The following is a 57,671-nucleotide window of genomic DNA, read 5'->3' as shown; positions in this document are numbered from 1 at the left end:
AAAGGAATCACAATTAAGTAATTCCTTTTAAATCTTTATTCAAAGAATCGTTTATTTTTTTTCAGTATCAAGTTTTTCAATTACTTTTCCATAGATAATTAAAGATATTGCAGATACTAGCGCTATCACAGCAAAATAATACCAAATATAATGTGCATTGCTAGCTGCTAGTTCCCAAGACGCATGCGTATCAAATAATTTTGGATCTGGACAATATTTAGACAACAAATAACCTGATAAACCAAACCCGATTACAGATGCTAAAAAGGAGTGTAAATGACTAAACCCTAAATACAATCCTTCTTCACCTTTAGGTGCTTGGAAAGAGAAAAATTCTAAAAAACGTGGTGATATAAAGGATTCTGCCAAAGCTTGTAAAGCAATACCAACTATCATCATAAATGCAACAGGATGCATTGTCATAAAACCAAGATCTATTTCACCTCCTGAAAACCAATTTCCTGCAGCCATTGCTATTGCTGATAGTGGCATAATGAACATTCCAACTGTCATAGAAAATAATGGTGTTTTACTAGCCATCATTCTGGTTATAAATGTAACCGTTAGAAAAACTACCAACGGATTTACGTTTGCATACCAAGATGGAGAAGCAGCTTCACCCGCCATACGTAAAACATACTTTGGCATAGTTGCATATAATTGGTGTTGCACCATCCAAAACCCCGTAATTATCACAATTAACGAAACCAATCTTAAATTTGTAATTACCCCGATAAACCCTTTCCAAATGTCGTTAAATGTTTTTCCTTCACCTTCGTGTTTAGAACTTTTATAAAATAAAATAATCATTACCAACGCTAAAAGCGTCATAGCTGTAGAAAAATAATTGATATAAACTAATCCCATATCACCCATTGAAGCACGCAATGGTTTTACAATAGTTTTTCCTGAAAAGGCGCCAATGTTTACCATCATATAAAAAATAGAAAAACCAGTAGCTCTATTCGCTTCTGTAGTTTCTTTGGCAACTGTTCCCGTGATTACCGATTTTATAAATGAACCACCAATCATAATTACCACCATAATTGGAACAATAGCCCATCTTTGAGAAGATTCTATTAAACCTGTAAATTCAATTCCGTTTGAGTAATCAACCAAACCAATTGATTCTAATACTGTAGGCAAAATACCTAACCCAAAATAACCTAAACTTAATAATGAAAATGCTATAATAAGTGAATATTTAAAACCTATTTTATCAGCTAAAGCACCCGAGAAAGTTGGTAATAAATACAATCCTCCTGAAAAAGCACCAGAAATCCAAGCGGCTTCAACATCCGTAAAACCTAAAACTCTTGACAGGTAAAGTGTAATTACAATAAATACTCCATAGTAAGCACCTCGCTCTAAAAGTTCAACAATATTTGCAGTCCAAAATGCACGCGTAAATCCTTTTAATCTTTGAAACATGTGTTGTTTTTAAAAAATTTATAAAAGCACCGAAGTTAAGAATTTAAGCTAGTTCATTATTAACATAAATTAGCTATTATCAATACTAAATAACGAATTCTTATAGTTATAGCACAATTTTACTGCAAAAAAAAATAAATAAACTACTTAAGAAGTGCTTTCATATAAATACATCTTTTTTACTTCTTTATGTTTATAACGTCATTTATTTTGTTATTTAAAAAAGGAATTTCTATACCTGCAATAAATTGCCAACGATTGAATTTTACATTCGCTAAATCATTGCCAGTTTCTGAGGAAAGATTTAAAGACCTATCAAGTTTACTAGATCCGGTTGTGTAGGTTGCACCAAAAGAAACACTTCCCCATTTTAAAGTCCAATCTATACCGCCACCTAAATGAGTAAAATTTTCATTAAAATCGTTATTTACTTCTCCATTATCTGATAAATCAAAAAAATTACCACTGTTTTCAATAGCATTAAAATCTGTAGAAAAACTTACAAAAGATGAAAACCGTTCATTTATATACACCTCTATCCCGGCACCAAAATTCAAAATTCCTTTTCTTTTTTCTGCAAATAATACAGAAGTAAGCTCTTCACCACCGGTTTCAAAAGAAGGTATTGCTATTCTATTATAGCTAGATAAACCTGCAATGTAATCAACATTTAAATGTACTTTACTTTTCCCTAAAGGGATTCCAGCTCCAACCGAAACACCCAAAGGTTCTTTTCTTTGTGTTTGTAAATCTCTGAAAATATAATTAAATAACTGATCATCATCCAATGATATACCTGCAACAACTTTTGAATAATTGTATTTTCCTTTTTGATATACTTCTAAATAAGGTAAGTTTACATTTAAACCAATATCGAATTTTGGTAAATGATAATTTGCTCCTATTTTAAAAAACAAACCATAAGATTCAATATTATAACCATTATTGTTATTGTAAAAAGCAACACTCCCATTAGAATTTTGATTGGCTATATTTATCGAAGTATCACCCCTTTCTTTATATATAGAAGCAAAACCCGATACACCTATACTAAGCTGTTCGTTTAGCTGTTTTGCCCAAGTTAGTCCAACCCATTCATCTTTAATTCTAGTATTAAATTTAGCTTTTGTTATAGCATCTGAATCAGTAGCAAATACATCAGAATTTTCGTTATTATGAAAATTACTTGAGTAATTGATACTAATATCTATTTTAGATTTAGACACTACCGAATATGCAAAACGAGTACCAAATAAATTAAAGGTACCACCAGCAATTGACGGAACACCATTAAAATTATTATCAGCTGCTGTGGTTTGATCTCCTGCTAAATGATTTAACTTTAGGGAACTAAATTCATAAGCCTTTGCGTTAAACGAAAATTTTGTGCTCTCCAACTCAGTTAATCTGGCAGGGTTGTAATACGTTAGTGCAATATCACTAACACTTCCTGTTACATTCCCTGAAAGTAAAATTGAACTATTCCCGTAATTATTAAACTTATAATTACCACGCTGTGCTACTAAATGAGCACTTATTAAAAAAAGGAAGAGTGTAAAACAACGTTTACTTAGCATTGATTTATTTTTGTGGCTAATTTAATTCTTTTTAAATTTAAATTATGACAAAAACTGTTTTTGTTAAGTTTACTATTTAACACTACAACAAAAAAAGGAAGCACTTTTAAGCACTTCCTTTTTCATTAATTAAATTGTATTTTATTATTATTTTGAAACAGGAAAACCACGATCTCTCATTAAAGCGTCAATTTCAGCGTCTCTTCCTCTAAACAAACGATAAGCTTCTGCAGGATCCATTGCGTTTCTTGGTGCAAATAAATAGCGAACCATTTTTTCAGCCAATTCTTTATCATAAAAACCTTCTGGAGCTTCAGTAAAAGCTTCGGCGGCATCCGCTGTTAAAACATCAGCCCACATATAGCCGTAATAAGCAGTTGCATATCCTTCACTCGAAAAAACATGTCCAAAATGCGGTGTTCTATGCCTCATCACCAATTCTTTTGGCATATTCAATGCTGCTAAAGTTTCTTTTTCAAAAGCATCCACATCTAACTTTGTTGGATCTGCCATATGAAATTTCATATCCATAATTGCCGAAGCTAAATATTCAGTAGTTACAAAACCTTGATTGAAAGTCGCTGCGTTTTTAATTTTCTTAACTAATTCCGCAGGAATTGCTTCTCCAGTTTTATAATGAACTAAAAACTGATTGATTACTTTATCAGTAGACAACCATCTTTCCAATATTTGAGATTGAAACTCGGTATAATCCCTAACACCATTATTCAATGTTGGATATTTTACGTTTGAAGCAAAGAAGTGTAGTGCGTGTCCAAATTCGTGTAAAAATGTAGTTGCATCATCCCAAGAAACTAATAATGCTTCACCGGGCGCAGGTTTTACAAAATTTGAATTATTGGATGCCAATACATTCTTTTTTCCGTTAAATGTTGAATAATCTCTGTAAGTTGTTGCCCAAGCTCCTGATCTTTTTCCTTTTCGTGCAAATGGATCTAAATACCACAATCCAATATGCTCACCAGTCGTTTTATTGGTTACTTCCCAAACTTTTACATCTTCATTAAAAACAGGTACACTTCCTTCTGCTACAGGTTTAAAATCGTAATTAAAAACTTCAGCAGCTACAAAAAATAATGCTTCAGTTAGTTTATTTAGTTGTAAATATTGCTTTACTTCATCAGAATCTAAATCGTATTTTTGTTTTCTTACTTTTTCAGCATAAAAACGATAATCCCAAGGTTCAATTGTAATGTTTGCTCCTTCAGCATTGGCAACCGCTTGCATATCGGCAACTTCTTCAGCAACTCTGGCAATAGCTGAAGGCCAAACGGCATTCAATAAATTCATAGCATTCTCAGGTGTTTTTGCCATTCTGTTTTGTAATCTCCAATCACCAAAATTATCAAAACCTAACAATTCTACTCGTTCTTTTCTTAGTTGTAATATTTTTACAACGTTTTTATTGTTATCAAATTCATCGCCATTATCTCCTCTCGAATAATAATTTTTCCAAACTTGCTCGCGTTTTGTTCTTTCTGTTGAATAAGTTAAAAACGGATCCATATAAGAACGTGTATTTGGAACGGCATATTTTCCTTCTTCACCTTTATCAGAAGCAATTTTAGCCATTGATTTAATAAACGAATCAGACAAACCACCTAATTCATCTTTGGTTAAATACACTACATAATTTTCTTCATCGGCTAAAACATTATTAGCGAAGTTGGTGTAAAGTGATGAAAGTTCTTTATTAATTGCCGCATATCGTTTCTTTTTAATTTCATCTAATTCTGCACCATTCATTGCAAAACCTTCGTATATTAATTGAACAACTCGTTGCTGATCATTTTCTAACGGTGTTATTAATGAATTGTCATAAACTGTTTTAATTCTTTTAAAAAGCGCTTCGTTTTGTTGAATTTTAGAATCAAATTCAGATAATTTAGGCACCATTTCAGCTTGAACTTCTCTGTATTCAGGTGAAGATACGTTTGAACTAAAGATTCTGTAATACACCAAAACTCTATCTAACACTTCTCCCGATTTTTCTAAAGGAACTATGGTGTTTTCAAAAGTAGGTGCTTCTTTAGTTAATGCAATAGCATCAATTTCTTTCAGTTTTAACTCCATTCCTTTTTCAAGTGCAGGCTTTAAATCTTTTAAATTCATTTTATCAAATGCTGGCACTCCTTGAAAAGGACCTGTCCACTCTTGTAAAAGAATATTTTCACTCATATTATCTAGTTGTTTTGAGTTGTTATTGCAACTTATTAAAGTTACTAATATACATAAAACTATCATTGGCTTTGAAGCCACAGAATTAGAATTTAATCTCATAAATATAATCTTGAATTATTTGACTTCAAAATTAACAAATTAAGACGTATTAAATATAGAGCTGTGTAGTTTAGAATGATTTTAAAAAAGCAGTATTTTATACAAAAAAAGGAACTACAATTAAGTAATTCCTTTTAAATATGATGAGATGCTGAAACAAGTTCAGCATGACGTTTAATTTAAACTATCTCTACAAACAAACCTCCATCAGTGTTATGTACCTTAGCTAGGTTATATTTTGTTAAGCCTTTTAAGGTTTTATCCCATTTTTTGTTACTTAAACCACTTTGAGATTTTAAATCATTTAATAGAATTTTTTCAACTTTTTTCAAAATCTCATAAACTGCTTTTTCTTCATCGTTTAATTCAACTGAAGGTGCTTGTTTTTCTGGTTTCATTTGAGGAAAGAATAATACTTCTTGTATGGATGCATTGTTAGTCATAAACATCACTAAACGGTCTATTCCAATACCAATTCCTGATGTTGGAGGCATTCCGTATTCTAAAGCTCTAATAAAGTCTTGATCTATAAACATTGCTTCATCATCTCCTTTTTCTGATAACGAAAGTTGGTCTTCAAAACGCTCACGTTGGTCAATAGGGTCATTTAACTCAGAATATGCATTTGCTAATTCTTTTCCATTTACCATTAATTCAAAACGTTCTGTTAACGCAGGATTTGTTCTGTGCTCTTTTGTTAACGGACTCATTTCTTTTGGATAATCGGTAATAAATGTTGGTTGTATATAATGGTGCTCACATTTTTCACCAAACAACTCGTCTATTAATTTACCAACCCCCATCGTTTCGTCTACTTCAATTCCTACTTTAGTACAAACTTCACGTAATTCAACTTCACCCATTCCGGATACATCAAAACCTGTGTGAATTTTTATGGCTTCTAAAATTGGCACACGTGCATAAGGAGCTTTAAAACTCACTTCGTTGTCGCCAATTTGTAATTCTGTAGTTCCGTTAGAATCTATTGCTATTTTTTCTAACAATTCTTCCGTCATGTTCATCATCCAGTTGTAATCTTTGTATGCAACATACAATTCCATTACTGTAAATTCAGGATTGTGTGTTCTGTCCATTCCTTCATTTCTAAAGTCTTTGGCAAACTCATACACAGCATCAAAACCACCTACAATTAATCTTTTTAAATACAATTCATTGGCAATACGCAAATACAATGGCATATCTAATGCATTGTGATGTGTCATAAACGGACGCGCAGCTGCTCCTCCTGGAATTGGTTGTAAAATTGGAGTTTCAACTTCTAAATAGCCGCGATCATTAAAGAAATTACGCATTGAAGTGGTAATTTTTGTACGCTTAATAAACGTTTCTTTTACGTGATCATTTACAATTAAATCAACATAACGTTGACGGTAACGTTGCTCTGCATCAGAAAAAGCATCGTGTATTTTTCCGTCAGCATCTGTTTTAACAACAGGCAACGGACGCAAACTTTTTGAAAGTACCGTTAACTCTTTTACGTTAACTGAAACTTCTCCAACTTTTGTTTTAAAAACTTCACCTCTAATTCCAATAATATCACCCATATCCAATAATTTTTTGAATACAGTATTGTACATTGTAGGATCTTCTTCGGAAGAAATTTCATCACGATTGACGTAAATTTGCATTCTTCCACTTGCATCCTTCAATTCAGCAAAAGAAGCTTTCCCCATAATTCTTCTACTCATCATTCTTCCAGCTAAAACCACCTGTTTACCTTCAAATTCGTCGAACTTTGAAACTATTTCTCCAATAGTTGCTGTTGTTTTAAACTCTTCTGCTGGGTACGGATTGATTCCTAATTCACGAAGTTTTGCTAGTGATTCTCTCCTAACTATTTCAAGTGCTGATAATTGCATGCTTTTATTTTTAAAATTTACTTTTTATAAACAGTTTGCAAAGATACATTCATTTAAATTAAATAAATAATTTAGAAAGAAAAAGTGTTTAGAATTTGTAATCAACTAAAATTTCTTATATTTGCTTACTGCTTTTTAAGCAGTTTAGTTGTGTTGTTTGACGTGTAAAAACGTCAATAGGTTTTTTAAACCAATGGAAAGCTTCCCGAAAAACCGGGACGCTTTTTTTATTTTATAATGTTTTGTAATTTCACTTTAAAAGAAGGCTTCTATATTCTCAAAAAAGATGAAAACGTAAAAACAGGCATACACAAAAGCAGCCATAAATTTCAAAAAAGTTGACGTTAAAAAACCTATAAATGAACCAATTGCAGCTTTTAGTGCTCTTTTAACATCTTTAGGATTCTTTATTAATTCTCCAATAAAAGCACCTAAAAAGGGTCCGATGATAATTCCTAAGGGCGGGAAAAATAGCATTCCAAGTATTAAACCTATAATTGAACCATTTACACCATATTTTGTACCTCCAAATCTTTTAGTGCCCATAGCGGGAATTAAATAATCTAACAACCAAATTATAATTGCAACAATTAGGGTTATTATTAAAAAAGTTGAATTCATAGGAACTGCACTGGTTAAATACAATAACAATAAACCTACCCAACTTGTTATTGGCCCTGGTAATACAGGTAAAAAAGCACCTACAATACCTAATAAGGCAAGTAAAAATCCACTAATTAGCAAAAATATATCCATACGCGAATTTAATCTTTCAATTGCGTTTTCAAAAACAATCTATAAAATTTTCAAACCAAAATTAATAAATGATTTATTAGGATTTTTTCAAACAATCTAAATCTTCGGATTTTTTTATTTGAAATTGTTTCTTACATAAAAAGTTGTATTTTCACTTTTTGAAATAAGAACTCATGTTAAAACAATTTATTATCATTCTATTTTGCAGTTTCCTTGCGGTTTCATGCTCTTTTTTTGAAAATAAATCCAAAAGTAAACCAATTCAGAAAGTAGATACTATTGTAGATTTTAATTCTGTTGATGCATTTCCATTATTTCCAGATTGTTCTGCTATTCCGTCTCGAGATAAACAACAAATTTGTTTTCAAGTAGAAATGTCAAAACATATTTATGCTAGCTTAAAAGCTTATTCGTTAAATACTTCGGAAGCCATAAACGATACGGTTTTAATTAAATTAAAGATTGATAACTTAGGAAAAACAAGTCTTTCTAAAATTCTTATTTCGAAAAAAACTGAGCAATTAATTCCTGAATTTGATAGCCTTGTAAAAATTAGCATTCAAAATTTACCGGCATTACAACCAGCTATTAAACGAAATGTGCCTGTTACTACTGAATTTACATTACCAATTATTTTAATGAATTAATTGTAGTTTTTAGTTAAAAAAAGGTTTTAACTAGTTGTTTTCAGACTCAAAAGTAACTTTAATATAATAACCTCCACATTTAGGGCATATTTCTATGTTATCGCTCCCAAAACAAGTCTCAGTTACATCGTATTCTAGCTCGTCTTCTTTGCCCTGCCAACTACAATCTCCGCATTTATACTTCTTATTCATTTATTATACCTTTTGATAACACAATATTAATAAAATATAATTTGAATGAAACTACAAGCTCTAATACTTATGTTATGCACAACTTAAAAAAAGACATAAAAAAAGGAGCTTTTAAAAGCTCCTTTTTTTTTATAAATTGATCTATTATAAGATTACCAAATCTTTACTCTGTCTTCAGGTTTTAAATACATTTCATCACCTTCAACAATATTAAACGCAGTATAAAATGCATCTACATTTTGAAGTGGCATAAAAGCTCTGTAAAATCCAGGAGCGTGTGGATCTGTTTTTATTTGATTTTTTAAGGCTTCGTCTCTAGTTTTAGTTCTCCAAATAGTTCCCCAAGACATATAAAAACGTTGTTCAGCAGTAAATCCGTCAATATCAGCAGGTCTTCCATTTTTTTCATAAAAAATTTGCAACCCGTCATACGCTGCATTTATACCTCCTAAATCTCCAATATTTTCACCTAATGTAAATTCACCATTTAAATTTACATCGCCAATAGCAACTACATTACTGTATTGATCTACTAATTTTTTTCCTAACACTGCAAATTGTGCTGCATCTTCTTCTGTCCACCAGTTTGATAAATTTCCATCGGCATCAAATCGCGCACCCTGATCGTCAAAACAGTGAGAAATTTCGTGTCCAATTACGGCTCCAATTCCACCATAATTTACAGCCTCATCAGCCGTATAATTATAAAAAGGTGGTTGTAAAATAGCTGCTGGAAACACAATTTCATTATTTACAGGATTAAAATAAGCATTCACAATTTGTGGTGCCATTCCCCATTCAGATCTGTCAACTTCCTTACCTAACTTCTCAATATCTTTATTAAAATTCCATTTTGAAATATTTATTGAATTTTGAAAATATGAACCGCCATCTTTTGTTCCTTTTACATCTAAAGTTGAATAATCTTTCCAAGTATCAGGATATGCAATTTTAACCGTCATTTTGTTCAATTTCTCAATTGCTTTTAGTTTTGTTTCTGGACTCATCCATTCCAAAGCATTGATTCTTTTTTCGAAACCTAGCATTACATTTGCAATCATTTCCTCTGCTTTTGCTTTTGCTTCTGGTGGGAATTTAGCATCAACATATAATTTTCCTAAAGCTTCACCAATATTTCCATTTAAAGATGCTAATGCTCTTTCATCTCTTGGTAATTGTTGTTTAGCACCACGTAATTCTTTGCTATAAAAATCCCAATTGGCATTTTCAATTTCTCTATTTAATTTACCTGCTGCTCTATCAATAGCAGTCCAACGTAAATACAACTTCACATCTTCAATTGAATTTGAAGTTAAAATAGTGTTTACGGCTTCCATATATTTTGGCTGCATCACAATAACTCTTTCTAAATTATCAATTCCTAATCCTTTAAAATAAGCATCCCAGTGAATTGAAGGTACAAGAGCTGTTAATTCATCCATTGTTTTAGGATTGTACAATTTTCTTGTATCTCTAGACTCTTCCTTTGTTAAACGCGGTTCTGCTAAATTGTATTCGTATTTAAATATTTTATCAGCATTTATCGCAGCTTCTTCAGCTGTATCTCCAAAAAACTGTAACATTCTTGCAATGTGTTCAATATACTTTACACGCTTTCCTTTGGTATTTTCATCTTGATCTACATAATAATCGCGAGATAAACCTAGACCTGCGGCTGAAATATAACCCGCATTCATTTTACTATCTTTTAAATCGTTAAAAACAGAAAAATCGAAAAAACCAGCACCACCATAAGGCGCCATTTCAATTAATAAGGTTTCTAAATCTACTAAGTTTTGTACCGCATCAATCTTTGCTAAAAATGGCTTTATTGGCTCAATACCTTGCGCATCTCTTGCAACAGTATCCATTATAGACTCATAAAAATTTACCGCTTTTTTTTGGTCAGATTCTAATGTTAAGTTTCCTTGGGCATCTTTTAACTTCGGAAAATTGTCTTGAATAATTGCTTCATTTAATATTTGAAGTACATCTTCATCTGTGTTTTTACGAAGCTCATTAAAACCTCCCCAAGAAGTTCTATCTGCTGGAATCTCCGTTTTATCAAACCAAGTTCCGTTTACGTATCTAAAGAAATCATCATTAGGACGTACTGAAGTGTCCATATTTTCAACAATAATTCCCGGTATTTGTTCCTCTTCAACTTTAGCATTACTACCACAAGAAGCTAACGTAGCTATAAATGCTACTGAAGCTATTCGCATTAATTTTTTAAATGAAATTTCCATAATTTTAGATTGATTAATTGATTGTTTTGCAATTTTAAGACATTAATACACAAAATAACGACTTTTTATCTAATTTTTAACACAAACAACATCATGATTATTTATTAATTATTTCTGGAATATTGGGTTTGAAATAATTTGGTCCCTTCATTACTTTTCCGTCTTCACGGTAAATTGGCTTACCGTCTGCACCTAATTTACTCATATTACTCCGTTGAATTTCATTAAAAACGGCTTCAATTTTGTGTTGCATTCCGTGCTCTAAAATAGTACCACATAAAATATACAACATATCACCTAAAGCATCAGCTACTTCAACTAAATCATTTGCTTCTGCGGCTTCTAAATATTCTTCATTTTCTTCAGCCATTAAATTAAAACGTAGTTTTATTTTATCGCTATTTAAATTGGTTGTTGGGCTATGTTGAATTCCTAATCCGAAGGCTTGGTGAAATTCTTGAACTGCTTTTAATTTATTTTTCATTAAGAATTATCTTTATAAGTTGATATTTTATGTACTTTTGATGCTAAATATACACATTTATATGTTTAGTAAAGGACAGTTAATTTTTGCAGTATTTTTTGTAATTGCTTTTAGTATTGCAATGGTTTGGAGTTACAGAAAAGATATAAAAATTCATAAAAAGTATTATAAAAACACTTTTTTAATTCTTATTGGCTTCTTTTTAATTGTAGTTATTTTTGCACTAATTACTTTTTCACTTCATTAATTTTTTTCTAAAGGAATAAGATACATTTTTTCTAAGGAAGTTATTTCAATAAGCTTATTTTAATTATTATATTTATTAAATTAGCTGTATTAAATAGCATATAACCAAAAAAATGAAATCATTAAAATACATTTTCTTTTTAATTTTAATAGCAATTATAGGTAGTTCAGTTTATATAGCAACTTTAAATGGAAACTATGATATTCATGAATCAAAAACCATGAAAGTGCCTTTAAGCGTTGTTTATAAAAATATTAACGACTTTAAAAATTGGGAAGATTGGGGTCCGTGGTACGAGTTAGACTCAACTATTATTGCTACATATCCTGAAAAAACCTCAGGTATTGGCGCATCCTATTCTTGGACTGGAAAAGATGGTACTGGATCTATAAAAACGATAGCTGTAATTAAACATAAAGAAATTATACAACAAATAGATTTTGGTTCTGGAACCACTCCTGAAGTTTATTGGAATTTTAATTCAACTAAAGATAGTACCGAAGTTATTTGGGGAATGCGAGGAATTAGTAGTTTTAGCGAAAAAATTTATTGGCTTATCAAAGGAGGTATTGAAAAAAATATGCAGCCAATGTATAAAAGAGGCTTAGAACTATTAGAAATACAATTGGTAAAAGAAATGGATAAACACAGTGTTGAGTTTAAGAATGAAGTTGATTACGGTGGTGGTTATTATTTATACCAAACGGTTTCTTGTAGAACCGAAGATGCTGCAAAACACACAACCAAAATACTTCCTGAAATTGTTGCTTATATGAAAATGAACCATATTGAAGCTTCAGGAAAACCTTTTAAGTTAAATCATCAAGTAGATTTATTGAATAACACCGTTATGTTTTCAGTTTGTATTCCTGTAAAAGAACGTATTGTTACTGAAGGAACTATTTTAACTGGCTTTTTAGCGCCACAAAAAACATTTAAAGCTATTTTTAAAGGCAATTACAAGTTCTTACCGACAATTTGGCCTGATATTTATAAAACTTTAGAAGAAAGTGGTTTTGAAGCTGTACAAAAAGGATCTTCATTTGAAATATATACAATAAGTGCTGAAGATACTGACAACCCAACTGAGTGGTTAACTGAGATTTATATTCCAATACTGTAACTTAAACTTCGTGGTATCTAAAACAGGTTGTAACATGGTCATTCACCATACCTGTTGCTTGCATATGCGCATAAATTACAGTTGAACCAACAAACTTAAAACCTCGCTTTTTTAAGTCTTTTGAAATACAATCCGAAAGCTCTGTTGTTGCAGGTACTTCATTTAAATTTGAAGCCTTATTTTTAATTGGTTTTCCATTGGTAAAACTCCAAATATATTTAGAAAAAGATCCAAATTCCTTTTGAATATTTATAAATGCTGTTGCATTTGAAATGGTGGCTTTTATTTTTAATTTATTGCGAATTATCCCTGCATTTAGCAATAACTCTTCGTATTTATTTTTGTTATAATTTGCTATTTTTTTATAGTCGAAATTATCAAAAGCCGTTCTAAAATTTTCTCGCTTTTTTAACACTGTAATCCAACTTAAACCAGCTTGAAATGTCTCTAATATTAGAAACTCAAATAGTTTTGCATCATCATAAACTGGCACACCCCATTCTGTATCGTGGTATTCTATATATAGCGGATCATTTCCACACCAAGCACATCTATTTTTATCCATTTTTATAATTTATTTATTGAACAATATAAAAAAAATTAAAGATGAAATTCAAAATTAATTTGTAAATTTAATATGGTTAAACTTGCTTATTATGAAAAATTTATTCTTTTATATCACAATTGGATTTCTTATAGTTAGTTGTGGATCAACTTCAAAAACAACTGTAAAAAATGACACCAACTTGCCCGAAGGAGCCGTTCGAATTGCCAATGACTCTTTAGAATACGAAATCATTATTTTTGATATTGGTTATGAAACGTATTTAAAAACCATTGCAAAGCCTGAGTGGTATTACTCACAAGAATTTTTAGAAATTAAAAATAAATTCTATGTAACCGAATGGAATATTCGTGTGAATAATCCTTTTAAATATAATCCTGATATTTATGAGAATAGGATAGACTACGACTTCAATACTAATTATGGATTAGAAGTGAATTATAAACTTTACAACTATTTTAAATTTGTTGAATATAAGTATAAAGAAGTTTTTTAGCTTAGTATTTTTTGACTTTTAAGCTTAAACGCAAAACTATATATCCTAAAGCACCTGCAACTAAAGACCCTATTATTACACCCATTTTAGCAGCAGTAACTAGGTTTTCATCTTCAAAAGCTAAGTTTGATATAAATAGCGACATTGTAAATCCAAGTCCACCCAACAAGCTCACTCCAAATAATTGAACGTAATTTACATTTTCAGGTAAATCAGCCCATTTCAATTTTATTGCAAAAAACGACAATAGCATAATACCAATTGTGTTCCCAAAAACCAATGCTAAGGCTACATTATAACTAATATGACTAAACGCACCTAACCCTTCAAAACTAATAACCACTCCTGCATTTGCGAGGGCAAAAATTGGCATAATTAAATAAGAAACCCAACCGTGTAACGTATGCTCTAAATGCTGAAGTGGTGAAACCAACTGTTTAGACATATACTCCACGGAATCTAATGCTTTAATTTCATCATGGTCTAACAAATCTGAATCTTCTTCTTTAGCTACGTTAAAAATTGATAATTGACTTGTAACAGATTTTAAATAATCGCCTAAATCAACACTTCTGGTTATTGGAAAAGTAAACGCCATTAAAACACCTGAAATTGTTGGATGAACTCCCGATTTTAAAAACAAAAACCAAACTATAAACCCTATGATGTAATAAAAATATTGAGAATATATTTTTTTATAACTCAAAAAGCCTACAAAACCAATTAAAATCATGGCATACAATAATAAATCCCATTGAATATTTGAACTGTAAAATATTGCAATTACTATTACGGCACCAATATCATCAACAATTGCAAAAGCTGTTAAAAATATTTTTAGTCCTAATGGTACCCGTTTTCCTAATATTGTTAAAATACCAAGCGTAAAAGCAATATCAGTTGCCATTGGTATTCCCCAGCCTTCACCTCCTATTTTACCGTTGTTTAAAAAAAGAAATATCAATACCGGAAACAACATACCTCCTATGGCTGCAAAAATAGGTAACGAAGCCTTTCTTAATGTTGTTAGTTCTCCAAGTAATACTTCTCTTTTAACTTCCAACCCAATCACAAAAAAGAATACAGCCATTAAACCATCATTAATCCAAAGAATTAGTGGTTTTGATAAATGTAATTCATTATCAGCAAAGCCAATTGTAAATTTGTGATGCCATAAATCTTCATAAATATAACCATAGGAAGAATTTGCCCAAACAATGGCTATTATAGAAACTGCAAAAAGAATTATACTAGATGAGGTTTCTTTTTGAATAAAATTCTTTAACGGTACACTAATTCGCTTCATAGGTTGTTATTTAGATATCCTAAAATAGAAAAACAAAAATAAACAAAAAAGCCTCCCAATGTGAGGCTTTTTTGAAATATGTATAACTTCATTAAAATTGTGGCCCTGCGGCTACCAAAGCTTTACCTTCTTCATTGTCTGTATATTTCTCAAAGTTCTCGGTAAATAACCTCGCTAATTTAATAGCTCTTTTATTCCAATCAACTGAATTTATATAGGTATCTCTTGGATCTAAAATTTCAGTATTTACACCTTCTAAAGAAGTTGGCACTTCTAAATTAAACACTGGAATTATTTTAGTTTTAGCTTTTTCAATTGAACCATCTAAAATTCTGTCGATAATTGCTCTAGTATCCTTGATTGAAATTCTTTTCCCTGTTCCATTCCAACCTGTATTTACTAAATAAGCTTCTGCTCCGTTAGCTTCCATTTTTCGTACCAATTCTTCACCATATTTAGTTGGGTGTAAAGTTAAAAATGCTTCACCAAAACAAGCTGAGAAAGTTGGTTGTGGTTCCGTTACACCTCTTTCAGTACCTGCTAATTTAGCTGTAAATCCAGATAAGAAGTGGTATTTAGTTTGTTCAGGAGTTAACTTAGATACAGGAGGCATTACACCAAACGCATCAGCTGTTAAAAATATTACTTTACTTGCAGGACCAGCTTTAGAAACTGGTTTTACAATATTTTCAATATGATAAATTGGGTAAGATACACGGGTATTTTGCGTTATTGAACCATCTGTAAAATCAACTTCACCATTAGTATCAACACTAACGTTTTCTAATAAAGCATCTCTTTTAATTGCTCCATAAATATCTGGTTCAGCATCTGGATCTAAGTTTATAGTTTTAGCATAGCATCCACCTTCAAAGTTAAATACACCTTCATCATCCCATCCATGTTCATCATCACCAATTAATTGCCTATTTGGATCGGTTGACAAGGTAGTTTTACCTGTACCCGATAAACCAAAGAAAATAGCCGTTTTTCCATCTTCACCTACATTAGCTGAACAATGCATTCCTACAATACCTTTTAATGGTAAATAATAGTTCATCATAGCAAACATTCCTTTTTTCATTTCGCCACCATACCAAGAGCCACCAATAACTTGCATTTTTTCAGTTAAGTTAAATACTGTAAATACTTCAGAATTTAATCCGTGTTCTCTCCATTTGTTATTTTGAGTTTCAGAACTGTTTAGTACAATAAAATCTGGCTCACCATACACTTCTAATTCTTCATTAGTAGGACGAATAAACATATTTTTTACAAAATGTGCTTGCCAAGGGACTTCCACTACAAATCTCACTTTTAATCTTGTATCTTCATTAGCACCACAAAAGGTATCAATTACATATAGTTTTTTACCTGATAACTCTTTTGCTGCCATGGCTTTTAAATCGTTCCAAACAGCTTGTGATGTAGGTTTATTATCATTCGGAGCCTTTTCTGAAGTCCACCAAACAGTATCTTTAGTAATGTCATCTTTTACAATAAATTTATCTTTTGGAGAACGCCCCGTAAATTTACCTGTCATAACGCTAACAGCACCTAATTTTGTCAACTTTGCTTTTTCAAAACCTACTAATTCAGGTCTCATTTCTTCTTCATAAAGAACTTTAAAAGACGGGTTATGAAAAACTTCTTTTACATCTTTAATACCTAAGTCGTTTAAAGACGCTACGATTGATTTGTTTAGAACTTCCATACAGTTTAATATTATTTATTACTAATCAACTCATTATTTTTTTATGGTTATTATTAAATATTTATTATGTAAATTCGAGAATAAATAATAGATTACATTAATTACAACTAACATAAAATACATCTACCCACCTAAAACGTTTTCGTAAAATTACAACCCTATATAACAGCACTTTAAACACACTATAAAGATACAGTATTTAATTAAAAAAGGAGACCGAATAATTATAAAGTAATTAATATTAATTACTAGTGTTTTTAAAAAAAGAAATAGCCATTTTTAACCATCCTAAAATAAATAGCAATCCTCCTAAGGGTGTTACAAACCAAATTGTTTGTGCTGGCACACCAAAAGTTATTGCATAAATTGATCCAGAAAACAATAAAATGCCGCCTAAAAATAAGTAATTCAATGTTACTTTCTCTTTTGAAGAAAATTTAGCATAAGTATTTACAAAAAGCAATGCAAGTATATGATACATTTGGTAACGAACTCCTGTTTCAAAACTCTTTAATTGTTGGGCGCTTAAAATTTCTTGTAAGGAATGTGCTCCAAATGCTCCTAATACAATAGTAATAGCTCCTAAAAAAGCTACTAAGCTTAAAATTTTATTCATCTTAAAGATTTTTTTAAGGTTTAAAGCTTAAATTTAACAAACAAATTTAATAATACGTATATTTAATAAAATTAAAAGGATATGGAAAATCATTCAAACACTTTAGTTACGCTTTTAACAGCTAGTTTAATCCATGAAATTCACATTGCGAAAACACTTTTGGCAAATCATGGCATTGAAAGTTATATCATCGACGAGAATATAGCATCAACCATTGGCACGGCCTTTGTTGAAGGTTACAAATTAAAAGTTGATAAAGCCGATTTAGAGCAAGCACAAAAAATACTTGCTGAGGTTGCAGAAAACAACAGCTAATACATAATGTTTTAAATTATTTTATTTGTATTTTAAAACCTAATAGTACGCACTGAAATTTTATAATTATGAGAAATATTTTGGTTATTGGCGCGGGAAAATCTTCTTCATCATTAATAACATATTTACTAAATAAATCTGTTGTTGAGAATTTACATATTACCGTTGCTGATGTTTCTTTAGTAGTTGCTGAAAGTAAAATTAAAAATCATAAAAACGGCACTGCTATTACGCTTGATATTTCAAACAAGACAGAACGAGAAAAAACCATTCAGAAAGCTGATATTGTAGTTTCTATGTTACCCGCTCACTTGCATTTAAATGTTGCCAAAGACTGCCTAAAATTTAATAAAAATATGGTTTCCGCTTCTTACATTTCAAACGAAATGAAAGCGTTGCATGCTGAAGCAACTAAAAAGAAGCTCATTTTTATGAATGAAATTGGTTTAGATCCTGGTATTGACCACATGAGTGCTATGAAGGTGCTGGATGCAATTAAAGAAAAAGGTGGTAAAATCTTATTATTTGAATCGTTTTGCGGAGGGTTGGTAGCTCCTGAAAGCGATCATAATTTATGGAACTATAAATTTACTTGGAATCCTAGAAATGTGGTATTGGCCGGTCAAGGTGGTGCTTCAAAGTTTTTACAAGAAGGAAAATACAAATACATTCCGTACCACAAATTATTTAGACGCACTGAAATATTAACCATTGATGGTTATGGAAAATTTGAAGGTTATGCCAATAGAGATTCTTTAAAATATAAAAATGTTTATGGTTTAAATGATATTTTAACCTTATACCGTGGTACTATTCGCAAAGTTGGATTTTCAAGAGCTTGGAATATTTTTGTTCAACTTGGTATGACGGATGATAGCTATACTATTGAGGATTCTGAAAATATGAGCTACCGTGATTTTACCAACTCATTTTTAGCTTATAGCCCAAGTGATTCTGTTGAATTAAAACTGCGCCATTACTTGAAAATTGATCAAGACGATATTATTTGGGAAAAACTATTAGAACTTGATATTTTTAGCTCAACTAAAATGGTAGGGCTAAAAAATGCGACACCTGCTCAAATTTTAGAAAAAATATTAAAAGAGACTTGGACCTTAAATGAAGGTGACAAGGATATGATTGTAATGCAGCATTTGTTTGGTTATGAATTAAATGGCGAAAAAAAACAAATTGTAAGTAGTATGGTGTGTATTGGTGACGACCAAGTGTACACTGCTATGGCAAAAACCGTTGGATTGCCAGTTGCCATTGCAACTTTAAAAATATTGAATGGTGAAATTAAAAAACCAGGTGTTCAAATTCCAATTAAAAAAGAAGTATATGAACCTATTTTAGAAGAGCTTAAAGAAAACGGCATTGTTTTTACTGAAAAAAAAGTGCCGTATTTAGGATACAATCCTGAAATTATAGCTAGTTAAACATTACATTTTTATATAATAATCTTTTACCAAATCAATATAATCTTGCGTGTATTTATGACGCTCAATTTCAATAGTAAGTTCTGAGATTTCGATTTCTGTTTTAACAAATGAAAATTGCAATAAACTTCTTTTTATAGCAGTGTGCTTGGCTCCTTTTACTCTTGTAATCCTGTTTGGAAATAGCTTATAAGATTCAGCTATTTCAATAAAGTTTTCTTCTTCTGAAAAAGGAATTATAAAAGCACAACTTCCAATCTCTGACAATAATTTTGAAGTACCTTCTAACAATTCAAAATAGCTTAGACTTTCTGTATGGCGCGCCATCGCTCTTTCTTCGGAAATATTTTTATAGGTTGAAGTATAAAATGGCGGATTAGAAATTATTAAATCGTATTCATCATCAATTTCTTCAATAAATTCTTGCAATGATGCATGGTAGCAAAATAAACGATCGCCCCAATTACTTTGTTCAAAATTTGCTACAGTTTGTTCGTAAGCTTCGTCATTCAATTCAATAGCATCAATTACTTCAGCATTGCTTTTTTGCGCCAACATTAAAGCAATTAATCCGGTTCCTGCCCCTATATCTAACACACTAAAATATGACGATTTTAATGCTACCCAAGCTCCTAGTAAAACTCCGTCAGTTCCTACTTTCATTGCTGTATTATCTTGTTGAATGGTAAATTCTTTAAATTGAAATGGTTTGTTAGACATATACTTTGAATTAAAATTTAGTTTAGCTAATTTCCTCTAGCTTATTGTTATTCTGAATTCAAAGCAAAAGTAATCATTCGTAATTTATAATCCCCATTGCCCTTACTATTTTGTGTTTTATGTGGTTAAAATTCTCCATAAAACATTCCCTCAAAAAGTAGATGGTTTACAATCGTATTTAAGTCTAAATAAAAAGAGTAAAATTATGCTAACAAGCCAAAAATTGGTAATATGCTCAATTACAGCTCCAAAAAATCAATTATCATCATTTATTCTACCAAGTTAAATTAGAGATTCACTTTACAATAGGTCGTAGTAGTATGTGCTATTTATTCTTAACCCAGGTTAAGGTTTTATTGAAGAGTAAAACTAAAATTCATGTAATTTTGGTTTTTTTTTGATATGACGAATATTTGTTGGTTGTATCAGAGAGAACATATTAAAAAGATATATGGCATTTTTGTGAATCTGATTTAAATACCCTCATATAATTTTACAAATTCATAAAACAATCCTAATTTTAATTACAATCGTTAATTCTCCATTTTATATATTTTTTGCACAAAATATTAAACAACCCCGAAAACAATATTTATTTCACACCTAAAACTAAATTTTATTAAATATTTCATTTTTTTATTCTATATTTTAGCTTATTTTTGAATTTAATCAAAAAATAAATTATTATGAAAAAAAACATTACTTTTTTATTATTATCTGTAATTTCATTTGCCTCTTTTGGGCAAAGTAATTTAATTATTACAGGGGTATTTGACGGTTCTTTAACAGGTGGAACACCAAAAGGTGTAGAACTTTATGTTTCTAACGACATAGCAGATTTAAGTATTTATGGACTTGGCGCTGCTAATAATGGCGGAGGAACAGATGGAGAGGAATTTACTTTTCCAAATGCTACAGCAAGTGCTGGTGACTTTATTTATGTTGCTTCAGAAGCTACTTATTTCAATATTTTTTTCGGATTCAGTCCTAATTATACTTCAGGCGCAATGGCAATTAATGGTGATGATGCTATAGAGTTATTTAAAAACGGTGTTGTTGTAGATGTTTTTGGAGACATTAACACCGATGGTTCCGGAAAAGATTGGGAGTATTTAGATGGATGGGCTTATAGAGTTAATAAAACAGCTCCTGACGGAAGTACTTTTGAAGTAGGAAATTGGACTTTTAGCGGTATAAACGCCTTTGACAATCAAACATCAAACGCTTCTGCAGCCACCCCTTTTCCAACAGCCTCTTATGCTGCTGCTGTAGCTGGAATTGTAGAGAACCAAATTGAAGGTTTTGCATTATACCCAAATCCCGTTACCAATAGAGCGTTTATAATTAGCTCAGCTAATGGTGTAGAAAAAAATATTGAAATATTCTCAGTGAATGGCGAGCTAGTTTACTCCAAAAAAGTAAAGTCAAATCAAACAATTGATATTTCAAATTTAACAACGGGTTTATATTTAGTAAAAGTTGAAGAAGAAGAAAAAATAGCTACACGAAAATTAATTGTAAAATAATTTTACGATACATACTTAGCAAAAAACCACTTCCTGGGTGGAAGTGGTTTTTTTAGCTTATATATACAAATAAAAATTACAATTTATTTTAAATCTAAAATAGATTTTATTTAATACGTAAACTATAATTTATCTCATATTGGTTAGATATTGATTGGAAAAACTCTTACTTAAATTGAAGATTCTTAAAAATAAACTGTATTTAATACTAATTACTTTCAACATCTATGAAAGTAATTTATAGCATCGGCGTAATTTACTACAATACTATAGACTAATTTAATTAAAGTGTACCTGTCCGCAACACTTTTTGTATTTATTACCACTATTACAAGGGCAAGGGCTATTACGTCCAATAGTTACTTTACTTTTACTTAAATTTCTGGAGGACATATCTTGTTTAAATACCTTCTCTAAAAGGTTATATAAATCTGGGTGTTTTCTTTCAAGTAACTTTGGTCGTTCAAAAAAATATTCACTTGCAACCGAGAAAAATTCAGCTCTATTTGTTCCTCCATACGGATTGATGTCTGATGCTCCTTCATATATTTCATCAATCTTTTTATTTATCAAATCTAACCACGGAATTGCATATTGCTTTTCCATTAATACCGAAGGGATTCCATCAATTGGACCTCCTGTTTTATCTATTAAATGAACAAACTCATGTATTGCTGTATTCTTCTTGTCAGACTCATTCTTAAATCCGTGTTTTAGAGCTTGCTGAGACAATATCATAATACCTTCCATCGCTCCGTTTCCAACCATTCCTAAAACCCTTCTATTAGAGCCTTCTATTTCATATTCTTCATTAAACGTTGATGGATAAATTAATACTTCATAAAGATTTGCGTATTTCCAATTATCAAATTTAAATATGGGAATAACACCACTAGAAGCCACCAAAATTTTATCTGTAGCATCAATATTCGTTTTTATACCTGTGATTCTGCAATTCAATAAAAACTCTTGAATTTTGTATTCAAACTTCTTCTTTTCATCCTCAGATAAAGCATTGTAAAAAGATACATTGTTAAATAATATAATTCTCCAATCGGTTGGAAAAGATTCTTTTGGTAAAACCCATTTTGAATTATTTCTACGGTTCCATTTGAATATTACAAAACCAATTGATACTGAAATAATTATAAATATAGTGAAGTTCATATTAAAAATCTATGATTGATAGTTTTTACTGACAACTCATTTGTTTACCATTATTAATCTAACAATCTAAAACTTTTTGCTATTCTTTTACCTTCTTCTGAATTGTTGTTATAACAGTAAATTGTAGCTTCATATGAAATCCCAAGCTTTTTATTAAGTGCCGCTATTACATAAACAATACTACGTTCACCATCATAATTATCATAAGCAATTGCATAATAAGCTCCCGGAATATTATCTACTCGCCCTCCTAGCTTAGCATCTTCTAAACTAAGAGCTTCAGCTGTGTAAACTGCACCGTATTTTTGAGATGCTATAAATTCTGATGATTGCTCGCTCAAAGGAAATATTTCAATATCCACAGCATAGTCGTTGTTTTCGTATCCCAATACGGTTTCAGCTTCAGTTTCGTACCTATCTAGTTTTTCGGTGGTTGTAAAGGCAATTTTATATTTATACGATTCTACGTTGTATTGGGCATTTATTGTTGAGCAAGTAACTATGAATGCTAAGGCTAAAAAAAATGATTTCATATTAAATAGTTATAAAGTTAGTTTGAATTTAGTTTTGTGAATATACATAATTCTTTTTCTATTCAAACATTTACCTTATTAGCCAAATTGTTTTTTTAAACTTAAGGCATAATTTTAATAGGTTTCAAATAAATTGTTTTTCGTTTACGGCTTTTTTTCGGCAATAATAAAAACGCTTTAAACTTAGCTGCTACAAAATATTTTAATATATTTTTAGGGCTTAATAAAACACAAATGTACTATTCCCTAGTTAATCCAACTATATGCTACAAATTCTTCTGATGTGATAAACTAGTGCCTTTGTTTAAATAGTTATAACGAATACTCTAATAAATACAATAACTCCAAATAGTTCTAGGTAAGTTATCATAGATATAAAAAACCTTACTAAAACGCATAAGAAATCCCCTTAATTAACTAAGCAATTTTTTTTGTTCTTTTTGTTTCATCACATTTTCAATAATTTCAAAAATTTCCTTTTTAATTCGTTTGTATTTTGCAGCAAAGGAATCCATCTCAAATTCTAATTTCCGATGATTATCTAAATAATTTTTATTGCTTAAAACGCTATTCGTTTTAATTAAATTTGATAAAACAGCTTCCTGTTCTTTAATAACAATTTCAAGTGTTTTCCCAGCAACTCTTTCAAAAGACATTTGATTGACTAATGTTTCTATTTTTTTATACAAACCGGCTGATAAACAATCAATATAATTATCTTTTAGTAAGTGCTCTAAAAAACGTATTTCATCTCTTATAAAATTTATTTCTGAAATCCATACTATAGAATCATTGTGTAATTCTTCAATGCTTTTCTCTCTATTTTGCCAATCTTTAAGAATTTTACTTTTCATTTTACAGAAATTTAAATGGTTAAAATATTATCTGAATCAAATAAATTATCTACTAAAAATTGCAATGAAAAATTTTATTAATTACAAACTTTTATTTTTATGATGGATAATTCATTTTTAGTTGTATTAAAGGTAAAACGGAATTAAAGTACTCAAAATGATGTACATCATTTTGAGTACTTTAATTAAAAAATCTCAATTAAAAATTCATAAAGATGCATCTTGAAATTTTTATATTTTTGATCAAACTCAAAAATTTCTTTTCCTAAACTTTTATAACCCTCAAAATAATCTTCACTAAAACTAAAAACATCACTATTTATAGTTTCAGTGACTTTATACTTATACTTTTCAATTTTTTCTTTAATTAAATTAACGTCTTCATTTAACCTATTAATATCTTTAACTAATAGTTGAAGTCTCTCAAATAAATTAGGAATTGTTGCTTTAAACGCGTTCGATTTTATGACTGTTTTTAAAAAAAACAATTCATTTTTAATGAAATTAAAATCTGAAATCCAGATTGAAGAATCATAAACAACATCACTATAACTCTTGTTAATTTGAAAAGCTTTATAAGAAACTATTGGATCCATAATACAAGTTATTTATTCACTTGAAATTAAATCAAATTATGAACAATATAAAATGATTAATCTCAAACATTTACGTTTAATTTTCACAAAGGATACTATTCAATCAATTTATTTTTTGCAATACTGAGCAATATCATTTTGTAAAATTTATAGTATTAATAGCTTTAGTGTATAAAATAAATTACATCATGAAACGTTTTATAATCATCGTTATTTGCTTACAACTTCATGTTGTTTCATTTGCACAAATTTTTAATGACATTGATGAAGCTACGCCTTTTCAAGGAGATATTGCAGCAGTAAAAAAAGGAAATCAATGGGGATTTATTGATAAAAATGGCACATTAGTTATTGACTTTAGAAGCGATTTTGTTTTAACAGATATCCCTTCTTCTAAAGGAATTATCTCATCATATCCAGTTTTCAAAAATAAGAGATGTTTGATTAAAAAATTAATTGACAAAACTTATTACTTTGGTTTTATAGATAAAAAAGGAAATGTAGTTATTGAACCAATGTATTTAAATGCTACAAATTTTGAAAATGGTTATGCCATTGTTATTTTAACTTCAAAAGATATTATTGGGTATAATGAAGTTCTAAAAAAGAATATTGTTTCTTCCAAAATTGAAGAATTCATTATAAGTCCTAAAGGTGAAATTATTAAATATTTGGAAAACCCAAGAAATAATGATTCCCCTAAAAAACCACCTGTTTTTTATTCAAAATTTATTGCCCCCAATGTAATTGCTGTTAAAAAGAAAGATCAAAAATGGGACATTTATAAATTTTAATTAAAAAAACTCATGGCACTAAATTTCAACCAATACGCAGCCGATGCAAATACTTTTATGAAAGAGTATGCTGAAAAATTAAATATTGAAGATAAAAATAAAGCAGGCCGTATGCTATCTGCTATATTACATGGTTTAAGAGAAGTTATTTCAACAGAAGAATCATTACAATTTATCGCTCAGTTACCAATGTTTTTAAAAGCCGTTTATGTAAACGGATGGTCTAGTCATAAAAAACAACGGGTTAAAAGCCTGATTGAATTTATCGACTTAATAAACAGGTTTGATGGTGTTACAGCTGTAAATGATTTTGGCTCAGATGAGGAAACTACAAAACAAATAAAAACAACATTTTTAGTGTTGCGAAAATACATTTCACATGGTGAGCTAAAAGATATTAGAACCGAACTTCCTAAAGAATTAAAATCTTTAATATTTGAAGAGTTCTTAATTTAAATAGCTAATTATGAACACTATTCAAAAAACGTATAAAGACGTTGAAATAAAGCTAGACGCCATTATTTTAAAAGGTAATTTAAGAATGGCTGATGAAGGAAAAGGAATTATCATATTTTCTCATGGAAGCGGAAGTAGTAGGTTGAGTGTAAGAAATAATTATGTTGCAGATTTACTTTTGAATAAAGGATTTTCAAGTTTACTTTTTGATTTGTTAACACCAAAGGAAGATGCTATTTATGAAAATAGGTTTAATATTAAATTGCTTACCGAACGACTTATAAAGGTAACTAAATGGGTTCAAAACAACCTTCAACAAAAACAATTACCAATTGGTTATTTTGGTGCTAGTACAGGCGCAGCATCAGCATTTTGTGCTGCTGAGAAACTAAATAAAACAGTAAAAGCCATCGTTTCTAGAGGAGGAAGACCAGACTTGGCATCTGATATTTTAAGCAATGTAAATATTCCTAGCCTTTTAATTGTTGGTGGTAATGATGGTATTGTAATTGATTTAAATAAACTCGCAAAAGCAAAAATTAAAGGGACATGTGAACTTAAAATCATTGATGGTGCGTCACATTTATTCTCTGAACCTGGAAAATTAGAAATGGTTGCAAATCTAACTATTGAATGGTTTAATAACTATCTAAAATAAGTAATTATGTTTACAAATAGAACTGAGGCAGGAAACTTACTAGCAAAACAACTAACAAAGTATAGTAATCATAAAGATGTTTTAATTGTGGCCATTCCAAGAGGCGGTGTTCCTGTTGGAGCTGCAATTGCTGAAAAATTAAATGTACCTTTAGAAATTGTACTCTCAAAAAAAATTGGACATCCTATAAATAAAGAATATGCAATTGGGGCAGTAACCTTAAAAAATAGTGTTATTACAGACAATATTCAAGGTGTTTCCAAAACATATATTGAAGAAGAAACACAACGCGTTAAACAATTATTACAAAAAAGACAGCAATGGTATTATGGTGATGCTAAACCCAAAACTTTTAACAATAAAATAATAATTGTTGTTGATGATGGTGTTGCCACTGGAAATACATTAATATCAAGTATTCAACTTATTGAAAAGGAAAACCCTTCGAAAATTATTGTGGCATTGCCTGTTGCTCCAAAAAATGCAATTAGAAGGATTAAAAGTTTAACATCAGTAACCAATATCATTTGTTTACTAACACCTGCTAATTTCAATGCTGTAGGACAATTTTATGAAAATTTCAATCAAGTTAGTGATAACGAAGTTTTAGAAATACTGCATGAATTAGCCTAAGTAAGCTACCTCATAATTGAATTCGTTTAGATAGCTAACTACTAATCTTGTCCTTTTAACACTGAAAAACACAGCTGATATTATCTTCTTTTAATAATCTTTAAAAATTTGTTATGATCATTTATCATTAAAACTTAAAATGGTAAAAAAAATGAAACTATTTTCTACAGCTTATAAATTAGGTTCATGCAACACTAAAAAAGGAACATCAGTATGATAACTAATCTCTTCAATAGTGGGTCTAAACAATATACGCTGGAAAAGATTTATATTTTTAGCAACCATCACAATTAAGTCGATATTTCTACTCTCTAGAAAGCACTGCACACCAGCCTCAATTTTTTTATTTATAATTTTATGAAAACTATGCTTTTTATCGAAAAAAAAATCGTGTAAATACGCTTTATTCTCCAATTGAAATTTTGTTAAATGCTCCTCCTTTTTTTGAATGTATAAAATTCTAATTGAAGCATTGAACATTGCCGAAAGCTTATCTATTTCATTTAAAATAGCGGTAGGATAAAAAATATTATAATCTGTAGGAAAAGCAATTTCCTCAGGAATTTTAAAAACTCCTTTTTCAGGCACTACAAGAACTGGACATTCTACTTGGGTTATTAAATCCCCCGTATTACTCCCAACTATTATTTCACTTAAACCTGACGCACCTTTTGTCCCCATAACAACTAAATCAATACCTTTTTCTTTTATAACTTCTTTTACTGAATGTATAAACAAATTATAAGTATTTATCAGTTGGAAATTATGAAGAGGATTGGGATAGTGTTTCTTAATTTTTTTCAATACATTTTTTAAGGCTATTTCCCCTTGCTTTTCCAATACAACATCTACAACATCACCTGAAAGAAATAATGGAAATTCGCTTGCACCATAATGCTTAATTAATGTTACATGAAGCAAATAAAAATTACAAGGTATATCTTTAAAAAAATGAAGTGCATACTCAATTGCATTCCATGAATTTTCTGAAAAGTCTGTAGGAATTAATATGTCTTTCATTTTTGCAGTTATTTAAATTATACACTAATTTAAAATGAAATATTCAAAAGTAAAATGATTCATATCAATCAATTAAAATTGAATGTGTTTATTACTTACATATATTTAGTAAGAAATTTGAAAAACTCATCTTTAAGGTCTCTGTAAATATGCCGCTGAACCTCCATTTTATTTCTAAATTCTACGTGCATTTTCACCAGGCTAATATCTAACACATCTTTTCCTTTTTTACTTGAATTCGCAATAATTGTTTCGTGAACATTGATATGATCTTGCAATTTATCAATTGCATTTTCCTGTATCATAAATTGATTTTGATAATGTTCTAATTGAGCTAACATTTCTTTATCATCCCAACGTTTTACAAGTTCTTTCAACCTATTTTGAAACGATTTTAATTCATCTTCCCAAAAGAAAAGTTCACGTCTCCAAAGTTTATGTTCAAAATGTAAGTCTGAATTAAAAATAAGTTCTTTTTTCATGATATTTAATTTTTAAGTTATTATTTCAATACTTTAATCAGCTATATTTATAGGCGTTTCATTGATTCTTTCCCCTAATATTTGTTCAAGATCTTCTAAGTATACTACTTCTTTCTTCAACAATAATTTAGCAAGAACTTCAAGCTCTTTTTGGTGGGTTATTAATAATTTAGACACCTTCTCATAGCTTAAATTTATTAAATCCTGCACCTCCTTATCAATAAGCTCAGCCATCTTTTCGCTGTAAGGTTTTCCTAAAAAACGCTCATTCTCACCAGTAGAATCGTAAAAACTCATGGGGCCCATTTTTGTATTTAAACCATAATAAGCTACCATTGTATACGCCTGTTTTGTTACTTTTTCCAAATCGTCTAATGCGCCCGAAGAAGCTTCCTTAAAAATAATTTCTTCGGCTGCTCTTCCTCCCAAAGAAGCACAAAGCTGATCCGTAAATTGTGATTTGGTGATAATTTGGTGCTCTTCAGGAAGGTACCAAGCACCTCCCAAAGATTTTCCTCTAGGAATAATTGAAACTTTTACAAGGGAATCTACATTTTTTAAATACCAACTCGCTATGGCATGACCAGCCTCATGATACGCTACAATTTTCTTTTCTTTAGGTGAAATAATTTTACCTCGCCGTTCCAAACCACCAACCACACGATCTCTGGCTTCCATAAAATCTTCTTGAAAAACTGCTTGCTGTTTTTTACGTGCAGCTATTAAAGCTGCTTCATTACAAATATTGGCGATATCTGCTCCAGAAAACCCCGGACTTAAAGATGCTAGTAATTGAACATCAACATCCTTTGCTTTTTTTATGGGTTTTAAATGAACTTCATATATTTCTATGCGCTCCTGTTTATTTGGTAATTCTAAATAAATATGACGATCAAATCTTCCTGGTCTCAATAAGGCTTTGTCTAAAATATCAGCTCTGTTGGTTGCTGCTAAAACAATAACGCCAGTATTGGTTCCAAAGCCATCAAGTTCTGTTAAAAGCTGGTTTAAGGTATTCTCTCTTTCATCATTAGATTGAAAGGAATTTAATTTACTACGTGAACGGCCAACAGCATCAATTTCATCAATAAAAATAATGCTTGGCGCTTTTTGTTTTGCTTGTTTAAATAAATCTCGAACCCTTGAGGCTCCAACACCCACAAACATTTCAACAAATTCTGAACCAGATAAAGAAAAAAAAGGAACATTGGCTTCACCTGCAACTGCTTTAGCCATTAATGTTTTACCTGTTCCGGTAGGACCTACCAACATTACCCCTTTTGGAATTTTTGCTCCAAGCTTGGTATAAGTAGCAGGATTTTTTAAAAAATCAACAATTTCTTCGACCTCTTTTTTAGCTTCTTTTAAACCTGCTACATCTTTAAAAGTTACAGTGCTTTTAGTATCCTTATCTAGCAATTTTGCTGTTGATTTTCCAAAGTTAAAAACAGCACCTCCCATAGTTGATTTTCCCAAGCCTCGAAACAGATACATCCAAAATAAAATTAAGAGTCCGAATGGAAGTATCCAAACAATAGTACTCCACCAATTAGTTCTATTTACATAGCGTACATCAACTAATTCTGATGGTGAAAAATCCTTTTGAGCTTGCTGCAATTTATTTTCAAAACTATCAACAGAACCTATTGAAATGATATAATGTGGAGATGTGTTTGAAATAAATTTACCCTTCGGAATATTTTGATATTTAGGATCTTTTAGTTTTTCACTTTTAATAAATACCTCCGCAATTTCTTTATTTACAACTATAATTTTTTCAACATCATGGGTATGTAACATTGTTTGCTCAAACTCTATCCAGCCAATTTCTTTTGTATTAAATGTTTGTCCGAAAAACATAAAAAAAATCATGAACCCTAAAAACAACAAGTACAACCAATACATTTTAAAACCTTTTGGAGAAGGAGCTTGTGTTTGCTTTTCTTCTGAAGAATTTGTACTATATAACTTGTCTTGTTTTTTCATTTTTGAAATTATTATTCATATCTCAAGGCATCTATAGGGTTTAATTTTGCGGCTTTTCTGGCAGGAAAATACCCAAATGCAATGCCCACCAGGGCGGCAAAACCAAAACCAATTAAAATTGAATACAGCGCTGTTGGAATAAAAAAATTGGTGAGTTTATAAATTATTTGATTTCCTGCAATGCCTAAAACAACTCCTAAAACACCACCTGCTAAACTCAATACAATTGCTTCAATTAAAAACTGGGTTAAAATATCACTTTCTCTTGCCCCAATAGCTAAACGGGTTCCAATTTCCCGTGTTCTTTCGGTTACCGAAACCAACATAATATTCATAATACCTATGCCACCTACTATTAATGAAATACTAGCAATAGCACCTAATAGAATGGTTAAAATGCCCGTAACATTCCCCGTAATTTCTTGTAATTCTATTTGAGTTGTAATTTCAAAATCATCTTCTTCGCCTTCTAAAATTTTGTGAGATTCCCGCATTAACTCAGTAGCTTCAATTTCAGCATCAATAATATGATCTTCATTTATGGCACTTGCCATAATAATATCATACCCTCTTCTATGTCCGTGCAATCTATTTTGAATGGTGGTGTAGGGTGCCAAAATAATATCGTCTTGATCTTGTCCCATGGCTCCTTTCCCTTCTTCTTTTAGTAAACCAATTACTGTAAATGGGATTTTATCTATTCTAATTTGCCTACCAATAGGATCTAAATCTGAAAACAATTCGTCTTTCAACGTTTTACCTATTACACATACTTTACCTGCTGTTGTTACTTCTTCTTCTTTAAAAAATTCACCTGAAGCTAAATCCCTACTCAAAATATCAAAATATTGATCGGAAACGCCATAAATTGCTATGGACTTATAGCCATTAGGACCAATAGCTTGGGCTACGTCTACAATTAAAGGCGATAATTTTGAAATCCAAACAGCGTTATGTTGTAACATATCAAAATCTTTTTTATTTACCGGTTTTCCCATTCTTACATGAGCGCCGGCTCTATGCTCGGTTTTTGTATAAATCATTAATAAATTTGTTCCTAAACCAGATATTTGTTTTTGAACTTCTAACGTAGCTCCTTCACCTGCAGAAATAGTCATAATTACAGCGGCTACACCAATAATAATTCCTAACACGGTAAGTAAACTACGTGATCGGTTTTTATTAATTGCCTGAAAGGCTACCTTAAAAGTTTTAAAAAACTGTTGCATTGTTAGTGTTAATTATGTTGTTAATGCTAACTCTTTTAAAGCACTTTCCTTGGTGCTTCTGTTTTTTATAAGTTCATCAGTTAACACAGATCCATCTCTTAAATAAATGATGCGTTTTGCAAACTGAGCAATATCATGTTCATGAGTAATCATTAATATCGTTTTTCCTTCATTGTTTAATTTTACAAACAAATCAGCTACATCAATGCTTGTTTTACTATCCAAATTCCCTGTAGCTTCGTCTGATAGAATAAGTGCAGGATCGTTTACCAAAGCTCTTGCAATTGCTACACGCTGTTGCTCACCTCCCGAAAGCTCATTTGTTTTATGATAAATTCTACTTTTTAAACCAACTTGTTCCAACGCTTTTTCCGCCAGTTTTTTGGGGTTGGTAAATTTCCCTGTTCTATTATAAATTAGTGGCAATTCAACATTTTCAATGGCTGAAGTGCGAGATAATAAATTATAACTTTGAAAAATAAATCCAATTTTTTGGTTTCTAACCGCTGCCAATTCATTCTTATTTAATTTGTTTACATGAATTCCATCCAAATAATAGTCTCCAGAAGTAGGTTTATCTAAACACCCTAAAATATTTAACAGCGTAGATTTCCCAGAGCCTGAAGCACCCATAATGGCTACAAATTCACCCTCTTCTATTGAAATATTAACATTGGTAAGCGCATAAACTTCAATATCGCCATTTTTAAAAACACGACTTAAATTTTTGGTTTCTATGACTTTTTTAGCTGTCATTCTTTTGATTTTATACCATTAATTACTTTTGTGCCCTCTTCTAAAGGAATAGCATCTAAAAAACTTTTTATTTCAGACTGCAATCCTGTTTTTATCCCTATTTCAATAAATTTAAATTCCAATTTTCCTTTGTCACTCTTCATAAAAAAACCATCAATCTTTGGAGGTAATTTTTTTTTGAAAGTTGCAGGTGTATACAATTCTTCATTCTCAATTCCTTTCATAAAATTTGATTGAATAGAATCTGGTAAAAACGCTTTTCCGTCAGCTAATAGTCTAGTTTTCATTTCATTTAACATAACTTCATTAGGTCTAAACCGCAATGCTGAATTGTTAATAAGCAGTACGTTGTTAGCAACATTAATAATAAACTCTATACTTGTTGTCATTCCTGGAAGTAGTAATTTTTCTTTATTATCAACATCAATAACCACCTGATAATTTACTACATTATTTATTTTTATGGGCTGCATTCTAATTTGACTTACTTGCCCATAAAACTCTTTTTTAGGATAGGTTTGAACCGTAAAGCGAGCTTTCATTCCATTTTTAATATATCCTATATCGCTTTCATCAACATCAGCTAAAATTTGCATTTTAGACAAATCTTCAGCGATGATAAACATGGTTGGAGTTGCAAAAGAAGCCGCTACAGTTTGCCCCTCTTCAACACTTCTTTCAGTAATTGTACCGTTTATTGGCGAAGTAATATGTGCATATCCTATAGAAACATCAATATTTTTTACAGCTGCCAATGCTGCTTTATGAGCACTTTCAGCTTGTTCAAAATTGTATTTTGAATTTTGAAATTCCTTATCTGAAATTACTCCTAGTTTAAATAGTTTTTTGTCCCGTTCAAGTTCATCCTTTGCATAATTGAGCTGCGCTAAACTAACGGCTAAATTTGCTTGTGCGCTGCTTAAATTAGTCTTCAATAATTTTAAATCCATTTCTGCCAAAAGTTGCCCTGCAGTAACTTTGTCGTTATAATCTACATATATTTTTTTAATTGTTCCTGAGATTTGAGTACCCACTTCAACCGTATTTATGGCCTCTAAAGTACCAGTGCTTGATACCATAGATTCTATAGTTCCTTTTTCTAAAAAAGTATATGTAAACTCTAAATTTTTTACTTTTAAAGCTGGTTTAACTTTGAAATATACAATTGCAGAAATACATAAAACTCCAAATACAATCCACCTCCACTTTTTCATAATACGTAGCTGTTTTTAGTTGAAAAAAAGAGCCCCTTTTGATCAACTATTTTTAGTCAATAGTCTAATTAATTTATCACTTTCAATAAGATATTCTGTTATTTCAAAAACTTCTTTTCTATTGGTTCTAAATATTTTTAAAAATGCCGTAAAATCATCTTCTAATTGCTGGTGTTCATTTCTAAATTTTTGGGCATCGTACGTAAAAGGATTGTCTATTAAATTCGCTAAATGGGTTAAATGCAGTTGAACGCGTTCCAATAAGATGATACATTTGTTATTTGTTTCAACAATACTTTTTTCAATGGCACGTACCTGTTCCAAATCTTCTTCCTTTGAAATCCACAGCACATGTGTATCAATAAGCTTATCTAAAAACATCAAGTCATCTTTGTAAAACATCAAATCTGATTTCCAATGTTCAGTAAGCACATATAATTCATGCCAATTTGCACTATAAATGTAATTTCCGTTAGGCCTGTTTCTAAAATCGCTCATTTTACAATTTATATAGAGAATATTTCATTTATTATTTAATAACACCAACAACCCATAATTGAAGTGTTTATTAACTCTTATAAATGTATAAAACACGTCTTTTGAAAAAAATGACTACAGTCATTTAGAAATCAACCCATAATGAGAGATATCATTTACGGTAAGAACATTGATTTTTAACTTTAACAAACCTCTTTTAGTAATTTAAAATTATTATTAAATGAAAACTATTTTGCACGCCACTGATTTTTCAGAAAATGCGATTGAAGCATTGAAATACGCGCATACACTATGCTTAAAAATGAATGCCAGTTTGTATGTGATTCATGTTTTTGATACTTCTACCTTAAGTTCGGATTTAAATGAAACTTATTTATTGCCTTTTAAAGAAACTCTTGAACAAAAAAACAAGAAATTAAAACAGTTTTGTGAAACTCATTTAGGAAGTAACTACAAAACTACCCAGCTAAAAATGAGCGCTGTTGAACATAAAAATGTTGCTAAAGGAATTATTTCAAAAGTGAAAGAGATTAATGCATCAATAATAGTTACTGGTGCAAAAGGTAAAAGCGCTCTTGAAGAACTTTTAACTGGTAACACTATTAAACAATTGATTGAAAAAGCACCTTGCCCGGTGCTTATTATTCCAAAACATACCAAGTTGCAGAAATTGGAAACTATTGTGTACGCAACAGATTTTGAGGAAGAAGATATTAGTGCCATTTTTAAACTATCTCAAATTGCCAAAATTTTCAATGCGACTATTAAAGTGGTACATGTTTCTTCAAAAAAAGAAACCCATGGCTTACAAGAAATGGAGTGGTTTAAAGAACTTCTAAAACAAAAAGTTACCTATGAAAAATTAGAATTTGATTTGCTGTTTTATGAAGACACCTATGATGTTTTAAAAGCCTATTTAGAGGAAGCAAACGCTGATTTATTGGCGATGCTTGAAAGAGAAAAAAAGAATATCCTTAAAAAAATATTCCATAGAGATTTGGTAAAAAAAATGGGATCTAAAAGCACAATACCCCTAATAAGTTACAATGAAGTTAATTACTGAAATAATTAAATATGAAATCATTCATAAAAAAATTTAGCGAAATAGGCATACATGATGTAGCACTTGTTGGAGGTAAAAACGCCTCATTGGGTGAAATGTATAATGAATTGGTTCATGAAGGGATTTCTGTTCCTAATGGGTTTGCCACCACTTCTTTTGCCTTTAATGAATTTTTAAATGAAAATAATTTACAAATTGCACTCAACAATAATTTAAGTCAATTAAACCGAAACGATTACTCAAATTTAAATGATATTGGTAAAAAAGCCAGAGATTTAATTTTAAACGCTACTTTTTCAAGTGAATTTTCAACAGCTATTGTTGATGCTTATAAAACTTTATGCGAAGGTTCTTATTTTGAAGTTGCTGTTAGAAGTAGTGCAACTGCTGAAGATCTTCCTGAAGCGAGTTTTGCAGGACAACATGAATCGTTTTTGAATATTTTAGGTGAAGAAAATTTACTAACTGCTGTTAAAAATTGCTTTGCTTCCTTATACACAAACCGAGCCATTAAGTATAGAGAAGACAAAGGGTTTATTCACAGTGATATTTCGATATCTGTAGGCATTCAAAAAATGGTTCGCTCAGATATTGGCTGCTCGGGCGTTGGATTTACTTTAGAGCCAGAATCTGGATTCGAAAACATTATCTTACTTTCAGGAGTTTGGGGTTTGGGCGAAAATATTGTTCAAGGAACGGTAACACCTGATGAATTTTATGTGTTTAAGCCTACCCTTAAACTCGGTAAAAAAGGAATCATTCAAAAAAAACTGGGTTCAAAAGAAAAAACAATGGTTTATGCCGAATCTAATAGTCATTCTTCTTTGCTAAATCTTGAAACACCTTTAAACAAACAAAAACAATTTGTTTTAGAAGATGATGAAATACAACAACTCGCTAAATGGGCCTTGATAATTGAAGAACACTATAAAAAAGCGATGGATATTGAATGGGCTAAAGATGGTGTTAACAATCAATTATACATTATACAAGCACGTCCTGAAACAGTGCATCAAACAAAAAATAAAAAGGTGTTTTTTGAATATAAATTGATTGAAAAAAGCGAAATTCTTAGCACAGGAAATGCTGTAGGATCTAAAATAATTGTAGGAACAGCCAGGGTTTTAAATGCTCCAAAAGATGCTTCTAAATTGCAAGAAGGGGAAATTATTGTCACAAATACCATTACTCCAGATTGGGACCCAATTTTAAAAAAATCGGGTGGAATTATTACAAATAAAGGAGGACGAACAAGTCACGCCTCCATAGTTGCAAGGGAATTAGGAGTACCAGCAGTTGTAGGCTGTGGCAATGCTACTGAAACAATTGCCAATGGACATATCATCACTATTTCTTGTGCTGAAGGCAAAACTGGATACATTTATAAAGGCAACCTCCCTTTTGAAAAAAAAGCACTTGATTTTTCAGCGATTAAAATGCCGAAAACTGAAATGAAATTAATTTTGGCAGATCCTGATAAAGCATTTCAATTGGCTGCTTATCCAAATAATGGTGTTGGTTTATTGCGTATGGAATTTATAATCACCCACAGCGTAAAAATTCACCCTATGGCTTTGATTAAATTTAATGAACTTAAAGATGCAAATGCTAAAAAAGAAATTGAAAAACTAACTGAGAATTACACCAATAAAGAAACCTATTTTATTGATCAACTTGCTGAAGGAATTGCAACAATTGCGGCTGCTTTTTATCCGAAGGAAGTAATTGTTAGAATGAGTGATTTTAAAACCAATGAGTACGCAAATTTAATTGGTGGAAAACAATTTGAACCAAAAGAACAAAATCCTATGTTAGGTTTTAGAGGTGCCTCAAGATACTATCATGAGTTATATAAAGATGGTTTTGGATTGGAATGTAAAGCCATAAAAAAAGTTAGAGAACATATGGGGTTAAGCAATCTAAAAGTAATGATTCCTTTCTGTAGAACTGTTGAAGAAGGCAAAAAAGTGATTAAAATTATGACTGATTTTGAATTAGAACAAGGTAAAAATGGATTGGAAGTTTATACCATGGTTGAAATACCTAGCAATGTAATTTTAGCCGAAGATTTTGCAACAATATTTGATGGCTTTTCTATTGGATCTAATGATTTAACACAACTCACATTAGGAGTTGACAGAGATTCTGAATTTATGAACGAATTGTTTGACGAGCATGACAAAGCTGCTAAAACTATGATTGCAATGGCCATTGAAAAAGCGCATAAAACAACTACTAAAATAGGTTTTTGTGGACAAGCTCCAAGTGATTTCCCAGATTTTGCTGAGTTCTTAGTAAACCAAGAAATTGATAGTATTTCATTCAATCCTGACGCATTGTTGAAAGGTATTGAAAACACAAATAAAGCCGAACAAAAAAAGGTTCTTGATATGCATTAATTCAATTCACTATTAAAAAAAAACTCAAGTTTTATATATAACTTAAAAACAACAAATTATGAATACTTCTAAATATCATCCGTTACCAATAAAAACTTTTGAGACTTTAGCAGCAAATCATGCGCTACATTGTGTTTCAATATATGTTCCTATGCATAAAAAAGGGAAAGAGCAAAATGAACACTTAGCCCAAGAGGTATTAAAAAAATGTATTAAAGATGTGCATAAAACACTTCAAAAATACCAACTAAGTGATCCTGAAATAATTGCTTATTTAAAACCTATTGAAGCGTTAATTACTGATATTGAACTATGGAGAAACCCATCAGAAGGTTTGGCTATTTTTTTAAACAAAAAAGGGTTGAATTATTATACACTTCCTATTCCTTTTATTGCTAAAACACAAGTAGCAAGCTCCTTTTATTTAACACCTTTGCTCCCCTTATTTCAAGAGGAAGAAATTTATTATTTACTTGAATTGAGTCAGGATTATGTAAAATTATATGAAGCTTCAGCATTTGGCTTAACCAACCTTCACATTAAAAGTTTAGCGCCAGACACCTTGGAAAAAGCCGTAGGATTTGATTTCAAACAAAAAATGTTACAATTTAGAAGTGGTCAGGATGCATTTAGTACTGGTTCCTTTCATGGACACGGTGAAGGTAAAGATGATGACCAAAAGGAAATATTAAATTTCTTAAATATTATTGACAAAGCAGTAAACCAAGCTATTACAAACAAAAAAGCTCCTTTAATTATTGCGAGTACAAATAACGTATTTAACACCTACAAGCAAGTAAACACGTATCCAAACCTTTATGCTAAAAATTGTAAAGGCGATCCCGAATTTAAAAATAAAACAGACTTACATGAAGCCTCTTTAAAATTAATAAAGCCTTATTTTGAAGCAACTAAAAAACAGCAACTAACTCAATTTCAGGAATTATACCACACCCCTAAAACATCATACCAAATAAATGAAATTATTCCCGCAGCGCTTTCAGGGAAAATAGACACCTTATTTGTTGAAAAAAACTCAGATGAATTTGGCCTATATAATATTGAAAACGGAAAACTACTATTAGACACTAAAAAAGAAATTCAAAATAGTTCACTTACCAACTTGGCTGCGGTGCAAACATTTTTAAATAAGGGGAATGTGTTTATGTTAGACCCTGAAGAGATGCCTGTAAAAGGCAGACCATTGAACGCTATTTTTAGATATTAAAATATAACAAAAAAAGAGCACTAAAAATATTGAAAAAGAAACTGAAATTGATGAAAATCATTTGACAGCTCAGTAATCACCCCTAATTTCATAGCATATTAATCATAAAAATAACATATTATGTCAGTTTTAAAAGTTATAGAAGTATTAGGGAATTCCACAGTAAGTTTTGAAGATGCGGTACAAAATGTAGTAAATGAAGCATCAAAATCTGTAAAAAACATTAAATCTGTGTATGTAAAAGAAATGCAGGTAAAAGTAACTAATAATAAAATTAGTGAATTTAGAGTGAACACTAAAGTTTGTTTTGGAATTTTAGATGAATAAATTTTACCTAATCATCAGGCTCAGTAGGCTGTAATTTAGTGTTCAACACTAGAAGTTCTATTATTTGACAGAAGCAGTTTAGTTTAGTTTATTTTAAACTGCTTTTTACTCTTAATTTATATGATTAATCAATTTTTATATCCAAAAAACACTCTGGTAAATGCAAATAAAAGTTAATAGAAAAAACATCGTTTTCAGTCCAGATTCTAGCAGAGTAATTGCCCGATTTAATTATTCTGGTGATGAAAAAAGTAAAGGGATTATTCTAAAAATTCTTGAACTATCAGAAGAGCAAGCTAAAGAAGAATTGGTAAAGGTACTTAGAGGTTACTCTAAACGTCATCGGAATATTTCAAGCATATTTGAACATCATTTCAATAAGTTATCGCATCTTTTAAAGGAACTCAATATCAACACACATGATATTAGCAATGTAATGAAAACGCTCATTGGCTCCTATTTCACAAAAGAATATTCAATTGAATCGGCAGCATTTTTCAACCCATCTATGGTTGAAGATCCAGATCAAAGTGTGGTGCAAAAAGGAGAGAAAAGAGTCATTTTTAGCTTTAGAGCTACTGGAGAAGGTCATATTTCATCCATTGTGTTTAGAGGAGGAATACTTGACGAAAACTGTAACTTACAAGTTAAAGGTTCTGGCAAAATGTTAAATGAAGCAAAAAACATAAAAAGACATGCTTATAATAAAAAACATTTTTTTTCTGAACTTTCTGAATTGCATGAAAATGATCAAGAAATAAAATCCAACATCTTTTCTAAACTCCCTGAAGATTTTTCTTATGGTGAATTGGATCGAGTTGTAAAAACAACAAAAAAAGAACTTAATTTATGCTTATCAGGTGAAATACTTTGTGATGAAATTATGTGGTTAGCATCTTCTCATTATGAAATTATATTTTCATTAGATACTGATATTTCCGAAAGGGTTATTTTTCCAATTTCTGACAATGAAAAAAATGGAATTGAAGATGCTAGGTTTGTAAAATTCACGGATGATAATGGCGAAATAACTTACTATGCTACGTATACTGCTTATGATGGAATTACCATTTTACCTAAATTAATGACCACTAAAAACTTTTACCATTTTAAAATTACACCAATAAATGGTCAAGTAGGTAGAAATAAAGGAATGGCGTTGTTTCCACGAAAAATAAATGGAAAGTTTGCAATGCTTTGTAGAATTGATGGCATCAATAATTACATCTCGTTTTCCGACGATTTGAATAGATGGAATGAGGCTAAATTATTGCAAAAACCAAAATATCCTTGGGAATTTGTTCAGGTTGGTAACTGTGGATCTCCTATTGAAACAAAAGATGGATGGCTTGTAATTACCCACGCTGTGGGGCAAATGAGAGAGTATGTAATGGGCGCATCCTTATTTGATTTAGACAATCCTGAGATAGAAATTGGACGCTTAAACATGCCGTTAATGATTCCAAATGAAATAGAAAGAGAGGGTTATGTACCTAATGTAATCTATTCTTGTGGCTCAATAATTCATAATGGCATCCTTTGCATTCCGTATGCAATGTCTGACTATGCTTCTTCATTTGCGACTGTAAATTTAGAAGCACTCCTTACTGAATTAAAAGCCAACAATGACTAAAAATTCAAATAAATAGTAATTCTGACATCAATCATATACGAAAATGATGTCCATCATAAAACAACAGTTATTTAACTCTTAAATTTGATGTATTAATTAAAAGCTCTTTGAAACAATATGTAAATTATACTGAGGAGGTTTAGCTACTTTTTGATGGAAGTTGTAGGTTATCATTCTAATTTTTAGAGATAAAAATTTTTTGAAAGATTATTTCAATATCACTAAGTTACCAAAGTCTTTTCAGGAGGAAACAGGAAGTTTAGGCTTCCTGTTTCTAAAAAATAGATCTTCATTCTTGAAAAAAAATGGAGATTGAAATGAAGGATTTAAAAGCATTTGGTATGGCAAAATGGTTTTAATATTATTTTAGAAATAACTTGATGTTGAAATTGTTTGAAAGTATTAAAAAGCTGTAAATGCTTCAGGAAACAGGAAGTTTAGGCTTCCTGTTTCTAAAAAATTAAATCTTCATTCTTGAAAAACGATGGAGATTGAAATGGAGGATTTAAAAGCATTTGGTATGGCAAAATGGTTTTAATATTATTTTAGAAATAACTTGATGTTGAAATTGTTTGAAAGTATTAAAAAGCTGTAAATGCTTCAGGAAACAGGAAGTTTAGGCTTCCTGTTTCTAAAAAATTAAATCTTCATTCTTGAAAAACGATGGAGATTGAAATGGAGGATTTAAAAGCATTTGGTATGGTAAAATGGTTTTAATATTATTTTAGAAATAACTTGATGTTGAAATTGTTTGAAAGTATTCAAAAGCTGTAAATGCTTCAGGAAACAGGAAGTTTAGGCTTCCTGTTTCTAAAAAATTAAATCTTCATTCTTGAAAAAAAATGGAGATTGAAATGAAGGATTTAAAAGCGTTTGGTATGGCAAAATGGTTTTAATATTATTTTAGTAATAACTTGATATTGAAATTGTTTGAAAGTATTAAAAAGCTGTAAATGCTTCAGGAAACAGGAAGTTTAGGCTTCCTGTTTCTAAAAAATTAAATCTTCATTCTTGAAAAACGATGGAGATTGAAATGAAGGGTTAAGGTATTTAATAATTACAAAGACTAATTTCAGTTTTATTAAGTTAAGAATAACATAAGAAATTACGTAGCTATTGTTAACATATTAAACCCTTTAGAAAACAGGAAGCTAAGGCTTCCTGTTTTTTTTGTGCCCAATTCTAAAAACAGTACTTAAACTTACCATTGTATTTCGTGAAAAAAATCATTTATTAATTCCCTTGAAATTGAGGGAAATCATTTCGAGAAATTGATATTAGAAATACATTTGAGTAAATAATAAGTTTAATTTAAAATATATAATTATGTCACTAGTAAAATTTAGAAAAAGTCCGTTAGAAAATTTGCTTACACCAGATTTTTTAGATTTTAACACAAACAATTTATTCAACGATAAACTTTGGTTAAAAAAAATGAATGAACCTGCTTTGAATATCAAAGAAACAAAAGATGAGTTTGAAATTGAATTGGCAGCACCTGGATACAATAAGAAAGATTTTGAAGTTACCATTGACGATGGTTGTTTAAATATTTCAGCAAAGAAAGAAGAAACCAAAGAAAAAAAAGGTGAAAATTATACTCGTAAAGAGTTTAGCGCCACATCTTTTGAAAGATCTTTACAATTACCTGATAGCATTGCTGATGAAAAAATAAAAGCAAAATACGACAATGGAATCTTAAGATTTAGTTTAGCTAAAAAAGAAGAAGCAAAAAAACAAAAACCAAAAGTAATTGAAATTTCGTAATTTCTTTAAAAGGGGAATTTATTGTTTTATGAAAACGAATTAAAATATCGAGGCTAAAAACCTCGATATTTTTATTTAAACAAAAGGTAAATCTAGTTCTATACCTATTGGACAATGGTCTGATCCTAGAACATCAGAAAATATGCTAGCTTCTTTTATTCGATTCTTTAAAACATCGTCAACTAAAATATAATCTATACGCCAACCACTATTGTTAGCTCTTGCATTGAATCGATAATTCCAGAAGGTATATGCTATTTTATGAGGATATAAATGCCTAAAAGAATCCGCAAAACCACTATTTAAAACATTGTTTATCCCATCAATTTCAACTTGAGTATATCCTGCAATTTTATTGTAGTTTGCCTTATCATTTTTTAAATCAATTGCCTGATGGGCTACATTTAAATCACCACAAATAAGTACCGGTTTTTGTTTTTTTAAGCGCGTTATATACTTTAAAAAATCCGAATCCCATGTTTTTCTATAATCAAGTCTTTTCAATTTTAGTCCAGAATTTGGAGTATATACATTTATTAAAAAAAAGTTTGAAAACTCCGCACAAATAGCTCTTCCCTCTTTGTCAATTTTCATAAACTCATTAGACCTTGTTACTACTATTGGTTTTATTCTACTTAGTAAAGCAGTGCCAGAATACCCCTTTTTATCAGCTGAATTAGAAAAAATATTAAAGTTTTCAAAAGCTTTTAATAATTGAATTGTTTGCTCATTTGTTGCTTTTGTTTCCTGCAGGCATAAAATATCTGGATTAAGTTTTAACACCCAATCGTAAAAATTACTTTTAGTAATTGCTCTAATTCCATTGATATTCCATGAAATAATATTCATGAGTTTATTTTTATAGGTTCAATAACTATTGAAATTCGTTTTTCAAAAAAACGAGACTGAAAAAATAAATTAAACAGTCTCACTTTTTTTGTATAAAATTGAAGTTATAGCACTACTTCAATCTCGTTTTCAACTTCATAAACACCTGGTGCTGCATAGGCAGTTTTTTTAGCTTCATCTTTTTCAACATACGAGTGAACTTTTCCTTTTAATTTCACTGTATGACCTTCAACATCAACTTGAATATTCTTGGCATCTATATCTGCCAAACGTTCAAATGCTTTGGTTATTTTAGATTTAATTTCCGTAGGTTCTATAGCTTGTTTTAACGTAATATTATTTACTACTTTTTTAACACCTAATAAAGCTTCAATTGATTTTACTGCTGCTTCTTTTTGGTAAAACCATTTAAGTTCTCCTGATAAATAAACCCAACCATCACGCACTTCAATAGTAACTTTGTCTTCAGGTACAGATGCGTTCCATTTTAAAGCATTTACAGCTGCTTTGGCTATTTCTTTATCCGTTTTTTTGTATGCTGCACCATATTTAACCTCAATATCATCAGCTACGGCTTTAACACCTTTTACATTTTTTACAGCTTTTTCAGCGGCTAGTTTTTTAGAATAACTATCAACAATTCCTGTTAGTGTTACTACACTATTTTCAACAATAACTCCAATTTGAGTCTCATCAATATTTGGTTGCCACATTAATTCATCAAGAACATCTTCTTTAATTGCACTATCACTTTTCATAATAAAAAAATTTAAATTAAACATTATAACTTTTAATCATTGTAAAATTAACTACTATATAAAAAAGACAAAATGATACACATCAAGTCTACCGTTTTTATTCAAAAAATTCATTTAAAAATCCGTTTTGAATTAAAATGTTAAAGTATAGCGCCTTTAAAACAGGCGCTATTTTAACCTTAATGCTAGTGTTTTTAAAAAATAAATATATTTCGTTAAAAAACATTTAACACATTCAACTGATGGCCATCATTTATTAAACCGACTGTTAGCGATACCTTAATCATTTAAACTGACATTCATTCATCAAACTTAAATGGCATTAGCATCTCAAAAAATAATTCAAAATCCGCAAACTTTAATACCTTCAGAAGTTGTTAAACAATTAGAAAGTGATTTAACTTTAGGTTTAACGGCCAAACAGGTAAAAGTCCGAATTGATCTATTTGGCAAAAACAAATTACCTGAAGAAAAATCAAAAAGCCCTTTTACTATTCTTTTTGAGCAGCTTTTGAATCCTATTATATACATTCTATTAATTGCAGCGTTCTTGGCGTTGGTTTTTAGAGATTGGCTAGAAGGAATTGCCATTATTATTGTGATAATAATTACTGTTGCGATTGGTTTTTTTATGGAATTACAAGCGTTACGTTCTTTAGAAACGCTTCAAAAAATGGGGCAATCAATCACAAAAGTTTTACGAGATGGCATCTTGTTACATTTGAAGTCTTCATTACTTGTTCCTGGAGATATTGTTATTTTGGAAGCTGGAGATGTAGTTACTGCTGATGCACGTTTAATTTATTCCGAAAACTTAACCGTAAAAGAAGCTGTTTTAACTGGTGAAAGTTTTCCTATTGAAAAAAAAATAGCTGTATTACCACCCAATACCCCTATTTCTGAATTGAATAATATGGTTTTTAGAGGTACATTAGTAACTAAAGGAATGGCCAAAGCAATTGTTATAGCAACCGGAAAAAATACCCAACTTGGTGAAATTCAACAATTAGGAATTAGTTCAAAAAAAAGACAAACACCCTTAGAAAAAAAGTTAAATAATTTAAGTAAACACCTTATTTTATTAACCCTTATTTTAACCATTCTTATTATAATAACTGGATATTTTAGGGGGAATAATTTTATTTTAATGCTTCAAACTGGGATTGCTTTGGCCGTAGCTTCCATTCCTGAAGGTTTGCCTATTGTAGCAACAATTGCCCTGGCACAAGGCATGTTAAGGCTCTCTAAAAAGCAAGTGATTATTAAAAAATTAGAAGCTGTTCAAACGTTGGGAGCAACCACTATAATTTGCACAGATAAAACAGGAACCCTTACTGAAGATAAAATGAAGGTACATGCACTTGTATTTGAAAACAATTTCAATAAAAAAAATAATTTCAACATTGAAGAAAAAAACACAAAGGAATATGAAGAAATGATACTCACGGGTATTTTATGCAATGACGTGCTGCTTTCTAATGAACATAAACACGGAGATGCCATTGATTTAGCTTTAATTGATTTTGCCGAATTTATAGGTTACAAACCCCAACTCATGCAGAAAAAATATCCCGAAAAAATGGAAATTGCTTTTGATACAGAACGTAAAATGATGGCGACGGTAAACCAATACAATACAAAATTTAAAATATATGCGAAAGGAGCCTTTGAAAGCATTGCTGCCTGCTGCGATACAATTATTAAAAATGGTGAACTAATTCCTTTTAATAATAAAGAAGAATGGATAAAAAAGGTTGATAATTTAGCTTCGAAAGGGTTAAGAGTATTAGCCTTTGCTTATAAAGATTTAGACACAATTCCAGCGTATGAAAACTTTTTACAACAGCTTACTTTTATTGGAATTATCGGTTTTATAGATCCTGCAAGAAAAGATGTGAAAGCTACAATTACTACCTATAAAAATGCAGGAATTCGTGTTGTTATGATGACTGGAGATCATCCTGGGACAGCTAAAAAAATTGCACAAGAAATAGGCTTATTACCAACTCCTATTGTAAAAGGATCTGTAACCTTAGGAAAAGATTTTTCAACTATTGATCAACTTTCTAAAAAACAAAAAGAAGCATTATTAAATACAGTGGTATTTGCAAGGGTTATACCAAAACAAAAATTAGAAATTGTTTCACTTTTTCAAGAAAACAATGCTATAGTAGGAATGATTGGAGACGGTGTAAACGATGTTCCCGCTTTAAAAAAAGCAGACATAGGAATTGCCATGGGTATAAGAGGTACAGAAGCGGCAAGAGCATCAGCAGATGTTATTTTAAAGGATGATAAGTTTACATCTATAGAACTTTCCATACACCAAGGAAGGGCTATTTTTCAAAATATTCGTCAGTTTGTAGTGTACTTATTATCTAGTAATTTGGCCGAAATAATTTCAGTAGGTATTGCCGCATTGTTGAATTTACCTTCTCCGCTATTGCCTTTACAAATATTATTTTTAAACCTAATTACCGATATCTTTCCTGCCTTGGCATTAGGACTTGGTAAAGGTGAAAAAGATCTTATGAAAAAACCTCCAAGACTACCTAATGAACCTATTATGACCGCTAAATTATGGAATGCCACCATTATTTATGGATTGTGCGTAACTGCGAGCGTTTTAGGCATAACATTATATTCAAATTATATCCTAAAATTACCAACCAATGAGATTAATAATATGGCCTTTTTTACCTTAATTTTTGCTCAATTACTAAATGTTTTTAATTTACCTAAACGTCATGTCTCATTTTTTAAGAATGAAGTAACTTCAAATATATGGATTTGGGTTGCAATTGTAGTATGCATTGTATTAACCTCCATTGCTTATTTTACACCTCCAGTTGCAATTGCACTTTCTCTTTCGCCATTAACAACCTACAAATTAACTACCATTTTATTATTTGGATTTGGTTCTTTATTATTGGCTCAGTTTATGAAGCGTATAGGCTGTACTATTTAATTTTTAAAGACTCTTTTTTAAATATTATTTTCAATTTCAAATTGTTTTACTACCCGTCTATTTCTACTATATTTTGGCTTTATAACAGTTTCTTTTTCCATGATAAGTCGCGCAATAAGATAACAAATAGTTGATTCTGCTCCTTGATTTAAATTAACATGCGTTTTCTCTAACCCGTCATAACATCCTCCGGTTATTGGATTGTACATGGTTTGATTTAAATGGTTCTTTCCTAAAAACCAATTAAACGCTTTTTTTTGCAAATTTTTATACGTAATATCTTTTGTTGTTTTGTAAAACAACTCTAATGTTTGTATGGTGTAAGAAACATCAATAGGTTGTTCTCCGTACATATTAGATGCTATTCCTTTATGAAACCATCCATTATTTGAAATCACTTTAAACTGATTCTTAACAAATAGCTTAGACAATAAAAAATCAAAGGAATCAATGGCTACACTTTTATAGTTTGATTTTCCAGTAACTAAATAGGCATACAACATAGCCTCTGGTAAAACACTATTGGCATAGGTTAAATAATTTTCAAACCATTTCCAATTCTTGGTTTCAGTTAAATCATAATTTGAGATTAAATTATTTGCTAATTTTTCAATAACATATATAATTTCTGGCTGTTTAGTAACTGAGTAATACAAATACAATCCTTTAATTGCAAAACCAATGGCTCTTGGAGATAAAATATTCTTTACCCATGGCAAACTATCCATAAAGCAAATAATCGCCTTATCTATAATATATTCAGGTAAATAATCTTTCAACGAAATTACCTTTCCAAGTGCCCAAACAGCTCTTGCATTGGAATCTTCTAGATTTATATAGCTATTTTTAATATGTTCAAAATTGTTTTCATCAATATAATTTATAAACGTACCTGATGGTTTTTGACAACGTAGAATAAAATTTAAATACGTATTTATAAGCTGTAAATCTTCCTTTTTATGAAATAATTTATAATGCAAACTCATTGCTATTAAAGCACGAGCGTTATCATCTAACGTATAACCTGACGAGTGATCTGGTTGAGATATTTTACAAAATTGAATAATTCCCAACTCCGTCGTCATTTTTTTAAGATGATTCAATTTTATTGGAGGATAATTATATTTTATGGCTCTTTTTTTATCAATCAATTTGTTGTAGGCGTTCACATGTTTTATTGCAACATTCTCCCAAGAAGATTCTCTTGTTTTTTGAAATGCCGAAATTGCCATAGATTGCAGTAAATCTTTATTTGCCAGTAGCTTTTTAGTGGCTTGGGCTAATTGTTCATGATTTTCAATAGCTACCAATAAACCGGCATCTTCTGTAAGCACTTCTTTAGTATGTGGTATTGCTGTTGCTACAATTGGACAGGCACAACTCATAGCGTAAGAAAACGTTCCGCTAACGGCTTGGTTTGGGTCTTTTGAGGTAAATAAATATAAATCTGTTGCTCTCAAATAATCCAACAACTCATTAATTTCAAGATACTTATCAATAAAGCGTACATGATTTTTAAGGTGTAATTCTTCAACCAATTCTTCTAAATAATTGCGATATGTATCGGTATTATTTTTAATAGAATTTGGGTGTGTTTTACCAATTATTAAATATAAAACATTGGGTGTATGCGCTACAATATCAGGTAATGCTTTCAAGGCTGTTTCAATACTTTTACCATGACTTAAAAGACCAAAAGTTGAAAGTATAGTACGGTTTTCTAAATTGAATTGTTTTTTTATTTCACTGGTATTTTCATAATCTACAATATGAGTACCGTGAGGTATATATATTATTAAATTCTCTGGAATATCATAATCTTCCATTAATATTTTTTGAGATTGTTTTGTCATTACAAATACCAAATTTGACTTGGATATTAGCGTATTTACTACCAGTTTTAATTCGTTATTAGGCTTAGGTATTACACTGTGAAATGTAAAAGTGACTGGTTTATTTATGGTTTCTAAAAATGCAATTAAATAGTTTCCGTAAGAACCACCAAATAGCCCAAATTCATGTTGAATATGCACAATTTTAATTGCACTATTGTTATTAATTTCTTCAGCAACTAATTTGTATTCTTCTTTAATATTGGGATTTAATGTAAATTCCACTACATCCGTTTTTTTTGTCTTTGTGCCAATTTCACAAATAACACAGTTTAATGTTTTGTTAAACGAATTATTTATGGCCGAAATAAGGTCCTTTGTAAATGTAGCAATACCACATTGCGTTGGCGGAAATGTGGTAACAAAAGCAATTTTTGTTTTTAGTAATTCTTGTTTCATTATTATTGTTTTAAAAGTTTATTCAATAGGTTATTTAAATTTAAAGAAGCTACAGCTACACAACTATCTGCTGCTCCATAATAAATATAAAGTTCATCATTAAAAAGTGCTGTTCCTGTAGGAAAAACAACATTGTTTACGTTTCCTTTTAATTCATACTCTTCCGTAGGAGAAAATAAAGGTTGTTTTAATCTTCCAATTACTTTTAAAGGATTGTTTATATCTAATAAAGCAGCACACGCATGGTAAATTAAGCCACTAGTTGTGGCTTGAGCTGCATGGTATATAATTAACCATCCTTTTTTTGTTTCAATAGGAGGACAACCAGCACCTATATGGCTATTTTCATGTTTCAATTTTGGTAGCAATACAATATGTTTTCCTAAACTAGAAATATATTCTTCCCAAAAGCTGTGTGTTAACTCATTTGGGTCTTTAAAACACAGTAACTGGATAGATGGGTGTAACCTATGTAATACGGCAAATTTCCCTTGAATTTTCTTTGGAAAAAAAGCTAAATTTTTATCCCAAACATAAATTTTACCCTTCATTAATTCTGAAATTTTGTACCGAGAAAAAAGTTCATAAAACAAATAATGTGTTTTTTTTATTTGATCATAATTCTTTGTTATCAATGCAGCATATTCTTCAAAAGTAAATTTGGGTGTAATGATGCCTTTTTTTTCAAAATTTTTCAAATCTGTTGAAGTTGCGTATGCTCCAAAAACATTAATACCATCATAAGCGGTATAGGTTAAATAATAGGTATCTTCTATTTTTGTTATTCTTGGATCTTCAATACCTTTAAACTCTTCACTTGTTTCAGGAACAAGCAAAGGCTCCTTTAACTTTTCAATTACTTTTAGCGGTCCGTCTAATTTACAATAGCCTATACATGAAAAATTTCCCTTTCTAACTGCTCTATAAAATACATGTACTGTATTATTATCTTGGTATATTGCAGGATTAAAAATGCCTTCATTTTCAAAACTAGTGGCTGTTTTCTCTAAAATAACTCCGTGTTTTTTTACTTTAATCATTTTAAAAAATATTTGCTATTGAACTGAATTTTAGACCACTCATTATTTTAAATTTGAAATAGGAATTATTCTAAGAATTTCTAAAAATTAACTGTTTCTTAAAAAAATTGAGATATTCGTTTTTATTAAATGAAATTGAACCCTAACTTCAAAAAATCATATAAAGAGATGTTTCATAACTAATAACAAAAAACCAATCTATCATTAAGAATAATTATTTGAACACTTGTATAAATTTATTGACAATACATTTATAAATAAATAATGGATATCATAATTTTACTCTTTATGAAGTAAATAAATTGATTTATATCATTTTTATAGATTTTCACAGATGCGACAGCATCCAAAAACAACTAAATACAATTAACTTCTATAATGAACTATTTTTCACTTTATTCATTTTTCTTGATTGAAAGTTTTCGCCTAATAATAAGGACAAGGTTTTTAAACTTTCTGTGCGATCGGCAATTAATTTTACAATGCTTATAAACGGAATGAATAAAATTAAACCTGCAGTTCCCCATAAAATTCCACCAGAAATAATTACAATAATAATAACTAACGGATTTAATTTTAAACGATTACCTACAACTAAAGGGAATATAATGTTTGCTTCCAATATTTGAACAATGGTAAAAACCAAAATTATACCCAATGGATACCACATAGAATCAAATGTTACCCAGGAAATTGCAATTGGTAAAAGCGAGGAAATAATAATTCCAACATACGGAATGAATGTAAGTATTGAAGCAATAAATCCGTAAGCAATGGGGTTTGGAATTCCCATAATAGCTAAACCTATGCTATTTAAAATACCTACAATTAAATAAACCAATAACATCCCCTTTACAAAATTATAATAGGTATGAATTGTTTCGGTAAGGATTTCTCTAATGTCATTTTTTTTATTTGAAGGGAAGAAATTGTATAGCACATTTGTTAGCATCTGGCGATAATAAAGTATAAAAACCGAAAAAACCGGAATAATAATCAGAAAAAAGAATGTCATAGAAATTGAATAAGCAGTGTTAATTAGCGAATAAAAGACTTGCGTTCCAGAGTTGTTAATCATTTTTTCTGGTAATTCAGACAAGACATTCGTGCTTATGCTATAGTGTTCTTCCAAAAAAGCATCCAATTGCACCAAAAATTCTAAAAACTTAGTCTTAAATGCTTGCCACTCCTGTAAAAATCCATCAATTTGTAAAAATAGTAAATAGGCAATACCCGTAAATAGCACAAATAACGTAGAAACAGATAATAAAATGCTCACGGTTTTATTGATTCCTTTTTTTTCCATCCAATTGCATAATGGATAAAGAATAAAACTAATGAGCATTGAAAAACTAAGCGGAATAAAAAGTGTTTGCCCAAAGTAGAGCACTATTGAAATTAGCACTGTATATATCAAAATTTCAAGAATAGAAAACTTTCTATTTGGAAGGATAGGAACGAGTGTTTTTATGATTTGTACCATAAGTACTTGAATTTTCAATGATGCTGTATATTGTTTAAACTATTTATTATTTTAAAATTGATATAGGAATTGCTTTCGCAATTTTTAAAACAGTACCCTTTCGTAAAATTGTAAACTGTAAAATATCTCCTGAATTTAAATTTTGAATAAGCTGCCAAGCCTTATGTAAATTTTCTTGATTTGTCAATGCAATATGTTCAATAGAAAGTATAATATCTCCTCCAACTATTAACTCACCTCCTTCAAAATAAATTCTAGAAGTCCCCCCTTCTATCCCCATCATATCACCTAATGAAAATTTAGCTACTTTTTGCACTAAAACACCACCTTCTTGAGGAATATTTAAAATTCTAGCCAGTGTACCTGTAATCAAATGCGCATCAATACCTGTAAAAACAGAACGCTCATCTAATAAAATGTTTTTTGCAATATTTGATGTTGTAGCAAAACCTAAACCTTGAAATCCTTTTGAATTGCTTAATATAAAACTAGAAATACCAACTACTTCACCCTTTAAATTAAACATAGGTGCTCCTGAACTTCCTTCGTTTATAGCCGCATCAGTTTGGATAACTTCTGCCATTACAAAACCTCCATCTATTTTATTAATATATCTTCCCCCAACATAGCCAACCGATAGCGAATTCCCTAAACCAAAAGGCGCTCCAATCACAAAAATTTGATCGCCCACTTTAACATTATCTGAGTTGCTTAATTTAACAACTTTTAAAGGTGTTTTTTTTACTGAAGTTAATTTTATTAAAGCAACATCAGCTGGCGGATAAGAACTAACTACTTCTGCGTAAATCTCTTCGCCATCTGAGAATTTTACAATAATATTTTGAGCCGTTTGAACCACGTGAGAAGCTGTCATTATTTCTCCATCTTTTGAAACAACGAAGCCTGACCCTATTCCTTTCACATTTAGCATTAATTTTTGATACCCGTCACCAACAACCTCTGATTCAGACGTTTTAATAAGCACCACTGCTTCTTTTGATTTTTCATACAGCTCACCAATATTTTGACAATACCCTGTTGAAAAAAACAAAAGACTTATTATTAAAATGGTGTTTTTCATTGTTGAAATTTTAAAGACGAACCTCTTATTTACAAATTGAACACTATTTTATGAACATTCAAATGACCATTATCAAATTTGAGCAATGATATTACTGAAATTTATCATTTTAAGACTTATGTTAAAAAAATATCAAAACCTATCAAAACCTCTTTATCACAAACAATTAGACAACACCTAGAAAAGTTTAGATAGCCAATTAAAAGGAGTTGGTATAAGTGATATTTATTTAAAAAACTTTTGTAAAATGATATTACTCATTCCATTTTTAAAAAAATATTTTGAAATTTAGTTTCATTATAAATCTAAAATATTATGAAAAATATAGATCCAAATCAATTTATAGATAAAGTTATTGTTGCACTGAGAAAAGCTGCCGTTAATTTAGAGGAATTTCAGGTTAAAACCGCTTTAGGCAAAGCTGAAGCTAAAGATAAGTATGAGGAAGTTAAAAAGGAATTTAACTCATTTATTCATGATAGTGAATACAAAATTAAAGAGGTAAAAGAAAATATTGAAGATTTGAAAGCTAAGTTTGATGAGTTACATATACAGTTAGTATTAGGAAAAGCTGAAACTATTGATGCTTTTAAAAAACAAAAAAAACAACTGCTTATAACTCTTCATGAAATTGAAGTTAAAATAAAAAATAACAAAGCTTTAAATCGCATATACGCCGTAACCTTAATTGAAATTGAACAATTTAAAATTAAGCTTGAAATATTAGAGAAAAAATACCAGAATGAGAAAAAAGAAACAAAAAGTTCATTTCAAAGAGGAAAAAAAGAGTTCAATTCATTTATTGACAAGATAACAGCTAAATATTCGAAGAAAAAAGAAGAAAGTAAATTAGAGCATTTTCAAAAAGAAATAAACGAAGCCTTTAGTCATTTTAAAAAAGCATTTTCAAATTCATAACAAATTTGCTTCCTAAGAGTACTGTGAGGCTAACTGAAAATTTCTAAACCCCCAATTCTGAATTGGCAACTAAGTGAGTCGAAGTCATTTCATAATCTCATCATACTTATTTTTTAAAATAGTATAGGCTACAAAAACCGAAGATTGAGTTTAGAAATTTTAGTTAGAGTTGACGAAAATCTTACTTTTGCGATAGTGTCTTTTGTGTATTAATAATCATAATCGCCTTTTCTTATATTAATAACCATTCTAATTCCAAAAAGTATTGATAAACAAAAACTTAATATACCAATCACAGAAATACCCTTCCATAGCGGATGAACTTTATAAATAATAAACAATGCGGCACTTAAAATTAAAGCAACCATAATAAAAGCGGTAATCAACTGTTTTGTAATACGTTGCAAGGTATGTACCATTGGATCAACACCTATATGTGTTAAATCTACTTTTACAAGACCTGAATTTATTTTTCTGATAGCATTTCTTAAATCTACCGGAAAATCCTCCATATAATCGGTAAATTCAATTATTGAGTTTACAACCTTCTTTCCTATTTTTATTGGGTTAATTTTTTTTGTAGTACTTTTAATTAAATACGGTTTCACTATTTCAAATTGATCAAAGTCTGGATCTAACTTTTTAATAACTCCTTCAAGAGTTACCAATGATCGTACAAAAAGGAAAAAGTAAGTTGGCACCTTTAAACCATGGTTCGTAATAATATCTTTTAGTTCCAATAAAATAGTACTCATTTCATTCTCATGAACAGTTCTCACATAATATTTTTCTACAAATTCATTAATATCAAATTCTAAACTCCTCATATTTGGTATCACAATATGGTTTGATAGTTTTTGAAGTGCTTTAATAATTTCAGTTACATCTTTGTTTATAACGGCAATAAATAACTTTCCAAATATGGCAATATCTCTGGGCAGCATGCTTCCCATCATACCAAAATCTAAATAACCAATTTTTCCATTGAGGAGTACCAATAAATTCCCTGGATGAGGATCTGCATGAAAAAAACCATATTCAAAAATTTGTTTATAGTAACTAACAGCTAACCTATAAGCTATAGTTTTTGTATTAAAACCCTGAGCTTGTAATTCCTCAATTTTATCAATTTTAATACCAGAAATAAACTCTAAAGCTAATACTTTTGATGTTGTAAATTCATGATACACTTTAGGTGCTAATGAGTAGTGATCTTTAGCTTCATCTGCTTCTAAATTGTTATAAAAACGTTCCACATTGATAGACTCATTTATAAAATCGAGCTCCTTCAATATAGCATATTCAAAATTTTTAACTAGCCCAGTAGGATCAAAACTTTTTATAGACGGAATTCTATTTTCTAAAACTTCAGCAATTTTGTACATTACCTTTATGTCTTCCATTATAATTTCAAATATACCTACCCTTTGTACTTTTAAAGCCACTCTTTTTCCCGAATGCAACGTTACCTTATGTACTTGAGCCATTGATGCTGAAGCAAAAGGAATTAGATCAAACCATGCAAATAAGTTTTCAACAGTGTCTTTTAATTCAAATTCAACAACTTCTTTTGCCCCCATTTTAGACATTGGAGGTACACTATCTTGTAGTTTCTCTAGCTCAAAAGTTAATTCTAAAGGAACTAAATCAGGTCGATTGCTTAATATTTGACCAAACTTTATAAAAGTGGGTCCCAATTCTTCGCAAACCAATCTCATTTTTGCCCATTTGGTATATAACAATGCATGTTTTCGTGAAGCCTTCGGAATTAATTTTTGAATAAAAGTATAGCGCTTATTTTCATCTAGATAGTAAACCAAATCTTCGTAGCCATATTTTATCAAGACTCTTAATATTTGATTATATCTAGAGATCGATCTAAAATTATCTCTAATTCCTTTTAAAATTCCCATTTTATGTTGCTTCTAATTTATTTAATCGAGCCTCTAATAATGCAATAGCCATATCCGATTTTTCAATTTTTTTATTGAGTGCATTAATTTCTTCTAGATGTGCTACATTTATTTTTTTATAGAACTTAACCACCAATTCTTCCAAATTATCATTTAACTCTTCCTTAAGTTCAAGAGTTTTAAGAATAATCTTATCTACAAACTCTAACTCATTACCATTTTTATCCAATTTAGACTCTGAAACTATTTTATTAATTTCATCTATTCCTTTTTCTGATAATTCTTTAATTCTATTTAAAAGTTCAGTATCTCTCGCCAATATATACAAGCTAGAGCTCAATGTAAGTAATTCTAATATTGATTTGGTTTTCATAAGATTTGAATTTTAGAAGTCACTATTAAATTTATGATTAAAAAAAAAATTCTAAAATGATATTCCTCATTTTGGAGATTACAACTTTACGTTAAATTTAAAGTGAAAAATAATACCAAAATCATGAAATCAAAACCTATAACATCAATTATGACTAAAAATGTTGTTTGTGTTTCAACCGAACAAAACCTTTTAGATGTAAAACATATTTATGAGAAAAAAAAATTTCATCATCACATACCTGTGACTAAAAATGGAAATTTGGTTGGAATGATTAGTTTAGTAGATTTTATGTACAATATTGCTGGTGCTGGAATCAATGATGATCACATCATTTATAAAAAATTAAAAGTCAAAGATATAATGACTCCTAAACCTTTTTATCTAACAACAGATGCATCAATTCAGGAAGTAGCAAGTGTTTTAGCAAAAGGAAATTATCATGCTGTACCTATTGTTGAAAATAAAAAAATTGTAGGTATCGTTTCAACTGCTGATATTATTAAATTTTTCTTGGATGAACAGAATATAAGCGCTTAATGGATCAAAATTAAAAGTGCTATATAATTAATGAAACAATATTTAGATTTTTAAGAAAAAATTAAAAGCATAAAAAAAGCTTCCCAAAAAGGAAGCTTTTAAACTTTGGTGGGCAATGAGGGATTCGAACCCCCGACCCCCTCGGTGTAAACGAGGTGCTCTGAACCAACTGAGCTAATTGCCCTAAGCGGTTGCAAATATAGTATCTATTTTGGTTCTGACAAATTTTTTTATTAAAAATATAAAAATAAACAATCTCATAGAATCCGTGTAAATTTCAAAAATCAGAATTAAATTATTTAAAGTTTAATCATTTTCACAAATCACCTTAAAAAGTATTTAATATTATTAGTTTTTAATGAGTACTATCGTTTTTTAGAACTTTCAATAATTGTATTTTTAGTTACTCCGCAACTTAATGACTTAATCAACTATTATCTCTTACTTTAAAGCCCAATAAAAGCAATAAACCTTAAGTTTTTGACAAAAAAAAACCTTCAACGTTTAAGTTGAAGGTTTTTCAAAAGAAAGGCGGTGACATACTCTCCCACCATAGTGGCAGTACCATCTGCGCTGATAG

General features: G+C 30.2%; 52 protein-coding genes and 1 tRNA gene. 20 read left to right on the top strand and 33 right to left on the bottom strand.

Going from position 1 to position 57,671, the window contains the following annotated elements:
- Positions 1 to 51 precede the first annotated feature (51 nt).
- The 5 genes from CHB67_RS14295 to CHB67_RS14275 all read right to left on the bottom strand — a co-directional run bounded on the left by CHB67_RS14295 (position 52) and on the right by CHB67_RS14275 (position 7,945).
- Entirely contained in the window at positions 52 to 1,431 is a 1,380-nt protein-coding gene (locus tag CHB67_RS14295; protein ID WP_089382477.1) for an MFS transporter, read from the bottom strand.
- Between the two features lie 179 nt (positions 1,432 to 1,610).
- A complete protein-coding gene (locus tag CHB67_RS14290) occupies positions 1,611 to 3,008 on the bottom strand; it encodes a hypothetical protein (RefSeq protein ID WP_089382476.1) in 1,398 nt (465 codons plus the stop codon).
- Between the two features lie 147 nt (positions 3,009 to 3,155).
- Entirely contained in the window at positions 3,156 to 5,207 is a 2,052-nt protein-coding gene (locus tag CHB67_RS14285; protein ID WP_245813555.1) for a M3 family metallopeptidase, read from the bottom strand.
- 281 nt (positions 5,208 to 5,488) lie between these two features.
- A complete protein-coding gene (gene lysS, locus CHB67_RS14280) occupies positions 5,489 to 7,189 on the bottom strand; it encodes a lysine--tRNA ligase (RefSeq protein WP_089382475.1) in 1,701 nt (566 codons plus the stop codon).
- Between the two features lie 255 nt (positions 7,190 to 7,444).
- Positions 7,445 to 7,945: a DUF456 domain-containing protein gene (locus CHB67_RS14275; protein WP_089382474.1), complete on the bottom strand. Its 501-nt coding sequence runs from the start codon at positions 7,943 to 7,945 to the stop codon at positions 7,445 to 7,447.
- A 173-nt stretch (positions 7,946 to 8,118) separates the two neighbouring features.
- On the opposite strand from CHB67_RS14275, the gene CHB67_RS14270 reads away from it, so the two are divergent.
- Positions 8,119 to 8,592 (top strand): hypothetical protein, encoded by a 474-nt coding sequence (locus CHB67_RS14270; RefSeq protein ID WP_089382473.1) that lies wholly within the window; start codon positions 8,119 to 8,121, stop codon positions 8,590 to 8,592.
- A 30-nt stretch (positions 8,593 to 8,622) separates the two neighbouring features.
- On the opposite strand, the gene CHB67_RS17245 is transcribed toward CHB67_RS14270, so the two are convergent.
- The 3 genes from CHB67_RS17245 to CHB67_RS14260 all read right to left on the bottom strand — a co-directional run bounded on the left by CHB67_RS17245 (position 8,623) and on the right by CHB67_RS14260 (position 11,517).
- Positions 8,623 to 8,784 (bottom strand): hypothetical protein, encoded by a 162-nt coding sequence (locus CHB67_RS17245; RefSeq protein ID WP_176461284.1) that lies wholly within the window; start codon positions 8,782 to 8,784, stop codon positions 8,623 to 8,625.
- Positions 8,785 to 8,936: 152 nt separating this feature from the next.
- Positions 8,937 to 11,033, bottom strand: a complete 2,097-nt coding sequence (locus tag CHB67_RS14265; RefSeq protein WP_089382472.1) for a M13 family metallopeptidase — start codon at positions 11,031 to 11,033, stop codon at positions 8,937 to 8,939.
- 97 nt (positions 11,034 to 11,130) lie between these two features.
- Positions 11,131 to 11,517 (bottom strand): pyrophosphohydrolase domain-containing protein, encoded by a 387-nt coding sequence (locus CHB67_RS14260; RefSeq protein WP_089382471.1) that lies wholly within the window; start codon positions 11,515 to 11,517, stop codon positions 11,131 to 11,133.
- A gap of 61 nt (positions 11,518 to 11,578) precedes the next feature.
- Here CHB67_RS14260 and CHB67_RS14255 point away from each other — a divergent pair, with 61 nt between their 5' ends.
- Both CHB67_RS14255 and CHB67_RS14250 read left to right on the top strand, forming a co-directional pair.
- Entirely contained in the window at positions 11,579 to 11,764 is a 186-nt protein-coding gene (locus CHB67_RS14255; RefSeq protein ID WP_089382470.1) for a hypothetical protein, read from the top strand.
- A 112-nt stretch (positions 11,765 to 11,876) separates the two neighbouring features.
- A complete protein-coding gene (locus CHB67_RS14250; protein ID WP_089382469.1) occupies positions 11,877 to 12,887 on the top strand; it encodes an SRPBCC family protein in 1,011 nt (336 codons plus the stop codon).
- 1 nt (position 12,888) lies between these two features.
- On the opposite strand, the gene CHB67_RS14245 is transcribed toward CHB67_RS14250, so the two are convergent.
- Positions 12,889 to 13,452, bottom strand: coding sequence for a DNA-3-methyladenine glycosylase I (locus CHB67_RS14245; protein ID WP_089382468.1), 564 nt, complete (start codon positions 13,450 to 13,452; stop codon positions 12,889 to 12,891).
- Between the two features lie 91 nt (positions 13,453 to 13,543).
- On the opposite strand from CHB67_RS14245, the gene CHB67_RS14240 reads away from it, so the two are divergent.
- Positions 13,544 to 13,948 carry a DUF6146 family protein gene (locus tag CHB67_RS14240; RefSeq protein ID WP_176461283.1) on the top strand — a complete coding sequence of 135 codons (405 nt, stop codon included), beginning with the start codon at positions 13,544 to 13,546 and terminating at the stop codon, positions 13,946 to 13,948.
- 1 nt (position 13,949) lies between these two features.
- Here the strand turns inward: CHB67_RS14240 and nhaA are convergent, their stop codons facing one another.
- From nhaA to CHB67_RS14225, 3 genes are all read right to left on the bottom strand, one after another.
- Complete coding sequence (gene nhaA / locus CHB67_RS14235) at positions 13,950 to 15,254, bottom strand: Na+/H+ antiporter NhaA (RefSeq protein WP_089382466.1); 1,305 nt, start codon at positions 15,252 to 15,254, stop codon at positions 13,950 to 13,952.
- Between the two features lie 91 nt (positions 15,255 to 15,345).
- Positions 15,346 to 16,968, bottom strand: a complete 1,623-nt coding sequence (pckA, locus tag CHB67_RS14230; RefSeq protein WP_089382465.1) for a phosphoenolpyruvate carboxykinase (ATP) — start codon at positions 16,966 to 16,968, stop codon at positions 15,346 to 15,348.
- A 241-nt stretch (positions 16,969 to 17,209) separates the two neighbouring features.
- On the bottom strand, positions 17,210 to 17,584 hold the full coding sequence (locus tag CHB67_RS14225; protein WP_089382464.1) for a DUF423 domain-containing protein: 375 nt from the start codon (positions 17,582 to 17,584) through the stop codon (positions 17,210 to 17,212).
- Positions 17,585 to 17,665: 81 nt separating this feature from the next.
- On the opposite strand from CHB67_RS14225, the gene CHB67_RS14220 reads away from it, so the two are divergent.
- Together CHB67_RS14220 and CHB67_RS14215 are read left to right on the top strand one after the other, a co-directional pair.
- Positions 17,666 to 17,899 (top strand): putative signal transducing protein, encoded by a 234-nt coding sequence (locus tag CHB67_RS14220; RefSeq protein WP_089382463.1) that lies wholly within the window; start codon positions 17,666 to 17,668, stop codon positions 17,897 to 17,899.
- Positions 17,900 to 17,967: 68 nt separating this feature from the next.
- Complete coding sequence (locus CHB67_RS14215; protein ID WP_089382462.1) at positions 17,968 to 19,338, top strand: saccharopine dehydrogenase family protein; 1,371 nt, start codon at positions 17,968 to 17,970, stop codon at positions 19,336 to 19,338.
- 3 nt (positions 19,339 to 19,341) lie between these two features.
- Here the strand turns inward: CHB67_RS14215 and CHB67_RS14210 are convergent, their stop codons facing one another.
- Positions 19,342 to 20,058 carry a tRNA1(Val) (adenine(37)-N6)-methyltransferase gene (locus CHB67_RS14210; protein WP_089382461.1) on the bottom strand — a complete coding sequence of 239 codons (717 nt, stop codon included), beginning with the start codon at positions 20,056 to 20,058 and terminating at the stop codon, positions 19,342 to 19,344.
- Positions 20,059 to 20,744: 686 nt separating this feature from the next.
- Between CHB67_RS14210 and CHB67_RS14205 the strand changes: the two genes are divergently transcribed.
- The gene (locus CHB67_RS14205) at positions 20,745 to 21,584 is read left to right on the top strand and encodes a T9SS type A sorting domain-containing protein (protein ID WP_089382460.1); all 840 of its coding nucleotides are present in this window, start codon (positions 20,745 to 20,747) and stop codon (positions 21,582 to 21,584) included.
- Between the two features lie 279 nt (positions 21,585 to 21,863).
- Here CHB67_RS14205 and CHB67_RS14200 read toward each other — a convergent pair whose 3' ends face one another.
- The 4 genes from CHB67_RS14200 to CHB67_RS14185 form a co-directional block, all read right to left on the bottom strand.
- A complete protein-coding gene (locus CHB67_RS14200) occupies positions 21,864 to 22,751 on the bottom strand; it encodes a M90 family metallopeptidase (RefSeq protein WP_089382459.1) in 888 nt (295 codons plus the stop codon).
- A 53-nt stretch (positions 22,752 to 22,804) separates the two neighbouring features.
- A complete protein-coding gene (locus CHB67_RS14195; protein WP_089382458.1) occupies positions 22,805 to 23,284 on the bottom strand; it encodes a hypothetical protein in 480 nt (159 codons plus the stop codon).
- Between the two features lie 413 nt (positions 23,285 to 23,697).
- Complete coding sequence (locus CHB67_RS14190) at positions 23,698 to 24,138, bottom strand: hypothetical protein (RefSeq protein WP_089382457.1); 441 nt, start codon at positions 24,136 to 24,138, stop codon at positions 23,698 to 23,700.
- 185 nt (positions 24,139 to 24,323) lie between these two features.
- Positions 24,324 to 24,734 (bottom strand): hypothetical protein, encoded by a 411-nt coding sequence (locus CHB67_RS14185; RefSeq protein WP_089382456.1) that lies wholly within the window; start codon positions 24,732 to 24,734, stop codon positions 24,324 to 24,326.
- Between the two features lie 188 nt (positions 24,735 to 24,922).
- Between CHB67_RS14185 and CHB67_RS14180 the strand changes: the two genes are divergently transcribed.
- The 4 genes from CHB67_RS14180 to CHB67_RS14165 are packed head-to-tail and all read left to right on the top strand — an operon-like array spanning position 24,923 to position 27,275.
- Positions 24,923 to 25,528 (top strand): WG repeat-containing protein, encoded by a 606-nt coding sequence (locus tag CHB67_RS14180; RefSeq protein WP_089382455.1) that lies wholly within the window; start codon positions 24,923 to 24,925, stop codon positions 25,526 to 25,528.
- Positions 25,529 to 25,540: 12 nt separating this feature from the next.
- The gene (locus tag CHB67_RS14175) at positions 25,541 to 25,984 is read left to right on the top strand and encodes a DUF2267 domain-containing protein (protein ID WP_089382454.1); all 444 of its coding nucleotides are present in this window, start codon (positions 25,541 to 25,543) and stop codon (positions 25,982 to 25,984) included.
- Between the two features lie 10 nt (positions 25,985 to 25,994).
- Positions 25,995 to 26,642, top strand: coding sequence for a dienelactone hydrolase family protein (locus tag CHB67_RS14170; protein ID WP_089382453.1), 648 nt, complete (start codon positions 25,995 to 25,997; stop codon positions 26,640 to 26,642).
- A gap of 6 nt (positions 26,643 to 26,648) precedes the next feature.
- Positions 26,649 to 27,275 (top strand): phosphoribosyltransferase, encoded by a 627-nt coding sequence (locus tag CHB67_RS14165; protein WP_089382452.1) that lies wholly within the window; start codon positions 26,649 to 26,651, stop codon positions 27,273 to 27,275.
- Positions 27,276 to 27,446: 171 nt separating this feature from the next.
- Here the strand turns inward: CHB67_RS14165 and CHB67_RS14160 are convergent, their stop codons facing one another.
- From CHB67_RS14160 to CHB67_RS14130, 7 genes are all read right to left on the bottom strand, one after another.
- Complete coding sequence (locus CHB67_RS14160) at positions 27,447 to 28,295, bottom strand: universal stress protein (RefSeq protein WP_089382451.1); 849 nt, start codon at positions 28,293 to 28,295, stop codon at positions 27,447 to 27,449.
- 95 nt (positions 28,296 to 28,390) lie between these two features.
- Entirely contained in the window at positions 28,391 to 28,777 is a 387-nt protein-coding gene (locus CHB67_RS14155) for a hypothetical protein (RefSeq protein ID WP_089382450.1), read from the bottom strand.
- Between the two features lie 33 nt (positions 28,778 to 28,810).
- Positions 28,811 to 30,763 carry an ATP-dependent zinc metalloprotease FtsH gene (ftsH, locus tag CHB67_RS14150; RefSeq protein WP_089382449.1) on the bottom strand — a complete coding sequence of 651 codons (1,953 nt, stop codon included), beginning with the start codon at positions 30,761 to 30,763 and terminating at the stop codon, positions 28,811 to 28,813.
- Positions 30,764 to 30,774: 11 nt separating this feature from the next.
- Positions 30,775 to 31,992 (bottom strand): ABC transporter permease, encoded by a 1,218-nt coding sequence (locus CHB67_RS14145; RefSeq protein ID WP_089382448.1) that lies wholly within the window; start codon positions 31,990 to 31,992, stop codon positions 30,775 to 30,777.
- 12 nt (positions 31,993 to 32,004) lie between these two features.
- Positions 32,005 to 32,748, bottom strand: a complete 744-nt coding sequence (locus CHB67_RS14140; protein ID WP_089382447.1) for an ABC transporter ATP-binding protein — start codon at positions 32,746 to 32,748, stop codon at positions 32,005 to 32,007.
- Entirely contained in the window at positions 32,745 to 33,962 is a 1,218-nt protein-coding gene (locus CHB67_RS14135) for an efflux RND transporter periplasmic adaptor subunit (RefSeq protein WP_089382446.1), read from the bottom strand. Before CHB67_RS14135 ends, CHB67_RS14140 begins: the two co-directional genes overlap by 4 nt.
- Positions 33,963 to 34,004: 42 nt before the next feature.
- Positions 34,005 to 34,460 (bottom strand): hypothetical protein, encoded by a 456-nt coding sequence (locus CHB67_RS14130; protein ID WP_089382445.1) that lies wholly within the window; start codon positions 34,458 to 34,460, stop codon positions 34,005 to 34,007.
- Positions 34,461 to 34,680: 220 nt separating this feature from the next.
- On the opposite strand from CHB67_RS14130, the gene CHB67_RS14125 reads away from it, so the two are divergent.
- The 6 genes from CHB67_RS14125 (at position 34,681) to CHB67_RS14100 (ending at position 42,877) form a co-directional block, all read left to right on the top strand.
- Positions 34,681 to 35,523, top strand: coding sequence for a universal stress protein (locus tag CHB67_RS14125; RefSeq protein ID WP_089382444.1), 843 nt, complete (start codon positions 34,681 to 34,683; stop codon positions 35,521 to 35,523).
- Positions 35,524 to 35,534: 11 nt separating this feature from the next.
- Positions 35,535 to 37,922 carry a phosphoenolpyruvate synthase gene (ppsA, locus tag CHB67_RS14120; RefSeq protein ID WP_089382443.1) on the top strand — a complete coding sequence of 796 codons (2,388 nt, stop codon included), beginning with the start codon at positions 35,535 to 35,537 and terminating at the stop codon, positions 37,920 to 37,922.
- Positions 37,923 to 37,980: 58 nt separating this feature from the next.
- Entirely contained in the window at positions 37,981 to 39,150 is a 1,170-nt protein-coding gene (locus CHB67_RS14115; protein ID WP_089382442.1) for a baeRF7 domain-containing protein, read from the top strand.
- A gap of 120 nt (positions 39,151 to 39,270) precedes the next feature.
- Entirely contained in the window at positions 39,271 to 39,477 is a 207-nt protein-coding gene (locus CHB67_RS14110; RefSeq protein WP_089382441.1) for a dodecin family protein, read from the top strand.
- Between the two features lie 160 nt (positions 39,478 to 39,637).
- Positions 39,638 to 41,110 carry a glycoside hydrolase family 130 protein gene (locus CHB67_RS14105; RefSeq protein WP_089382440.1) on the top strand — a complete coding sequence of 491 codons (1,473 nt, stop codon included), beginning with the start codon at positions 39,638 to 39,640 and terminating at the stop codon, positions 41,108 to 41,110.
- Positions 41,111 to 42,436: 1,326 nt separating this feature from the next.
- Complete coding sequence (locus CHB67_RS14100; protein WP_089382439.1) at positions 42,437 to 42,877, top strand: Hsp20/alpha crystallin family protein; 441 nt, start codon at positions 42,437 to 42,439, stop codon at positions 42,875 to 42,877.
- Between the two features lie 75 nt (positions 42,878 to 42,952).
- Here CHB67_RS14100 and CHB67_RS14095 read toward each other — a convergent pair whose 3' ends face one another.
- Both CHB67_RS14095 and CHB67_RS14090 read right to left on the bottom strand, forming a co-directional pair.
- A complete protein-coding gene (locus CHB67_RS14095) occupies positions 42,953 to 43,726 on the bottom strand; it encodes an exodeoxyribonuclease III (protein ID WP_089382438.1) in 774 nt (257 codons plus the stop codon).
- Positions 43,727 to 43,830: 104 nt separating this feature from the next.
- A complete protein-coding gene (locus CHB67_RS14090) occupies positions 43,831 to 44,484 on the bottom strand; it encodes a BON domain-containing protein (protein ID WP_089382570.1) in 654 nt (217 codons plus the stop codon).
- Between the two features lie 316 nt (positions 44,485 to 44,800).
- Here CHB67_RS14090 and CHB67_RS14085 point away from each other — a divergent pair, with 316 nt between their 5' ends.
- Positions 44,801 to 47,452, top strand: coding sequence for a cation-translocating P-type ATPase (locus CHB67_RS14085; RefSeq protein ID WP_089382437.1), 2,652 nt, complete (start codon positions 44,801 to 44,803; stop codon positions 47,450 to 47,452).
- 17 nt (positions 47,453 to 47,469) lie between these two features.
- Here the strand turns inward: CHB67_RS14085 and CHB67_RS14080 are convergent, their stop codons facing one another.
- The 4 genes from CHB67_RS14080 to CHB67_RS14065 all read right to left on the bottom strand — a co-directional run bounded on the left by CHB67_RS14080 (position 47,470) and on the right by CHB67_RS14065 (position 53,347).
- Positions 47,470 to 49,743, bottom strand: coding sequence for a glycosyltransferase (locus tag CHB67_RS14080; RefSeq protein WP_089382436.1), 2,274 nt, complete (start codon positions 49,741 to 49,743; stop codon positions 47,470 to 47,472).
- Between the two features lie 2 nt (positions 49,744 to 49,745).
- Entirely contained in the window at positions 49,746 to 50,783 is a 1,038-nt protein-coding gene (locus CHB67_RS14075) for a glycoside hydrolase family 130 protein (RefSeq protein WP_089382435.1), read from the bottom strand.
- Between the two features lie 373 nt (positions 50,784 to 51,156).
- Complete coding sequence (locus CHB67_RS14070; protein ID WP_089382434.1) at positions 51,157 to 52,266, bottom strand: AI-2E family transporter; 1,110 nt, start codon at positions 52,264 to 52,266, stop codon at positions 51,157 to 51,159.
- A 46-nt stretch (positions 52,267 to 52,312) separates the two neighbouring features.
- A complete protein-coding gene (locus CHB67_RS14065) occupies positions 52,313 to 53,347 on the bottom strand; it encodes a S1C family serine protease (RefSeq protein WP_089382433.1) in 1,035 nt (344 codons plus the stop codon).
- Between the two features lie 315 nt (positions 53,348 to 53,662).
- On the opposite strand from CHB67_RS14065, the gene CHB67_RS14060 reads away from it, so the two are divergent.
- Entirely contained in the window at positions 53,663 to 54,265 is a 603-nt protein-coding gene (locus CHB67_RS14060; RefSeq protein ID WP_089382432.1) for a hypothetical protein, read from the top strand.
- 209 nt (positions 54,266 to 54,474) lie between these two features.
- On the opposite strand, the gene CHB67_RS14055 is transcribed toward CHB67_RS14060, so the two are convergent.
- Together CHB67_RS14055 and CHB67_RS14050 are read right to left on the bottom strand one after the other, a co-directional pair.
- Positions 54,475 to 56,178, bottom strand: a complete 1,704-nt coding sequence (locus tag CHB67_RS14055) for an ABC1 kinase family protein (protein WP_089382431.1) — start codon at positions 56,176 to 56,178, stop codon at positions 54,475 to 54,477.
- Position 56,179: 1 nt separating this feature from the next.
- The gene (locus tag CHB67_RS14050) at positions 56,180 to 56,551 is read right to left on the bottom strand and encodes a hypothetical protein (RefSeq protein ID WP_089382430.1); all 372 of its coding nucleotides are present in this window, start codon (positions 56,549 to 56,551) and stop codon (positions 56,180 to 56,182) included.
- A 123-nt stretch (positions 56,552 to 56,674) separates the two neighbouring features.
- Here CHB67_RS14050 and CHB67_RS14045 point away from each other — a divergent pair, with 123 nt between their 5' ends.
- Complete coding sequence (locus CHB67_RS14045; protein WP_089382429.1) at positions 56,675 to 57,091, top strand: CBS domain-containing protein; 417 nt, start codon at positions 56,675 to 56,677, stop codon at positions 57,089 to 57,091.
- A gap of 106 nt (positions 57,092 to 57,197) precedes the next feature.
- Here CHB67_RS14045 and CHB67_RS14040 read toward each other — a convergent pair.
- Positions 57,198 to 57,275: transfer RNA gene (locus tag CHB67_RS14040), tRNA-Val, on the bottom strand.
- Positions 57,276 to 57,671 lie beyond the last annotated feature (396 nt).

This window comes from Lutibacter agarilyticus, assembly GCF_900188235.1.
GTDB classification, from domain to species: Bacteria; Bacteroidota; Bacteroidia; order Flavobacteriales; family Flavobacteriaceae; genus Lutibacter; species Lutibacter agarilyticus.
This window is presented reverse-complemented; position numbering and strand designations above follow the sequence as displayed.

Coding starts and splice junctions, on each gene's coding strand:
- pckA (WP_089382465.1), bottom strand. CDS start 16,968: ATGGAAGTTCTAAACAAATCAATCGTAGCGTCTTTAAACGACTTAGGT.
- CHB67_RS14245 (WP_089382468.1), bottom strand. CDS start 13,452: ATGGATAAAAATAGATGTGCTTGGTGTGGAAATGATCCGCTATATATA.
- CHB67_RS14270 (WP_089382473.1), top strand. CDS start 8,119: ATGTTAAAACAATTTATTATCATTCTATTTTGCAGTTTCCTTGCGGTT.
- CHB67_RS14240 (WP_176461283.1), top strand. CDS start 13,544: ATGAAAAATTTATTCTTTTATATCACAATTGGATTTCTTATAGTTAGT.
- CHB67_RS14225 (WP_089382464.1), bottom strand. CDS start 17,584: ATGAATAAAATTTTAAGCTTAGTAGCTTTTTTAGGAGCTATTACTATT.
- CHB67_RS14090 (WP_089382570.1), bottom strand. CDS start 44,484: ATGAAAAGTGATAGTGCAATTAAAGAAGATGTTCTTGATGAATTAATG.
- CHB67_RS14125 (WP_089382444.1), top strand. CDS start 34,681: ATGAAAACTATTTTGCACGCCACTGATTTTTCAGAAAATGCGATTGAA.
- CHB67_RS14190 (WP_089382457.1), bottom strand. CDS start 24,138: ATGAAAAGTAAAATTCTTAAAGATTGGCAAAATAGAGAGAAAAGCATT.
- CHB67_RS14080 (WP_089382436.1), bottom strand. CDS start 49,743: ATGAAACAAGAATTACTAAAAACAAAAATTGCTTTTGTTACCACATTT.
- CHB67_RS14210 (WP_089382461.1), bottom strand. CDS start 20,058: ATGTCTAACAAACCATTTCAATTTAAAGAATTTACCATTCAACAAGAT.
- CHB67_RS14255 (WP_089382470.1), top strand. CDS start 11,579: ATGTTTAGTAAAGGACAGTTAATTTTTGCAGTATTTTTTGTAATTGCT.
- CHB67_RS14145 (WP_089382448.1), bottom strand. CDS start 31,992: ATGCAACAGTTTTTTAAAACTTTTAAGGTAGCCTTTCAGGCAATTAAT.
- CHB67_RS14055 (WP_089382431.1), bottom strand. CDS start 56,178: ATGGGAATTTTAAAAGGAATTAGAGATAATTTTAGATCGATCTCTAGA.
- CHB67_RS14110 (WP_089382441.1), top strand. CDS start 39,271: ATGTCAGTTTTAAAAGTTATAGAAGTATTAGGGAATTCCACAGTAAGT.
- CHB67_RS14195 (WP_089382458.1), bottom strand. CDS start 23,284: ATGAAATCATTTTTTTTAGCCTTAGCATTCATAGTTACTTGCTCAACA.
- CHB67_RS14185 (WP_089382456.1), bottom strand. CDS start 24,734: ATGGATCCAATAGTTTCTTATAAAGCTTTTCAAATTAACAAGAGTTAT.
- CHB67_RS14130 (WP_089382445.1), bottom strand. CDS start 34,460: ATGAGCGATTTTAGAAACAGGCCTAACGGAAATTACATTTATAGTGCA.
- CHB67_RS14100 (WP_089382439.1), top strand. CDS start 42,437: ATGTCACTAGTAAAATTTAGAAAAAGTCCGTTAGAAAATTTGCTTACA.
- CHB67_RS14050 (WP_089382430.1), bottom strand. CDS start 56,551: ATGAAAACCAAATCAATATTAGAATTACTTACATTGAGCTCTAGCTTG.
- CHB67_RS14140 (WP_089382447.1), bottom strand. CDS start 32,748: ATGACAGCTAAAAAAGTCATAGAAACCAAAAATTTAAGTCGTGTTTTT.
- CHB67_RS14070 (WP_089382434.1), bottom strand. CDS start 52,266: ATGGTACAAATCATAAAAACACTCGTTCCTATCCTTCCAAATAGAAAG.
- CHB67_RS14045 (WP_089382429.1), top strand. CDS start 56,675: ATGAAATCAAAACCTATAACATCAATTATGACTAAAAATGTTGTTTGT.
- CHB67_RS14075 (WP_089382435.1), bottom strand. CDS start 50,783: ATGATTAAAGTAAAAAAACACGGAGTTATTTTAGAGAAAACAGCCACT.
- ftsH (WP_089382449.1), bottom strand. CDS start 30,763: ATGAAAAAACAAGACAAGTTATATAGTACAAATTCTTCAGAAGAAAAG.
- CHB67_RS14170 (WP_089382453.1), top strand. CDS start 25,995: ATGAACACTATTCAAAAAACGTATAAAGACGTTGAAATAAAGCTAGAC.
- CHB67_RS14165 (WP_089382452.1), top strand. CDS start 26,649: ATGTTTACAAATAGAACTGAGGCAGGAAACTTACTAGCAAAACAACTA.
- CHB67_RS14290 (WP_089382476.1), bottom strand. CDS start 3,008: ATGCTAAGTAAACGTTGTTTTACACTCTTCCTTTTTTTAATAAGTGCT.
- CHB67_RS14260 (WP_089382471.1), bottom strand. CDS start 11,517: ATGAAAAATAAATTAAAAGCAGTTCAAGAATTTCACCAAGCCTTCGGA.
- CHB67_RS14135 (WP_089382446.1), bottom strand. CDS start 33,962: ATGAAAAAGTGGAGGTGGATTGTATTTGGAGTTTTATGTATTTCTGCA.
- nhaA (WP_089382466.1), bottom strand. CDS start 15,254: ATGAAGCGAATTAGTGTACCGTTAAAGAATTTTATTCAAAAAGAAACC.
- CHB67_RS14155 (WP_089382450.1), bottom strand. CDS start 28,777: ATGAAAAAAGAACTTATTTTTAATTCAGACTTACATTTTGAACATAAA.
- CHB67_RS17245 (WP_176461284.1), bottom strand. CDS start 8,784: ATGAATAAGAAGTATAAATGCGGAGATTGTAGTTGGCAGGGCAAAGAA.
- CHB67_RS14285 (WP_245813555.1), bottom strand. CDS start 5,207: ATGAGTGAAAATATTCTTTTACAAGAGTGGACAGGTCCTTTTCAAGGA.
- CHB67_RS14250 (WP_089382469.1), top strand. CDS start 11,877: ATGAAATCATTAAAATACATTTTCTTTTTAATTTTAATAGCAATTATA.
- CHB67_RS14065 (WP_089382433.1), bottom strand. CDS start 53,347: ATGAAAAACACCATTTTAATAATAAGTCTTTTGTTTTTTTCAACAGGG.
- CHB67_RS14085 (WP_089382437.1), top strand. CDS start 44,801: ATGGCATTAGCATCTCAAAAAATAATTCAAAATCCGCAAACTTTAATA.
- ppsA (WP_089382443.1), top strand. CDS start 35,535: ATGAAATCATTCATAAAAAAATTTAGCGAAATAGGCATACATGATGTA.
- CHB67_RS14200 (WP_089382459.1), bottom strand. CDS start 22,751: ATGAACTTCACTATATTTATAATTATTTCAGTATCAATTGGTTTTGTA.
- CHB67_RS14265 (WP_089382472.1), bottom strand. CDS start 11,033: ATGGAAATTTCATTTAAAAAATTAATGCGAATAGCTTCAGTAGCATTT.
- CHB67_RS14295 (WP_089382477.1), bottom strand. CDS start 1,431: ATGTTTCAAAGATTAAAAGGATTTACGCGTGCATTTTGGACTGCAAAT.
- CHB67_RS14175 (WP_089382454.1), top strand. CDS start 25,541: ATGGCACTAAATTTCAACCAATACGCAGCCGATGCAAATACTTTTATG.
- CHB67_RS14215 (WP_089382462.1), top strand. CDS start 17,968: ATGAGAAATATTTTGGTTATTGGCGCGGGAAAATCTTCTTCATCATTA.
- CHB67_RS14220 (WP_089382463.1), top strand. CDS start 17,666: ATGGAAAATCATTCAAACACTTTAGTTACGCTTTTAACAGCTAGTTTA.
- CHB67_RS14095 (WP_089382438.1), bottom strand. CDS start 43,726: ATGAATATTATTTCATGGAATATCAATGGAATTAGAGCAATTACTAAA.
- CHB67_RS14275 (WP_089382474.1), bottom strand. CDS start 7,945: ATGGATATATTTTTGCTAATTAGTGGATTTTTACTTGCCTTATTAGGT.
- CHB67_RS14160 (WP_089382451.1), bottom strand. CDS start 28,295: ATGAAAGACATATTAATTCCTACAGACTTTTCAGAAAATTCATGGAAT.
- CHB67_RS14105 (WP_089382440.1), top strand. CDS start 39,638: ATGCAAATAAAAGTTAATAGAAAAAACATCGTTTTCAGTCCAGATTCT.
- CHB67_RS14060 (WP_089382432.1), top strand. CDS start 53,663: ATGAAAAATATAGATCCAAATCAATTTATAGATAAAGTTATTGTTGCA.
- CHB67_RS14115 (WP_089382442.1), top strand. CDS start 37,981: ATGAATACTTCTAAATATCATCCGTTACCAATAAAAACTTTTGAGACT.
- lysS (WP_089382475.1), bottom strand. CDS start 7,189: ATGCAATTATCAGCACTTGAAATAGTTAGGAGAGAATCACTAGCAAAA.
- CHB67_RS14205 (WP_089382460.1), top strand. CDS start 20,745: ATGAAAAAAAACATTACTTTTTTATTATTATCTGTAATTTCATTTGCC.
- CHB67_RS14180 (WP_089382455.1), top strand. CDS start 24,923: ATGAAACGTTTTATAATCATCGTTATTTGCTTACAACTTCATGTTGTT.